The organism is Siminovitchia sediminis, from assembly GCF_042680885.1.
GTDB lineage: Bacteria > Bacillota > Bacilli > Bacillales > Bacillaceae_C > Siminovitchia > Siminovitchia sediminis.
The window spans coordinates 1-57,671 of sequence record NZ_JBHUEO010000026.1 but is presented as its reverse complement, the minus strand read 5'-3'; the positions used below and the strand labels follow the sequence as shown (position 1 = coordinate 57,671).

At 44.0% G+C, this 57,671-nt stretch carries 58 protein-coding genes and 2 pseudogenes (1 of these 60 running past the window's edge); 12 read left to right on the top strand and 48 right to left on the bottom strand.

Translation table 11 applies throughout. From position 1 onward, the window contains the following. Nucleotides 1-1,140: the 5' portion of an endonuclease Q family protein gene (locus tag ACFSCZ_RS10085; protein WP_380773797.1), read on the bottom strand. It extends 30 nt beyond the left edge of the window; only the first 1,140 of its 1,170 coding nucleotides appear in the window; it begins with the start codon at nucleotides 1,138-1,140; its stop codon lies beyond the left edge, outside the window. Further along, nucleotides 1,140-1,685, bottom strand: coding sequence for an NUDIX hydrolase (locus ACFSCZ_RS10080; RefSeq protein ID WP_380773796.1), 546 nt, complete (start codon nucleotides 1,683-1,685; stop codon nucleotides 1,140-1,142). The genes ACFSCZ_RS10085 and ACFSCZ_RS10080 overlap by 1 nt, the downstream gene beginning before the upstream one ends. Before the next feature lie 71 nt (nucleotides 1,686-1,756). On the opposite strand from ACFSCZ_RS10080, the gene mciZ reads away from it, so the two are divergent. Then, nucleotides 1,757-1,888: a Z-ring formation inhibitor MciZ gene (mciZ, locus tag ACFSCZ_RS10075; RefSeq protein ID WP_380773795.1), complete on the top strand. Its 132-nt coding sequence runs from the start codon at nucleotides 1,757-1,759 to the stop codon at nucleotides 1,886-1,888. An 82-nt stretch (nucleotides 1,889-1,970) separates the two neighbouring features. Beyond that, on the top strand, nucleotides 1,971-2,894 hold the full coding sequence (locus ACFSCZ_RS10070) for an aldo/keto reductase (protein ID WP_380773794.1): 924 nt from the start codon (nucleotides 1,971-1,973) through the stop codon (nucleotides 2,892-2,894). On the opposite strand, the gene ACFSCZ_RS10065 is transcribed toward ACFSCZ_RS10070, so the two are convergent. After that, on the bottom strand, nucleotides 2,876-3,070 hold the full coding sequence (locus tag ACFSCZ_RS10065; RefSeq protein WP_380773793.1) for a hypothetical protein: 195 nt from the start codon (nucleotides 3,068-3,070) through the stop codon (nucleotides 2,876-2,878). The genes ACFSCZ_RS10070 and ACFSCZ_RS10065 overlap by 19 nt on opposite strands. 370 nt (nucleotides 3,071-3,440) lie before the next feature. Between ACFSCZ_RS10065 and ACFSCZ_RS10060 the strand changes: the two genes are divergently transcribed. The 4 genes from ACFSCZ_RS10060 to ACFSCZ_RS10045 all read left to right on the top strand — a co-directional run bounded on the left by ACFSCZ_RS10060 (nucleotide 3,441) and on the right by ACFSCZ_RS10045 (nucleotide 6,949). Beyond that, nucleotides 3,441-3,761: a helix-turn-helix domain-containing protein gene (locus tag ACFSCZ_RS10060; RefSeq protein ID WP_380773792.1), complete on the top strand. Its 321-nt coding sequence runs from the start codon at nucleotides 3,441-3,443 to the stop codon at nucleotides 3,759-3,761. A 396-nt stretch (nucleotides 3,762-4,157) separates the two neighbouring features. Continuing rightward, nucleotides 4,158-4,814, top strand: coding sequence for a 5-bromo-4-chloroindolyl phosphate hydrolysis family protein (locus ACFSCZ_RS10055; RefSeq protein WP_380773791.1), 657 nt, complete (start codon nucleotides 4,158-4,160; stop codon nucleotides 4,812-4,814). After that, complete coding sequence (locus ACFSCZ_RS10050) at nucleotides 4,807-5,985, top strand: toxic anion resistance protein (protein WP_380773790.1); 1,179 nt, start codon at nucleotides 4,807-4,809, stop codon at nucleotides 5,983-5,985. Before ACFSCZ_RS10055 ends, ACFSCZ_RS10050 begins: the two co-directional genes overlap by 8 nt. Nucleotides 5,986-6,046: 61 nt before the next feature. Next, nucleotides 6,047-6,949 (top strand): hydroxymethylglutaryl-CoA lyase, encoded by a 903-nt coding sequence (locus ACFSCZ_RS10045; protein WP_380773887.1) that lies wholly within the window; start codon nucleotides 6,047-6,049, stop codon nucleotides 6,947-6,949. Here ACFSCZ_RS10045 and ACFSCZ_RS10040 read toward each other — a convergent pair. The 6 genes from ACFSCZ_RS10040 to ACFSCZ_RS10015 form a co-directional block, all read right to left on the bottom strand. Continuing rightward, complete coding sequence (locus ACFSCZ_RS10040) at nucleotides 6,946-7,266, bottom strand: iron-sulfur cluster biosynthesis family protein (RefSeq protein WP_380773789.1); 321 nt, start codon at nucleotides 7,264-7,266, stop codon at nucleotides 6,946-6,948. The genes ACFSCZ_RS10045 and ACFSCZ_RS10040 overlap by 4 nt on opposite strands. Nucleotides 7,267-7,807: 541 nt before the next feature. Next, nucleotides 7,808-9,202: a purine-cytosine permease family protein gene (locus tag ACFSCZ_RS10035; protein ID WP_380773788.1), complete on the bottom strand. Its 1,395-nt coding sequence runs from the start codon at nucleotides 9,200-9,202 to the stop codon at nucleotides 7,808-7,810. 386 nt (nucleotides 9,203-9,588) lie between these two features. Continuing rightward, a complete protein-coding gene (locus tag ACFSCZ_RS10030) occupies nucleotides 9,589-9,918 on the bottom strand; it encodes a YolD-like family protein (RefSeq protein ID WP_380773787.1) in 330 nt (109 codons plus the stop codon). A 38-nt stretch (nucleotides 9,919-9,956) separates the two neighbouring features. Beyond that, nucleotides 9,957-11,168 (bottom strand): Y-family DNA polymerase, encoded by a 1,212-nt coding sequence (locus ACFSCZ_RS10025; protein ID WP_380773886.1) that lies wholly within the window; start codon nucleotides 11,166-11,168, stop codon nucleotides 9,957-9,959. 209 nt (nucleotides 11,169-11,377) lie between these two features. Continuing rightward, nucleotides 11,378-12,178 (bottom strand): SDR family NAD(P)-dependent oxidoreductase, encoded by an 801-nt coding sequence (locus ACFSCZ_RS10020; RefSeq protein ID WP_380773786.1) that lies wholly within the window; start codon nucleotides 12,176-12,178, stop codon nucleotides 11,378-11,380. Nucleotides 12,179-12,191: 13 nt separating this feature from the next. After that, nucleotides 12,192-13,145, bottom strand: a complete 954-nt coding sequence (locus tag ACFSCZ_RS10015) for an MBL fold metallo-hydrolase (RefSeq protein WP_380773885.1) — start codon at nucleotides 13,143-13,145, stop codon at nucleotides 12,192-12,194. A 500-nt stretch (nucleotides 13,146-13,645) separates the two neighbouring features. On the opposite strand from ACFSCZ_RS10015, the gene proC reads away from it, so the two are divergent. Both proC and namA read left to right on the top strand, forming a co-directional pair. Next, nucleotides 13,646-14,473, top strand: a complete 828-nt coding sequence (gene proC / locus ACFSCZ_RS10010) for a pyrroline-5-carboxylate reductase (protein WP_380773785.1) — start codon at nucleotides 13,646-13,648, stop codon at nucleotides 14,471-14,473. Between the two features lie 60 nt (nucleotides 14,474-14,533). Continuing rightward, a complete protein-coding gene (gene namA / locus ACFSCZ_RS10005; RefSeq protein ID WP_380773784.1) occupies nucleotides 14,534-15,553 on the top strand; it encodes an NADPH dehydrogenase NamA in 1,020 nt (339 codons plus the stop codon). Between the two features lie 229 nt (nucleotides 15,554-15,782). Here namA and rnz read toward each other — a convergent pair whose 3' ends face one another. Beyond that, nucleotides 15,783-16,697 carry a ribonuclease Z gene (rnz, locus tag ACFSCZ_RS10000; protein ID WP_380773783.1) on the bottom strand — a complete coding sequence of 305 codons (915 nt, stop codon included), beginning with the start codon at nucleotides 16,695-16,697 and terminating at the stop codon, nucleotides 15,783-15,785. Between the two features lie 93 nt (nucleotides 16,698-16,790). On the opposite strand from rnz, the gene ACFSCZ_RS09995 reads away from it, so the two are divergent. Continuing rightward, nucleotides 16,791-17,243, top strand: coding sequence for a YueI family protein (locus ACFSCZ_RS09995; RefSeq protein ID WP_380773782.1), 453 nt, complete (start codon nucleotides 16,791-16,793; stop codon nucleotides 17,241-17,243). Here the strand turns inward: ACFSCZ_RS09995 and ACFSCZ_RS09990 are convergent, their stop codons facing one another. The 4 genes from ACFSCZ_RS09990 to mce are packed head-to-tail and all read right to left on the bottom strand — an operon-like array spanning nucleotide 17,244 to nucleotide 21,572. Continuing rightward, entirely contained in the window at nucleotides 17,244-18,458 is a 1,215-nt protein-coding gene (locus ACFSCZ_RS09990) for a DNA polymerase IV (RefSeq protein ID WP_380773781.1), read from the bottom strand. 13 nt (nucleotides 18,459-18,471) lie between these two features. Next, nucleotides 18,472-19,593: a M20/M25/M40 family metallo-hydrolase gene (locus tag ACFSCZ_RS09985; protein WP_380773780.1), complete on the bottom strand. Its 1,122-nt coding sequence runs from the start codon at nucleotides 19,591-19,593 to the stop codon at nucleotides 18,472-18,474. Nucleotides 19,594-19,610: 17 nt separating this feature from the next. Then, a complete protein-coding gene (locus tag ACFSCZ_RS09980; RefSeq protein WP_380773779.1) occupies nucleotides 19,611-21,158 on the bottom strand; it encodes an acyl-CoA carboxylase subunit beta in 1,548 nt (515 codons plus the stop codon). Then, the gene (mce, locus tag ACFSCZ_RS09975; RefSeq protein ID WP_380773778.1) at nucleotides 21,159-21,572 is read right to left on the bottom strand and encodes a methylmalonyl-CoA epimerase; all 414 of its coding nucleotides are present in this window, start codon (nucleotides 21,570-21,572) and stop codon (nucleotides 21,159-21,161) included. Between mce and prli42 the strand changes: the two genes are divergently transcribed. Beyond that, complete coding sequence (gene prli42, locus ACFSCZ_RS09970) at nucleotides 21,521-21,787, top strand: stressosome-associated protein Prli42 (protein ID WP_380773777.1); 267 nt, start codon at nucleotides 21,521-21,523, stop codon at nucleotides 21,785-21,787. The genes mce and prli42 overlap by 52 nt on opposite strands. Before the next feature lie 270 nt (nucleotides 21,788-22,057). On the opposite strand, the gene ACFSCZ_RS09965 is transcribed toward prli42, so the two are convergent. The 10 genes from ACFSCZ_RS09965 to ACFSCZ_RS09920 form a co-directional block, all read right to left on the bottom strand. Continuing rightward, a complete protein-coding gene (locus tag ACFSCZ_RS09965) occupies nucleotides 22,058-22,561 on the bottom strand; it encodes a L,D-transpeptidase (RefSeq protein ID WP_380773776.1) in 504 nt (167 codons plus the stop codon). Between the two features lie 63 nt (nucleotides 22,562-22,624). After that, nucleotides 22,625-23,062 carry a BrxA/BrxB family bacilliredoxin gene (locus tag ACFSCZ_RS09960; RefSeq protein WP_380773775.1) on the bottom strand — a complete coding sequence of 146 codons (438 nt, stop codon included), beginning with the start codon at nucleotides 23,060-23,062 and terminating at the stop codon, nucleotides 22,625-22,627. Between the two features lie 378 nt (nucleotides 23,063-23,440). Beyond that, nucleotides 23,441-24,463: a methylmalonyl Co-A mutase-associated GTPase MeaB gene (gene meaB / locus ACFSCZ_RS09955; RefSeq protein WP_380773774.1), complete on the bottom strand. Its 1,023-nt coding sequence runs from the start codon at nucleotides 24,461-24,463 to the stop codon at nucleotides 23,441-23,443. Then, complete coding sequence (gene scpA, locus ACFSCZ_RS09950; RefSeq protein WP_380773884.1) at nucleotides 24,456-26,588, bottom strand: methylmalonyl-CoA mutase; 2,133 nt, start codon at nucleotides 26,586-26,588, stop codon at nucleotides 24,456-24,458. The genes meaB and scpA overlap by 8 nt, the downstream gene beginning before the upstream one ends. A gap of 13 nt (nucleotides 26,589-26,601) precedes the next feature. Continuing rightward, entirely contained in the window at nucleotides 26,602-28,482 is a 1,881-nt protein-coding gene (locus tag ACFSCZ_RS09945; protein WP_380773773.1) for a methylmalonyl-CoA mutase family protein, read from the bottom strand. Nucleotides 28,483-28,619: 137 nt separating this feature from the next. Next, complete coding sequence (locus ACFSCZ_RS09940) at nucleotides 28,620-29,891, bottom strand: dihydrolipoamide acetyltransferase family protein (protein ID WP_380773883.1); 1,272 nt, start codon at nucleotides 29,889-29,891, stop codon at nucleotides 28,620-28,622. Between the two features lie 57 nt (nucleotides 29,892-29,948). Then, complete coding sequence (locus tag ACFSCZ_RS09935; RefSeq protein WP_380773772.1) at nucleotides 29,949-30,932, bottom strand: alpha-ketoacid dehydrogenase subunit beta; 984 nt, start codon at nucleotides 30,930-30,932, stop codon at nucleotides 29,949-29,951. Between the two features lie 12 nt (nucleotides 30,933-30,944). Then, nucleotides 30,945-31,943: a thiamine pyrophosphate-dependent dehydrogenase E1 component subunit alpha gene (locus ACFSCZ_RS09930; protein ID WP_380773771.1), complete on the bottom strand. Its 999-nt coding sequence runs from the start codon at nucleotides 31,941-31,943 to the stop codon at nucleotides 30,945-30,947. 30 nt (nucleotides 31,944-31,973) lie between these two features. After that, nucleotides 31,974-33,398, bottom strand: a complete 1,425-nt coding sequence (gene lpdA, locus ACFSCZ_RS09925) for a dihydrolipoyl dehydrogenase (RefSeq protein WP_380773770.1) — start codon at nucleotides 33,396-33,398, stop codon at nucleotides 31,974-31,976. A 95-nt stretch (nucleotides 33,399-33,493) separates the two neighbouring features. Further along, nucleotides 33,494-34,591, bottom strand: a complete 1,098-nt coding sequence (locus ACFSCZ_RS09920; RefSeq protein ID WP_380773769.1) for a Leu/Phe/Val dehydrogenase — start codon at nucleotides 34,589-34,591, stop codon at nucleotides 33,494-33,496. Nucleotides 34,592-34,769: 178 nt separating this feature from the next. On the opposite strand from ACFSCZ_RS09920, the gene ACFSCZ_RS09915 reads away from it, so the two are divergent. Further along, on the top strand, nucleotides 34,770-35,021 hold the full coding sequence (locus tag ACFSCZ_RS09915) for a DUF2627 domain-containing protein (RefSeq protein ID WP_380773768.1): 252 nt from the start codon (nucleotides 34,770-34,772) through the stop codon (nucleotides 35,019-35,021). A 244-nt stretch (nucleotides 35,022-35,265) separates the two neighbouring features. On the opposite strand, the gene ACFSCZ_RS09910 is transcribed toward ACFSCZ_RS09915, so the two are convergent. From ACFSCZ_RS09910 to spoIIIAA, 24 genes and pseudogenes are all read right to left on the bottom strand, one after another. Next, a complete protein-coding gene (locus ACFSCZ_RS09910) occupies nucleotides 35,266-36,000 on the bottom strand; it encodes a glycerophosphodiester phosphodiesterase (protein ID WP_380773767.1) in 735 nt (244 codons plus the stop codon). A gap of 81 nt (nucleotides 36,001-36,081) precedes the next feature. Continuing rightward, the gene (spo0A, locus tag ACFSCZ_RS09905) at nucleotides 36,082-36,864 is read right to left on the bottom strand and encodes a sporulation transcription factor Spo0A (protein WP_380773766.1); all 783 of its coding nucleotides are present in this window, start codon (nucleotides 36,862-36,864) and stop codon (nucleotides 36,082-36,084) included. Between the two features lie 230 nt (nucleotides 36,865-37,094). Further along, nucleotides 37,095-38,381, bottom strand: a complete 1,287-nt coding sequence (spoIVB, locus tag ACFSCZ_RS09900) for a SpoIVB peptidase (RefSeq protein WP_380773765.1) — start codon at nucleotides 38,379-38,381, stop codon at nucleotides 37,095-37,097. Between the two features lie 120 nt (nucleotides 38,382-38,501). Next, nucleotides 38,502-40,175 (bottom strand): DNA repair protein RecN, encoded by a 1,674-nt coding sequence (gene recN / locus ACFSCZ_RS09895; protein WP_380773764.1) that lies wholly within the window; start codon nucleotides 40,173-40,175, stop codon nucleotides 38,502-38,504. Nucleotides 40,176-40,199: 24 nt separating this feature from the next. Continuing rightward, complete coding sequence (ahrC, locus tag ACFSCZ_RS09890) at nucleotides 40,200-40,649, bottom strand: transcriptional regulator AhrC/ArgR (RefSeq protein WP_380773763.1); 450 nt, start codon at nucleotides 40,647-40,649, stop codon at nucleotides 40,200-40,202. 128 nt (nucleotides 40,650-40,777) lie between these two features. Further along, the gene (locus ACFSCZ_RS09885) at nucleotides 40,778-41,626 is read right to left on the bottom strand and encodes a TlyA family RNA methyltransferase (protein WP_380773762.1); all 849 of its coding nucleotides are present in this window, start codon (nucleotides 41,624-41,626) and stop codon (nucleotides 40,778-40,780) included. 4 nt (nucleotides 41,627-41,630) lie between these two features. Then, the gene (gene dxs, locus ACFSCZ_RS09880) at nucleotides 41,631-43,523 is read right to left on the bottom strand and encodes a 1-deoxy-D-xylulose-5-phosphate synthase (RefSeq protein ID WP_380773761.1); all 1,893 of its coding nucleotides are present in this window, start codon (nucleotides 43,521-43,523) and stop codon (nucleotides 41,631-41,633) included. 9 nt (nucleotides 43,524-43,532) lie between these two features. After that, nucleotides 43,533-44,111: pseudogene (locus ACFSCZ_RS09875) on the bottom strand (hypothetical protein). Nucleotides 44,112-44,725: 614 nt separating this feature from the next. Then, entirely contained in the window at nucleotides 44,726-45,586 is an 861-nt protein-coding gene (locus ACFSCZ_RS09870; protein WP_380773882.1) for a polyprenyl synthetase family protein, read from the bottom strand. 20 nt (nucleotides 45,587-45,606) lie between these two features. Next, the gene (gene xseB, locus ACFSCZ_RS09865; protein ID WP_380773760.1) at nucleotides 45,607-45,837 is read right to left on the bottom strand and encodes an exodeoxyribonuclease VII small subunit; all 231 of its coding nucleotides are present in this window, start codon (nucleotides 45,835-45,837) and stop codon (nucleotides 45,607-45,609) included. Then, nucleotides 45,830-47,185 carry an exodeoxyribonuclease VII large subunit gene (gene xseA / locus ACFSCZ_RS09860; protein ID WP_380773759.1) on the bottom strand — a complete coding sequence of 452 codons (1,356 nt, stop codon included), beginning with the start codon at nucleotides 47,183-47,185 and terminating at the stop codon, nucleotides 45,830-45,832. The genes xseB and xseA overlap by 8 nt, the downstream gene beginning before the upstream one ends. 144 nt (nucleotides 47,186-47,329) lie before the next feature. Continuing rightward, entirely contained in the window at nucleotides 47,330-48,196 is an 867-nt protein-coding gene (gene folD / locus ACFSCZ_RS09855; protein ID WP_380773758.1) for a bifunctional methylenetetrahydrofolate dehydrogenase/methenyltetrahydrofolate cyclohydrolase FolD, read from the bottom strand. 11 nt (nucleotides 48,197-48,207) lie between these two features. Then, nucleotides 48,208-48,597 carry a transcription antitermination factor NusB gene (nusB, locus tag ACFSCZ_RS09850; protein WP_380773757.1) on the bottom strand — a complete coding sequence of 130 codons (390 nt, stop codon included), beginning with the start codon at nucleotides 48,595-48,597 and terminating at the stop codon, nucleotides 48,208-48,210. 193 nt (nucleotides 48,598-48,790) lie between these two features. After that, nucleotides 48,791-49,189, bottom strand: a complete 399-nt coding sequence (locus ACFSCZ_RS09845; protein WP_380773881.1) for an Asp23/Gls24 family envelope stress response protein — start codon at nucleotides 49,187-49,189, stop codon at nucleotides 48,791-48,793. A 46-nt stretch (nucleotides 49,190-49,235) separates the two neighbouring features. After that, nucleotides 49,236-50,579, bottom strand: a pseudogene (gene accC / locus ACFSCZ_RS09840) (acetyl-CoA carboxylase biotin carboxylase subunit); the annotation flags it as partial. A gap of 12 nt (nucleotides 50,580-50,591) precedes the next feature. Beyond that, complete coding sequence (accB, locus tag ACFSCZ_RS09835; RefSeq protein ID WP_380773756.1) at nucleotides 50,592-51,098, bottom strand: acetyl-CoA carboxylase biotin carboxyl carrier protein; 507 nt, start codon at nucleotides 51,096-51,098, stop codon at nucleotides 50,592-50,594. A 248-nt stretch (nucleotides 51,099-51,346) separates the two neighbouring features. After that, nucleotides 51,347-51,877 (bottom strand): SpoIIIAH-like family protein, encoded by a 531-nt coding sequence (locus tag ACFSCZ_RS09830; RefSeq protein ID WP_380773755.1) that lies wholly within the window; start codon nucleotides 51,875-51,877, stop codon nucleotides 51,347-51,349. Then, a complete protein-coding gene (gene spoIIIAG, locus ACFSCZ_RS09825; protein WP_380773754.1) occupies nucleotides 51,877-52,542 on the bottom strand; it encodes a stage III sporulation protein AG in 666 nt (221 codons plus the stop codon). The genes ACFSCZ_RS09830 and spoIIIAG overlap by 1 nt, the downstream gene beginning before the upstream one ends. Further along, nucleotides 52,539-53,165: a stage III sporulation protein AF gene (spoIIIAF, locus tag ACFSCZ_RS09820; RefSeq protein ID WP_380773753.1), complete on the bottom strand. Its 627-nt coding sequence runs from the start codon at nucleotides 53,163-53,165 to the stop codon at nucleotides 52,539-52,541. Before spoIIIAF ends, spoIIIAG begins: the two co-directional genes overlap by 4 nt. Before the next feature lie 13 nt (nucleotides 53,166-53,178). Then, nucleotides 53,179-54,369, bottom strand: coding sequence for a stage III sporulation protein AE (spoIIIAE, locus tag ACFSCZ_RS09815; protein ID WP_380773752.1), 1,191 nt, complete (start codon nucleotides 54,367-54,369; stop codon nucleotides 53,179-53,181). A gap of 25 nt (nucleotides 54,370-54,394) precedes the next feature. Then, a complete protein-coding gene (spoIIIAD, locus tag ACFSCZ_RS09810) occupies nucleotides 54,395-54,781 on the bottom strand; it encodes a stage III sporulation protein AD (protein WP_380773880.1) in 387 nt (128 codons plus the stop codon). Between the two features lie 21 nt (nucleotides 54,782-54,802). Then, nucleotides 54,803-55,006 carry a stage III sporulation protein AC gene (gene spoIIIAC, locus ACFSCZ_RS09805; protein ID WP_380773751.1) on the bottom strand — a complete coding sequence of 68 codons (204 nt, stop codon included), beginning with the start codon at nucleotides 55,004-55,006 and terminating at the stop codon, nucleotides 54,803-54,805. 425 nt (nucleotides 55,007-55,431) lie between these two features. After that, nucleotides 55,432-55,947: a stage III sporulation protein SpoIIIAB gene (gene spoIIIAB / locus ACFSCZ_RS09800; RefSeq protein ID WP_380773750.1), complete on the bottom strand. Its 516-nt coding sequence runs from the start codon at nucleotides 55,945-55,947 to the stop codon at nucleotides 55,432-55,434. Further along, nucleotides 55,940-56,854, bottom strand: coding sequence for a stage III sporulation protein AA (gene spoIIIAA, locus ACFSCZ_RS09795; RefSeq protein WP_380773749.1), 915 nt, complete (start codon nucleotides 56,852-56,854; stop codon nucleotides 55,940-55,942). The genes spoIIIAB and spoIIIAA overlap by 8 nt, the downstream gene beginning before the upstream one ends. A 175-nt stretch (nucleotides 56,855-57,029) precedes the next feature. Between spoIIIAA and ACFSCZ_RS09790 the strand changes: the two genes are divergently transcribed. Further along, nucleotides 57,030-57,581, top strand: a complete 552-nt coding sequence (locus ACFSCZ_RS09790) for a shikimate kinase (RefSeq protein WP_380773748.1) — start codon at nucleotides 57,030-57,032, stop codon at nucleotides 57,579-57,581. Nucleotides 57,582-57,671: the final 90 nt, after the last annotated feature.

Sequence of the window (57,671 nt, the reverse complement as noted above, 5' to 3'; positions counted from 1 at the left end):
GCCGCCCTTCCGCAGCTCCAATTCTCCTGATCGTGCTTTGATAATTAATTCCGCCAGGTTTTCTTTTACAACATTCTTCAATTCTTTCTCGGAAACCCGGTGGAGGATGTTCATCTCGGTTCCAAAATAATCGTAAAGCTTATTCATTGTTTTGGGACCAAGCCCGGGCAAAAACTCAAGCGGTACTTGATGAATATAGGGGGGCCGTTTCGGAGGACCATTCCCCGCTCTTCCTTGATGGGCCAGCTCTGCAATCCGTTCGGATACTCCTTTAGTAAAGGTTACAGAACCGCATGCATGGCAATTTTCCCCCTGCTTCAACGTAAAACATTTGGAACAGGCTGTCCGGTAATACTTTCCTAAGAATGGATTCAAGCCATAGTTGGCATCAATTTGATGGCCGTCCTGTTTGTGCAGGGCTTTTTTAATAGCTTGAAATGTTGGTTTCTCCAATGTCAACCTCTGATATTCACGGGCAATCTTGGGAAGGGAATGGGCATCTGAATTAGAAACAAAAGTATAAGGGTGAAGTTCTTCAATTTGATCCGCCATTTCTGTATTAGAGCTTAAACCCAATTCCACTCCGTCTATGCCACCGGGTTCCAGTACTTCTGCCAAGGAATGCCTGACCCCTTTTCCATAAAGACTCTTAAAAGGAGTAAAGACGTGCGCGGGGATAAAAAGTCCATTCAATGAATGAACTTTTTCCTGAATAACTCCCGCCGACTCATACACTCTCTGGGTGCTGAGGTGAATATTTTTCACCCGCCTTGAAATCCAGGAGGAAAACTCCTTCAACTGTGAAAATCCTTGAAAATAAGCCAACAAATGGATAGGACCGCAGCAGTTTTCATCAAAGACTTCCATTTCTATACCCGGAATCAGAGTGACTTCATCCTCAAAGCGGAATCCGCCTTCTTCCAATTCGACGAGACGGCCATTGTTGCATAGACGTTCCATTTCAATCATGACTTCAGGGGAATGACAGTCAATGATCCCAACAATATCGATACCTTTGGGGAATTTGGCTGTCTGCAGAACATTGGTCAAAGTTAAATCTTTGGCTGCAGTTATTTTAACCGGTTTTCCCGCAAACGTTCGGCCGATATGAATATGAAGATCTGCAAAATAATTCCTCATTATTTTCTCTCCAGCAATTGCAAGTATTGCAGGGCATATACCGTTTTGGCATCGCAGATACGTTTGTTTTTCATACAGTCAACGGCTTCTTCAAGTGTGAGCTCGGTAAGCTCAACAAATTCATCTTCATCAGTTTTTGCAGGGTTTTTGATCTTGGACAATTGGTTGGCTAAGTATATATGAATGATTTCATTCGCAAATCCCGGAGATGTATAAAAGGAAGTAATATATTCGAGTTTGCCTGCTTGATATCCCGTTTCTTCTTCCAACTCTCTTTCTGCCGTTACGGCCGGCTCCTCTCCTGTCTCCAACTTTCCCGCCGGTATTTCCAGCAGCGACCTTTCTAAGGGCTTTCTATATTGTTCAACCATAACGATTTTATTTTCTTCCGTCAGAGCAATCAAAGCAACAGCCCCAGGGTGATGGACGATTTCACGCTTAGATCTTTTCCCGTCAGGCAGCTCTACTTCATCTACCTGAACAGTAATAATTTTTCCATTAAAAATAGGCTTTGAACGGATTGTTTTTTCTTCAAATTTCTTCATGAAGGCCAGCTCCTGTTCTAATTCATTTCCTGATACTCATACATTTTACCATACATCAGGGAGGGATCCGCATGACAGTAAAAGTGGGAAAAAACTGTATTGTACTGACAGGGAAAAGTTGGGAAGTCCGGGCTCTATTAAAAAAATATGCAAAAGAGCACCGAACGGTCCAAGAGTGGATCAACACTTTTCACAATCGTTGAATCAGCCGTCCGCCTTCAGATAAAATAGAGGCAGCAATCAAAAGCGCAAACACTGCGCTGTAATTGGGAAGGTGAGGGTTGAATGGAAAAAAGAAATCTTGGAAGGTCCGATTTGTCAGTTTCTAAAATGGGCCTCGGGTGCATGTCGCTTGGCACTGAAACTGCCAAGGCTGAGAAAATCATCCAAACTGCGTTTAACGAAGGAATCAATTATTTTGACACTGCTGATTTATATGACTATGGAGTAAATGAAAAAATAGTCGGAAAAGCTCTTGCTTCTGTAAGAGAGAAAGTAGTGATTGCCACCAAGGCAGGAAACCGATGGAATCAAGACAAAAACGGATGGCACTGGGATCCTTCCAAAAAATATATTAAAGAAGCAGTTAAGAGCAGTTTAAAGCGTCTTCAGACAGATTATATAGATCTATATCAGCTTCATGGTGGGACCATTGACGATCCCATTGATGAAACGATCGAAGCTTTCGAGGAATTACAATCTGAAGGCCTTATTAAATATTATGGCATTTCCTCCATTAGACCGAATGTGATCAGGGAGTATGCAGATCGTTCGTCGATGATCAGCGTGATGATGCAATACAGCCTGCTGGACCGCCGTCCCGAAGAAATCATGTCTTTATTGGCGAAAAAGCAAATCAGTATCGTGACAAGAGGTTCCGTTGCCAAAGGATTACTGAGTGACAAGATGCTGGGGAAAAAAACAGAACAATGGGAAGGAAAACAATTTCTTGATTATTCCTCTGCTGAATTAAAGGAACTGATTGAAAGCATTCAGGCGAAAATGCTGGATGACAGACGATCCTTAAACGAGATTGCCCTGCAATTTAACTTAGCCCATGAAGCTGTTGCCGCTGTTGTCATAGGTGCAAGCACGGTTGAGCAAGTTAAAGACAATGTCCGGGCAGTCTACTCTCCTCCTCTTTCTAAAGAAGAAATAGCCTTTCTGACAATGGTGACCAAAGAATCGCGCTATTTGAACCACCGCTGATAGAAATGAGCTGTAAACCGGGACAATAATGGAGAAGGCACTTTGGCAGACACAAGAAAGCAGATGAAGCCGTGCGGTACCAGGCAGGCGCCGGCTGCTGCCCAATCACTGCATTCTGTTTTTTCGTATGTGACAGGATATCCTGCACGAAGCAGGAACTCATATGAAAACAGCAAATGATATTTTTCCTGCTTCGTTACTGATTCATTAAGCGTGTACAAGGTTCATCATGTTTCAGCATGCATTTTACCTGTTACTCCTTTATAATAGAATTCATGAAATATGCATCATTTCCCCCTATCCGATGACCTGCAAGCATGCCGGATAATTACAAAGCTATAAAAAAATAAAAAAAACAGAACGATAAACAAGAGGATGTTAAAACGGATGGGGTGCCTCTAATCTTTATGGCCTAAGGGATCTGATTGATAAATGCAAGAGAATTCTTCCGGTAGAAGGTATAGTACATAATGATTATCGTGAAATTTGCTCTATTCATACATTTCAATACCATGCTATAATGAGCAAAGAGTAGGTGACTTTATCATGATTGGTCAACGTATTAAAGAATATCGGCTGCAAAAAAAATTATCTTTATCAGAATTGGCTGAGAAAGCAGGAGTTGCCAAATCCTATTTAAGTTCGATCGAGCGCAACATTCAATCCAATCCGTCCATTCAAATCCTGGAAAAATTGTCGGCTGTATTGGATGTGCCTGCCCATGTGTTATTGCATGGAGAGTCCGCTGATATAGAGCTGGACCCTGGCTGGGAAGAGCTTGTTCGGGAAGCAATGTCTTCCGGAATCTCCAAAGAGGAATTCCGGGAATTTTTGGAGTTTAATAAATGGAGAATGAAAAACAAATAAGCGCCTGGACTGAAATACCGCGTCCGGCGTTTTTTAGTTCAAGTTTTTAAAAAGCATGAGGTCTTCTTCGAATCACCGCCCCGTTCAGAAAAAAGTCTATGATTACAGGCTTTTCCTTGAAGATAGGCAGTTTGGCTTTTCTGTTGGCCCTCAGGCAGAAACATGGTTGGCTTGCCGCCACCTATACTGCGAAGGGGCTTAGCTTTCCCTCAAAACGTCCACAATGGAAATCCCCAAATTTTCTGGATTCCTCCTTTTTGCCTGTTCATTCCAAGCGGTGGGCATACTCCTGCTTTCAATCACGTCTTTAATTCCTTATAATGAAAATAGCGAAACTTATACGTTTGACATTCGTATAAAAAGTATAAAGCAAGTATAAAGAGGAGTGGATGCTGCTTGAAGTCGTTCTATTCTTTCGTTATGGGGATGTTTACAACTGCTGAAGCAGTTCTTATATGGCTCATTTTGTTTTTAGGCTTTGATATGGGGTTCCTTTCCTCTGCGGGTATAGCCGCCTTGGCCGGTGCCTTGACGTTTTTTGGGTTGAAAGCCGTGACAGATTACCGATTTTTAAAGAAATACAAACTGACAAGGAAAGAGTATGCCTATATTCAAAGAAACCTGCAGGATGCGAAAAAGAAAATGGCCCGGCTTCAAAAGTCTTTTCTTTCAGTCCGCTCGATGGGTGCCTTTAAACAGCTGTATGAATTGAATAAACTTGTAAAAAGGATGTATTCGATTGTAAATAAAGATCCTCGGAAGTTCTACCAATCAGAGCGCTTCTTCTTCTATCATCTTGATTCAGTCGTAGAGATTTCCGAAAGATATGCCAGGCTTGCATCCCAGCCTGTGAAAAACGACCAGATTTATCTATCATTGAAAGAAACACAGCATACGCTGGAAGATTTGAATCAATCTATCAAAAAAGACATCTACCAGGTTTTGTCATCCGATGTGGATGATCTTCAATTTGAATTAGATGTCGCCAGGCATTCCTTGAAAAAATTGGAATACCACCCCTTAGATGAAGAAAGGAGCACAAAAAATGAGTGAGTCGACGAATGAAAGGGTATTAAAAGACGAATTTTCTGATGGACTGGATGATTTGCTCAATAATCCTTTTGGGGAGCAAGAGCTCGCCCTGCAACCGCAATCACAGGAGGCACCTGCTCCCAAACCTGTGAAGCTTGTGGATGCCCTTCCAGCCGAAAGTAAGCAAAGAGCTTTGGATATTGCCAAGCAGATTGACCCTGCAAACCATCAGGCTATTCTTTCATATGGGACACAGGCCCAATCACAGCTTATGAACTTCTCAAGCTCCATGCTGGAACATGTTCAAAATAAAGATATTGGGCCGATTGGCGATATCCTTAATGACTTGATGGGCAAAATGAAGTCTATTAATCCTGAAGAATTGGCTCCCGAAAAAAAGAACTTTTTCTCAAGGATGTTCGGAAAAATTACAAGCTCTATTCAGGAAACGATGTCCAAATATCAGAAGACAGGGGCACAAATTGACCGGATCAGTGTTAAACTCAATCAGTCGAAAGACGTTCTGATGTCGGATATACAGATGCTGGAGCAGCTGTATGAAAAAAACAAAGATTATTTCCATGCGCTGAACATTTTTATCGCTGCGGGTGAGCTGAAGCTGGAAGAAATTCGAAACGAAACGATACCGGCTTTACAGAAAAAGGCGCAAAATTCAGGAGATCAAATGGCATATCAGGATGTCAATGATATGATCCAATTTGCCGACCGGCTAGAAAAGAGACTTTATGACCTAAAGCTCAGCCGTCAAATTACCATTCAGAGTGCTCCGCAAATCCGAATGATTCAAAATACAAACCAGGCATTGGCGGAAAAAATTCAAACGTCCATTTTAACCGCCATCCCGCTTTGGAAAAACCAAATTGCTATTGCCCTCTCCCTCTTCCGTCAGCGGCAGGCAGTAGAAGCCCAAAAACAAGTTTCTAAAACAACCAACGATCTGCTTCTAAAAAATGCCGAAATGCTGAAATCCAACACATTGGAATCTGCACGTGAAAGTGAACGGGGGCTCGTTGATATTGAAACGTTGAAAAAAACACAGTCCAACTTAATTTCAACGCTCGAGGAGACCATAAAGATCCAGCAGGAAGGCAGGAATAAGCGAGCTCAGGCAGAGCAGGAACTGATCACAATGGAAAACGAATTAAAGCAAAAATTGCTTAGTTTAAAATAAACTATATAGAACACTTTTAGAAGCCGGACAGCAGGGTCCGGCTTCTTTTGCTAAGGAGAGGATATCATTGAACCTGCCAGAAAAAGCAGTCATTATCGAAGTAGGACCTCGGGACGGACTCCAAAACGAACAAAATTTTGTGGACACTGAAGTGAAAAAATTATTTATTCAGAAGTTGGCAGCTGCCGGAATTCAAGAAATGGAAATCACTTCGTTCGTTTCGCCCAAATGGGTACCGCAAATGCGCGATGCCGAAGAAGTGGCCCTTGCCGTTCCTGAAGGGATCCGCAGTTACGTCCTGGCACCCAACCGCCGCGGGATCGATAGAGCCTTGGAAACTCCCTCTAAGGCGATCGCTGTCTTTGTAGGTGTGACCAACACATTTAACGAGAAAAATATTAATAAAACTACAGAAGAAGGTATGAATGAATTGCGGCCTCTTCTTTCAGACCTAAAGGAGAAAAATTATTTCATCAGAGCCTGTATTTCCACAGCCTTTTACTGTCCCTATGAAGGGAAAGTGGCGGAAACTGATACATTGTCGCTATGCCACGAATTTGCGAAAGCAGGTGTGGATGAACTGAGCGTTGCAGATACGATTGGCATGGCTGTGCCGACGGAGGCTTTTTCCCTTTTTTCAAAAATAAAAAACGAGCTTCCGGATCTCTTGATTACGGCTCACTTCCACGATACCAGAAAGACAGCCTTGGCCAATATTGTGGCTGCCATGCAAGCGGGCGTTGACCGGTTTGATGCCTCTGCAGGCGGTCTTGGCGGCTGTCCTTTTGCACCGGGCGCAACCGGCAATGTAGCGACTGAGGATGTTGTCTATTTGCTGGAACGTATGGGAGTCAAAACTGGTATTCATTTGGACCGGCTTACCCGTGCGATTGATGTGATCGCTCCCAAAATCTCCCGCCCCATTGAAACGGGCTATTACAGACTGTCCCGGCAATCAGATTAATCCAGCAAGCTCATCCTCCCATTCAGAATTTCATTGGGGCTGGACAATTGAAAGGCGTAGCTTTGTTCGGAAAAGTCTATTTCAAGATTGTCATCCAAATATAGCAGCTTTGACTCTTCCACCCTTACAGGAATTTCGTTTGTTTCTACAGAAACTTCATCACTCCTTCTTTCCTGCTTGTCTGCAAGCCGGAGTACGGGAGTGCCGCTGAGGGAACAGCCATCCATATCATACAGCAGTTTTACATCGAGGTCCCTGCCCGCAAGCTTTTTTTTTATCTGTTCAGCCGCTTGTGCAGTTAATTTGATTTGTACCATGTGATCTCTTCCTTTCTAACTGATTGGGATACATGCTTTCCGGTTTGCCACCGCTTGCTATGGAGAAGATCTTACAGCTAAGGAGGTCAGCAACGGGAAAGCAAATTGCGGATGGATATCTGGACAATGGTCTGTCCACATCGCAGGTCATTGTGAGCAGATTCATGACGGAAAACCAACTCAAGCCACAAAATCCATTTCTTTGTGAAGATGAGGATGGTCCGGAATCAAGCTTATTTTGCGATGCCTCCCATAAAGGCAGGTTTGACTCTGTCAAAGCGGATCAAGCATAAGCCGGTTGAATGGATTGTAGAGACTTTATTGGGCTTCTCGTTTCAGATATCAAAATATACCGTTGCATCACCATCATTGAACATCCATCTTCTTTTAATCTTCCCCCGAAGTTTCTGCCGTAATCTTTGTTTTTTGATCTCCATTCTTGGGTCAGCTGCCCATGAGAAGTTCAGTGGTTTTCCCATACATCGCCAACTAACAGCAACACGCGGGGAACCTGCTCCCCCGCGTGTATATCCATCCTTATTTAATTTGCTCGTGGCATAGCGTCTTGTCCTTCTTTTTTAAGATAATATTTTCCCTGGGTGGCCATTGCCAGCACGATCGTCAAAATAAAAGCGATGATTCCTGCAAAGAATGCTGCAAATCCTTCCAGAAAGCTGCCCATCCATCCAAAAGCGGCAATGGTTCCGACTACACTGGATATGATCAGGGAAATAACCCCCACCGGATTCCAGGCGTATAAATATGCCTGACGGTATTCGAAATAATCCGGTCCGATCTTCAAGACCTTTTTTACAATAAATGCATCACAGATCACTATGGCAGCCCAGGCAAATAAAAATACTCCTTGGAATGTAAGCAACGGACCAAGATGATCCATTACGCCCAATAACATAGAGATCACGGCCGCAGTGGCTGTAAAGAATACCCAGAAGTTTCTGCCTGGCTTGAAATGGAACACATTCTCAAAAAAGTTGGCTAATGAAAGCGAGCCGCTGTACAGGTTCGTAATATTAATCCGCAATTGAGTCAGGATGGTGAATAGAGCACCAAAAACTCCTATTAGTTGCACAAAATAAATTCCGGGGTTTTCCTGCATAAAACGGGCACCAAACCAAATTCCAATTAATCCCATGATAAAGAAACAGACGAGTGCAGGGATGAAGCCCACCATAATTACTCCCATCTTAAATTGGCCGGGTTTGATAAAACGGGCATAATCCGAAATAAGCAATGCAATAATTCCTACTAATCCATTCATAATGCCGATGCAAGTAATCAGTGATGCCCCGCCTACAGCCATTCCTTCCGGCAGCACTCCCCAGAGGCTGCCTGTATAAGCCGGCTCGATTCTGGCAGCTGCAACCATTCCGGCACCCAGCAAAATAACAAACAGCGGAAGCGTCCACTTTTGCAGTTTATCGAGCTGCTTTACCCCAAACCAGTTAAACGGGACTACGGCAAAACCAAAAAAAATCATTAAAGCCCAAACGGGTAAGCTGGGGATAAATTCGTGAACCGCATAAGCCATAATCGCTCCTTCGATCGCACAGTACATAATGAAATTTAAAGCGTAAATCAGTGAAGTAATGGACGCTCCGATATAACCAAATCCTCCGCCTCTGGCCATCAAGTTCACATTTAACCCTGATTTTCCTGCGATATAAGCAATCCCTATCCCTAAAATCCCTGCAACGATAGTGGCATAAATTTCAGCGAGCAGGGCATTTACTGCTCCAAAACTTACTGTCATCAAGCTTCCCATTTGCATGAACAGCATAGCTGTAGCAACCCCAAGGGTTACATTGGTGATGCTCCACCAGTTCATTCGGTAATGTTCCGGCACCCGCTCTAACGCGTAATCTTCCTTCTTCTCCTTTTTTCCTATCTTTTCATTCTTACTTATCACTTCCGTCACATTGACTTCCCCTCTCTTTTTTTACTGTTATCCACCCTTTGAACTGCATCTTTTGTTTTTCTCGCCCCCTTCACTTATCAGCAAACGCTTACATCAAGGGCTTTCAAGCTCCTGATGCAATACCATATCGCAAAAAGCATACCAACATCAGTCGCAAGACCTATTTTTCTTTATGGAGTGGCGGCAACCTTTATTTATCCTACAAAAGAGAGTCAGCCTTTCTTCATACGACGTCAGTTTTTACATAAGCAGACAGTCACTGCTGCAATACACTTTGCAATTTTGAAAAATAATATTTTGGAAATGCAGAATAGGAGGAAGAGGTATATAAACAAAAAAGCGGAACCTCAATTCAGGTTCCCTTTTACATACCCGTGTCCTTCCTTCTAATCAATCATTCGGATCTGTTGAATTTTCTTTAGTGGAACCAGCCGGACGTGTCCCGATTGATCAATCATCCGAAATTCCTTTTGCAAATAGTCGAAGTAGTGGATTGTACCCGTCAATTCCCTATAACTGTTCGTATCAAAATATGTAATCTGGACGTGTTTTCCGAATTCCATCGCCTCCGCTGCCGTCTCATCAAGTATTTCAAGTTTCTGCTCATCCAGCTGCTTTTGTTCTGTCCAAGTTTCTTCTTCCGCCCATTCCCGGAGCATTTTGACGTGCTCCGGAAGCATCAATGAATTCCACTTGATTCTGCCACGGTCTTTCATCTCGCCCCTCCCTTTCAAACCGGCTTACAGGGAAACCATTATGCTTTATGTCCGCCTACGAGTGCAGCTCTTTTCCGGGCCGTCCCGGCTTCCGTATAAGAAACCGCCCGGAGTAAAGAGGCCGGGCCATGCCGATGACGAATATGGTCCATGACATACCCAAGTTCCCTTTCCCGTACCTTATTCGGCTCAAATAAGCTAAGCTGCACTGTATCATCCTCTACAATATTAGAAAGTGAAATAGAAATTTGCCGGACACTTTTCCCTGTATAATGGGTTTCAAACAGCTCCAGGCATGTTTGATACAAGTCCATCGTTACATTTGTCGGTTCTTCCATGGTTTTTGAACGGAGGAACCCGCCTCCAAGCTCTTTTTCACTGTAGCCGATCCCGAGACTGATCGTTCTCCCCGCTTTTCGATGCTCCCGCGCTCGCCGCGCCACTTCTTCACATATTTCCAGCATCACAATGATGATCTCATCTTTATTTTCGTAATCACGCAATAAAATTTGGCTTTTTCCAAAGCTGATCTGCCCGTCCATGATAGGGGCCCCCAGCTCCGACAAATCTACTCCCCACGCGTGGTAATATAACTGCGTCCCCATGATGCCAAACTGTTTTTCAAGCCGTTCACGGTCGTAGGCAGCCAACTGGCCAACAGTAAAGATACCCAGATTGTTCAGTCTCCTCTCCATCCGCCTTCCGATCCCCCACATTTTGCGAAGAGGAGAAACCGGCCACAGCTTTTTCGGGACATCTTCATAAGACCATTCGGCAATCCCGGTTTTTTTCGCTTCCAGATCAAGACATACTTTTGATAAAAGCATATTGGGGCCTATGCCAACAGAGCAAGTGAGCTGAAATTCGCGCAGCAGATCATCCCTGATTTTTTCCGCAACTGTATGAGCATCTCCCCATAAGCCATCCGTGCCGTCCAATTTGAGGAAACTTTCATCCACGCTGTATATATGAATGGCCTCTATCGGAACATAGCGGTGCAACAACCGGGTGATTTCCGTCGAGATCCGCAGAAATGTGCTCATCTTCGCTTCCACAAGATAAATACGATCATCCTTGGGAATTTCAAACAGCCGCGATCCCGTTTTGATCCCAAAATCTTTTTTCATACGGGGAGAAGCAGCCAGCACCACACTGCCGGGCTGCTGCAGATTACCCACAACGGCCAGGTGGCATTCCAGCGGGTCCAGCCCTTCCATCACCGCTGCACAGCTGGCATAAAAACTTTTCATATCAATACACAAGATATTGGCATTTGGCAGCCGGCTGTAATCAACTTTCAACTTCCTTCCTCCCTCCCTTTTTAACTCCAGGGAACTTATGTTCCCATTATACTCATTTTCCTCCCGTTTATTCAATGGAATTTTCTAGGAGCTTTTTCAAACACCAGCCAAAAAAATACCCTTCTCTTCCAGTAAATCTGAAAAGAAGGGTACAATTTTTATTTCTTAAAAAAGGCTTTTTTACCGAACCGCTCAACGAGCTTCGGAAACCATGCATACAATAGGCTGCCCGCATTCATCCAGCCGGGAAGATTAATTTCCCTCCGGTTGGTCAGCATGGCAGCCACCATCTGATCCGCGACTTTTTCCGTTGATAAAATATAGCGGCCTAAATTTTTCACGTAGTTTCCGCTTGGATCCGCCAATTCAAAAAAATTTGTGGCCATGGGGCCCGGGTTAATAGCCGTAACGAATACCCCATCTCGGGCAAGTTCCATCCGGAGACTGTTAGTATATCCCAAAACTGCATGCTTTGTGGCAGAATAGACACTGGACTTCGGAGTGGCCAGCTTTCCCGCCTGCGAGGAAACATTGATAATATGGCCTGATTTTCTCCGCTTCATTGAAGGGATCACTTCTTTTGTACAGATGATCAGGCCAATGACATTGACTGCAAACATTCCTTTCACATCAGCAGGAGATACATCTTTTGCTTCGGCAAATATACCATATCCCGCATTATTTACCAATACATCAATTCCTCCGGTTTGATCAATGATTGAATGAAAAACATCAGGTATTTCTTCGGGGCAGGCAAGATCGAGCTGCATCGGAAGACAGCCCACCCCGAACTGTCGGCGAATGTGGCTGGCCACGTGCTCCAGCTTCTCCAAATTACGGGCGAGCAGCACAAGGTTTGCTCCGCTGGCAGCACATCGATAAGCCGTCTGCTCTCCAAGGCCGCCGGAAGCCCCTGTAATTACAACAGTCTTGTCTTTTAGGCGTGGATTTCTCTTCATATCCCCATCACCATCATGCTGAAAAATAAGCCGTTCCGGATTCATCGAATTGTTTCAGGGCGGCTTTGTTGAATAACAAATAGTCCAATTGTGCGGTCGTCTCGGACAATGTCAGGCCAAGCTGTTTTTCATATACTTCGGGGAAAAGGTTTTTTGCCAGTTCAAACGTCGTTACAGGTCCTTCCTTCAGCAATTCCTGGACTTCCATCGCACGGGCGTGCTGTCTTGCAAGCCTCCGTTCGATGAGTTGACGAACTTTCATAACCTCAGTGCCATGGCCGGTATAAACCTTGCTGATCTCCAAATCAAGCATTTTTCTTAGAGATTGGTTGTATTGGAGCTGGGGTTTCGGGCGTTCTTTCCATGGATCAGGAGAAGGTTCAAGCAGCGGGTTGGATGAGATGGTTGCCAAAATGTGGTCACCCGCAATCAGCGTCCCATCTTCTTCTCGGTAAAAAACCAAATGGCTTTGGGCATGCCCCGGTGTCTCCAATATGATCCAATTTTCAAGTCCCGGTATTACATCGTCTTCTTCTATCTCATAAGTCAGTTTCCGCCGGGCTGCATAGCGCAAAGGCGCTTTCAAGGCTGCCAGCATGTGATCAGGGTTTCCTTCCATCCCAAACTCTGTAAACAGCCTGATGTAAAACTGATCATACCCTTTAGAAAAATTCTTATCCTGTTCCAGCCATGGACGGGCATAGGGATGACCGTAAACAGGAATATCTTCCGGCAGCCAATCCAGCAGCCCGACATGATCGGGATGATGATGGGTCAACACAATCTGCTCAATATCCCCGGGTTTATATCCCAAATCTTTTAACTGATTTTGAAACGCATCCCAAGCTTCCTTTGTTTTTACCCCTCCGTCTATAAGTGTAAGAGAGTCTCCTTTTACCAGATAAGCATTAACATCCCCCACCGCAAAAGGTGTAGGCATAACAATCTTAAATATTTCTTCTTTCATCACTGCAATCCCTCGTATTCATCGTTTTTTCACGAAATCATGTAAACAATTATAAGTGTAGCGGCTTTTATCCGGGATGTCATGGTATTTGAATATATGAGGAAAGCAGGCGTAAATCCCTTGACAATTTTTCGCTCAAAAAGGATAATCATATATAATTGAAAAAACAGCAATGAACGGGATCAGTAGATAAGCCAACGATGAAAGAGAATGGGGTCCAGAGGCTGAAAGGCCCCTCATCCGCTAACTTATCGAACCTGCCCAGTGAGCTGTCAGCAAAACTGACCGTGCTCCCTGCGTTACAGGGTTTAAGATAGCTGTACGACGGGTCAGGCAGCTAATAAAAAGGTGGTACCGCGGAAGCAATCCTTTCGTCCTTTGATGGATGAAAGGTTTTTTGTTTTGAGAAACTACATCTGACAGCTGCTGTCGAGTCTGGGAATCCCGTCAGCAAAACACAATTCTTGCATGTATACGAACAATGATGGAGGGAAAACCACATGAAGATTTCATTCATCGGAGCCGGATCTATGGCAGAAGCGATCATCGCCGGGTTATTAAGGAAAAACATCTGCCGGGGACAAGACATCTTTGTCACCAACCGGGAAGACCGGGAAAAGTTAACCGAGCTTGAAGACCGCTTCGGCGTCCGGCACACATACGATATGGCCGCTCTCATGCAGCATTCTGATATAGTTGTGCTTGCAGTAAAGCCGAAAGATGCCCATTCATCCTTTCAAAAAATAAAGCCATACGTTACATCAGATATCCTTTTTATTTCCGTCATGGCCGGCATATCCATTTCTTATATCGAAGAAAATCTTGGAGAGTCCTGCGCTGTTGCGCGAGCTATGCCGAATACATCTGCAAGCGTCGGGAAGTCGGCAACAGGCATTTCCTTTAACCCTCATGTATCGGAATATCAACAGAAGCTGGCAGCCGAGGTGTTTTCATCGATCGGAATGACCGCAGTGGTCAAAGAAAATCAACTGGATGGCATTACTGCCCTTTCAGGCAGCGGTCCTGCATATATTTACTATATAGTTGAGGCCATGGAGAGGTCTGCAGAAGAGATCGGCCTTGAAGCAGATACAGCAAAAGAGCTGATTCTTCAAACACTGGCAGGTGCCGCGGAAATGCTGAAAACTACAGGTTCTGAAGCCTCCGCACTGCGGAAAGCTGTAACCAGTCCGGGAGGGACAACGGAGGTCGGCATTCAAGTCCTTCAAAAATATAAAGTACATGATGCGATTGTTGAGTGCATCAAAGCAGCTGCGGAGAAGTCTAAGCGGCTGGGACGGAGTCAAGAATCTAAGCATACGGTCTGAAGTTCGAAGCCCCTCTTGTTATAATGGCAATTGAACTGCAAATGAAAGGAGCTTTTAACGATGTCTGCCAAACTATTTGAACCGTACCAGATCAACAATTTAATATTAAAAAATCGCATTGTCATGTCACCGATGTGCATGTATTCCTGCCATAATGAGGACGGAATGGCGGGAGACTGGCACTACACCCATTATACAAGCCGGGCTGTGGGGCAAGCCGGGCTAATTATCCTTGAAGCAACAGCTGTTACTCCACAGGGAAGAATCAGCCCGCGGGACTTGGGAATTTGGAGTGATGCTCATGTGGAAGGACTGAGGAAGCTGGTCAGCATGATCCAGGCACATGGTGCAAAAGCCGGAATTCAAATTGCGCATGCCGGCAGGAAAGCAGAATTGGAGGAAGAAATTATTGCCCCTTCTGCCATTCCTTTTAATGACCAAATGAAAACGCCAAAAGAAATGAGCCTGTCAGACATAAATGATACGGTCCTTGCTTTTGGGAAAGCAGCTGAACGGGCAAAGCAGGCCGGATTTGACATCATCGAAATTCATGGAGCCCACGGCTACCTGATCAATGAATTCCTTTCACCGCTCTCGAATCATCGAACAGATGAATACGGAGGATCTGTAGAAAATCGCTACCGTTTTCTAAAAGAAGTGATTGCTGAAGTGAAGAAGGTATGGGATGGCACCTTGTTTGTCAGAGTTTCAGCAAATGATTATCTGGAAGAAGGACTGACACCGGACGATTATGTAACATTTGCCAAATGGATGAAGGAAGATGGCGTTCATTTAATTGATGTCAGCTCAGGAGCCGTATCTCCTGCGAAGATTCATGCCTATCCCGGGTACCAGGTTCCTTTTTCCGAAAAAATCAAACATGAAGCTCATATTGCTACGGGCGCCGTTGGCCTGATTACTACGGGCATTCAGGCTGAAGAAATTTTGCAAAACAACAGAGCGGACCTGATTTTCCTCGGACGCGCCCTTTTAAAAGATCCCTATTGGCCAAGAACAGCAGCCAATGAACTGGGCCATCCCATTGAACCCCCGGTCCAATATGAGCGCGGGTGGAAATAAGTAAAGCGCCGGATAGATGCGCAGGCTATTTTTAATGACAGTTTCTTAGCCACTCAAGCGGCGGGCTGAATATTCCCTATACAAGAGGCCAGGACAGAAGATTAGGCCATATTCCCCTTCTATCCTCCTGCATTCAACTGCAGCTAACATGAAAGGCTGCAAGGAAATTCAGCTGATGACTTCCGGCAGCCGCTTTTCTATTTTTATCTATGAGCAACCAAGAGCAGTTCTAGATATCAATACTCGTAAAGTCAGATACAATTTGTGTGTTGGGGAAGATGGACTGTGCTTCCTTCTCCAGGACTTTCCAATCCTCTTTTCCGTACCTGGAGCTGATATGGGTCAGGCACAACTGATGTACATTCGCTCTGCGGGCAGTCTCGGCTGCCTGAAGAGTGGTGGAGTGGAAGTACTCCCGGGCCATTTGTTCATGATCCCCGGAGAAGGTAGATTCATGAACGAGGAGATCAGCATCCCGTGCCAATGTGACTGCATTTTCACAGGGCCTCGTATCTCCTACAATAGCAACCACCCGCCCCTTCTTCGGCGGGCCGACAAAGTCTGATCCTCTAATGGTTCTTCCGTTCTCAAGTGTGACCGTCTCTCCGTTTTTCAGCCGCTGATAGATGGGACCTGGTGGAATTCCTGCTTTCCGAAGCTTCTCCGCATCCAGCGCCCCCTGCTTGTCATGTTCTGTAATCCGGAAACCAAAACTTGGGACAGCATGATCCAGCAGCAGGGCTTCCACGGTAAACTGTGAATCTTCAAAAACCAAACCTTCCTGGCATTCAATAATAGAAAGAGGATATTTTAAGTGGGTCTCACTCACATGCAGCGAGGTATCGAGAAATTCACGGATCCCTTTGGGGCCATATACCGTTAACTTCGTTGTCCCGCCCTGGAAAGAGCGGCTGCCCAACAGGCCCGGCAAACCAAAAATATGATCACCATGCAGATGGGTGATAAAAATCTTTTCGATTTTCCGCGGCTTTAACGTTGTGTGGAGAATTTGATGCTGTGTCGCCTCGCCACAATCAAACAGCCAGACGGCATTCCTCTCTTCCAATAATTTTAAAGCGATGGAGGTTACATTCCGCAGCTTTGCCGGAACTCCTGCCCCCGTACCGAGAAACAAAAGATTCATCTGATCACCTGCTTTTCATCATTTCTATATCCTAAAACAACGTCTTTCACCCGGTTTACAAAAGGTGAATATGTTATCTTGGAGGTGCTGCTCGTGAAACGTGCCAATGTTGAAGATTATTTGGAAAAAGGGATGTATGGCCCCAAGCAGACAAAAATAGCAGAACGGAGGAGATTTCTGGGGACCATCCGGGAAAGAATCCTTATAGCCTTGACTAAAAGCCAGGTAATGAAGCCGGGCATCTATCCTGAAATAGAATGCCTGATGAAAGAGCATCCAAAAGCGACTCTATTATTAAATGGTGAATTGCCCTATCAATATTTGTCTGATTATATCAAAAAAGCGCGTGAAAAAAAGGTTGCTTTTTCCATCGTGAAAGATCAGGATCATCAAACAGATATTGGCCTTGTGCTGACCTATCAGCACGCGATTGATAAGGAGCATATTTTCATCGATCCACCACTGAAAAAAAACACCCATTTCTTAAAGAAAAAGAAAAAAAAGGCATCCCTATCATTTTTTAAGCGCCTATTTAAGAAAACATAATTACGGATCTTTTTTCTTATCGGACTTGAAGGCCTCTGCGCCTGTCTGCAGCATGGATGGGCCGTATTTCTTCTGAATATGATTAATCGCCTGCTTCAAAGGCTCTTTCTTTACCTCTTCTTCATAAGTGAATAAGCTTAATTGCTCAATGGCATGATCAGATTTTATGAGATCCTGGCCGGTGATTCCCAGCAGCCTCACCGGCTGCCCGTTCCAATTTTTTAAAAACAGTGACTTGGCTGCTTCAAAAATATCCTCCGCTTCAACGATCGTCCGATCAAGCATCCTACTTCTCGTAATCGTTTCCCTGTTCTTATACCTAATCATCACTGCTACATTTTTTGTAACATATTCTTTTCTTTTCAGCCTTGCTGCCACCTTCTCTGACAACTTTTCGAGAACCGCAAAAAGTTCAGCCTGATAGGTCGTGTCTTTTGGCAACGTAACAGAACTGCCAATACTTTTATTGACAGCGGCCGCTTCCGGATCTACTTTTCGGCGGTCTACCCCATTTGCACGCTCTTTCAACCGGGACCCTCGAATACCCAGTACTGACCGCAGCTGTAATTCATTCGCATGTGCCAGATCCTTGATGGTCTTAATTTGAATCTTTTCCAATTTGGCAGCTGTTTTCTCACCGATGCCATGCATTTCAATAACTGGCAGCGGCCACAAAACGGCTGGTATATCCCGCTTTCTCAAGATGGTAATCCCCATCGGTTTTTTCATGTCAGATGCCATTTTCGCCAAAAACTTGTTGGGAGCAATACCAATGCTGCAAGGTAAGTTTAGAGACTGAATTAATTCCTTTTGGATCATCCGGGCTATTTGAATGGGACTTCCGAGCTCTTGGCACTCCGTGATGTCTACATATCCTTCATCAATGGAGGCAGGTTCCACCAGATCACTATATTTTCTCAACACATGAAATATCTCCCTGGAAACAAGCCGATACCTTTCGTGATTAGGCTGTCTCACTACCAAATCGGGGCAAATCCTTTTGGCTTCCCAAAGCTGCATCGTTGTTTTGACCCCTAATTTTCTAGCCTCATAGCTGCAAGTAACGATAATGCCTTTTCTTTGTTTCGCATCTCCCGCAATGGCCAGGGGTTTTCCTCTTAAAGAGGGGTCATCCGCAATCTCTACTGAAGCAAAAAAGCTGTTCATATCCACGTGAAGGATGACCCGGCCTTCTTTGGGGTTATATTTCTTCACAATCCATCAATCCTTAATCGGCAGCTGCTTCTTCAATAATGGCTACAACCATTTCTGTTAATTTATTTAATTCGGAGATAGGCATTCGCTCTTTCGTTGTATGAATCTCTTCATAGCCCACCGCCAAATTGACGGTTGGAATGCCAAAACCTGCGATAATATTAGCATCACTTCCTCCACCGCTTGCCAATAATCGAGGTTCCCTCCCGACTTTCCGTGCAGCCATTTTAGCTATTTCAACCACATGGTCCCCGTCAGAAAATTTAAAACCGGGGTACATGACTTCGATATCCACTTCCGCATGTCCGCCCATCTTTTCAGCTGTTAATTCAAATGCCGATTTCATTTTCTCAGTCTGGGCATTCATTTTTTCAGCAACTAGTGACCGTGCTTCGGCTAAAATGTCAACACGATCGGCCACAATATTTGTTGCTTTTCCGCCTTCAAACTTTCCGATATTGGCTGTGGTCTCTTCATCTATCCGACCAAGAGGCATTTTCGCAATGGCCTTTGCTGCGATAGTGATGGCTGATACCCCTTTTTCCGGAGCTACTCCGGCGTGTGCTGTTTTTCCATAAATTACCGCATGAATCTTTGCTTGTGTTGGCGCTGCTACAATAATATTGCCAACTGGACCATCGCTGTCAAGGGCAAAACCAAATTCTGCTTTGACAAGCTTTGAATCAAGGGCTTTAGCTCCAACCAGTCCGGATTCTTCACCTGCTGTAATAATAAATTGGATATCGCCATGAGGAATCTTATTTTCTTTTAAAATCCTTACAGCTTCAAGCATAGCAGCCAGCCCGGCCTTATCATCTGCTCCCAAAATAGTCGTACCGTCTGTCACAATATATCCGTCTTGAATCGACGGTTTCACATCATTTCCGGGAACCACTGTATCCATATGGGAGGTAAAATAAAGGGGAGGCGCACCGCTTTTTGTCCCATTTAAACTACAAATTAAATTTCCCGCTCCATGTCCTGTCTGTTCTTTTGTATCATCCTCAAATACATCAACACCCAGCTCTTCAAATTTCCTCTTTAATAACCTTGCTATTGCTGCTTCGTTCTTTGTTTCCGAATTTGTCTGTACCAGCTCCAAAAATTCATCAAGCAGCCGCTTCTCATTGACCATGTTATTTCTCCTCCTTCTTACAGTGGAATATTTCCATGCTTTTTTCGTGGTCTCTCTTCTTGTTTTTGCCTCAGCATTTCCAAAGACTGGATCAACTTCATTCTTGTTTCCCTGGGATCAATAATATCATCAACCATCCCCCGGGCAGCAGCAATATAGGGATTGGCAAATTTCTCCCGATATTCTTGTATCTTTTCATGTCGTGTCTTTTGAGGATTTCCACTTCGAGCAATTTCACGTGAAAAGATAATATTGGCTGCACCCTGCGGTCCCATAACCGCTATCTCTGCATTTGGCCAGGCAAAAACCAAATCTGCGCCAATGGCTTTGCTGTTCATTGCGACATATGCGCCTCCATATGCTTTCCTTAATATCACAGTAATCTTTGGGACCGTCGCTTCTGAATAAGCATAAAGTATTTTCGCTCCATGTCTGATAATCCCGCCATGTTCTTGTTTTATCCCCGGAAAAAAACCGGTCACATCTTCAAATGTAATAATTGGAATATGAAAGGCATCACAAAAGCGGATAAATCGTGCTGCTTTGTCTGAGGAGTTGATATCTAGACTCCCTGCAAGAAACTTTGGCTGATTACAAACAAGCCCGACGGTTTCTCCTTGTATCCGTCCGAAACCAACAACCATATTTTTCGCAAACTCACGGTGAACCTCCATAAAAGAGGCATGATCCACCACTTGTTCAATGACGGCACGGACGTCATAAGGTCTTACGCCATCAAAGGGAACAATATCTGCCAAGTCAGGACGCCAGTCATCCCCGGTTTCCCCTTCAAGCTTAGAGGATCCCAAGTTGTTCGGCGGAAAATAATTCAGCAGCCTCCTGACCATTGACAACACTTCTTCTTCGGATTCCCCGCGGAAATGTGCATTCCCGCTGATTGTATTATGTACTTTGGCACCTCCCAGGTCTTCCGTAGAAATCTTTTCACCGGTAACCGTTTCAATGACTTTCGGACCGGTTATAAACATTTGGCTTGTTTTGTCAACCATAAAAACAAAATCAGTAATGGCCGGAGAATATACGGCTCCTCCTGCACACGGACCCATGATCACGGATATTTGAGGAATGACACCGGAATAAATCGCATTTCGGTAAAAGACGTGGCCATATCCGTCCAGGGAAACAACCCCTTCTTGGATCCTGGCACCACCCGAATCATTCAAACCGATAAAAGGCGCGCCATTTTTAGCAGCCAAATCCATCGCTTGGGCAATTTTTTTTGCATGCATTTCACCAAGGGCTCCGCCAAAAACAGTAAAGTCCTGTGAAAAAAGATAAACCGGCCTGCCGTTAATTTTTCCATATCCCGTAACGACGCCGTCACCTGGATATACTTTCTCATTCAAACCAAAATCGGTTGAACGGTGTTCTGTAAATGGATTCAGTTCTACAAATGTATCTTTATCCAATAAGAGATCAATTCTTTCTCTGGCTGTCAATTTGCCTTTTTCATGCTGTCTCTGAATCCTCTCATCCCCGCCTCCGAGTTCAGCCTTCCTGCGTTGGTCATACAACTCATTAATTTTATCGTATAGGTCCGCCACTCATTTCTCCTCCACATGTCTTTTCTCACTCAATTCGAATAAGACACCATGCGCGGATCTCGGATGCATAAAGGCTATTCGGGTCTGTGCCGCGCCTGTTCTTGGGGTATCATCAATCATTTGGATGCCTTTTTCTTTCAGCTCAGCAATGCGTTTTTCAATGGAATCTACTCCTAATGCCACATGGTGAATGCCTTCTCCTCGCCGTTCAATAAATTTTGCAATCGGCCCATTGTGATCAAGTGATTCCAATAATTCAAGCTTAATATTGCAGGCATCCAAAAAAGCGACTTTTACTTGCTGGGAAACTACTTCCTCGACCCCTATACACTGAAAGCCAAGAACATTTGTATAAAACGCTAATGACTCATCTATGGACTGGACAGCAATGCCGATATGATCCACTTTTTTCATACAGCAACCTCCATTTTTTGACTCTCCTCCGCCATGAGAAAGATCGTTGTCCGGACTTGTCTCCTCAATACATTGGATATAAAATAGAAGGTAAAGTGATGAGACAAGGAGTGAAGACATTGTCCAACAAAAAACTTCGGAGATTCATTATATATTTAATGGTGTTTTCCATGATTGCCACCACCTTAATGGCGGGTTTGTCATTCATGCTGTAGATATAAGTGTTAAGTAAAGCGCATAAGGACCTTTTCATCTATGTTCTGACAGAGTGCTTCTGGTATTTATCGGCTTAAGCGAAGGCGTAGTTTTTGCTTTTGGGCCAATGGAACACAGCAGGCTGTCAGCGGTGCCTGCCGTTTCGCTTGCACTCCTATATCCTGTCTGTCGGAAATAAATGAAGCACCCTATATATAAATATTCACATCTCCGGCAATATAGATATACCTTAGCCTGAAGCAAAAAAGGCCTGCTCCTGCAAGGCCTTTTTATAATGCCCCGGCTTCGCTGGCCAGTTGCTCAAATGTTAAATCGGTATGTGTAATCAATATTTTGGTTCCTTCCGGCACCGCCTCATACAAACTTTCAAGCGGGATTTGAGAAAGCCTTATACATCCTTCGGATACATATTTCCCTATTGAATCAGGCTGATTGGTCCCGTGCAATCCATAGATTCGCCCATCTGTTCCTTTTGCATCAAATCCAATCCAGCGGGATCCGAGGGGATTGCGGGGATCACCCCCTGGGATATCTTTTTTACGGTAATACGGCTGGACGGCTTTTACTTTGACAGTAAACAGCCCTTCGGGCGTCAGGTCTTTCGTCTTCCCTGTTGCCACCTTGGTACGCATCTGAATCTTTCCTCCGTCAATCCATGCCAATTCATTGGTCTTCTTATTGATAATGATCAACGGATCCCCTGGAAGAAGATCAGCATCAAACGGCCAAAAAGGGGTACCGGCAAGTAAAAAGAATACTAAAAGAAAACGCACACGTTTCACCCTTTTTACTTAGTTTGGTCAAAGGGTGAAATCTCATGCATCATTAAGGTTAAGTTAGATTTCCTCACAGTATTCATCGAAGTATTGTTGAAGTTTATTTACAACAGACATGGGATCATGCCCTTCAATTTCATGGCGTTCTACCATTTTGCAGATTTTCCCGTCTTTCAGCAAAGCAAAAGAAGGAGAAGATGGGGGATAATCCGTGAAATAGCTTCTCGCTTTGGCTGTCGCCTCTCTGTCCTGGCCGGCAAATACCGTTACCAAATGATCCGGACGCTTGTCATAGTGAATAGCATGAGTCGCCGCAGGACGTGCAACACCTCCTGCACAGCCACAAACAGAGTTAATCATAACAAGGGTTGTCCCTTTTCGGGCCAGCGCATCTTCTACTTCTTCAGGAGTTTTCAGCTGCTCATATCCAGCCTGTTCCATTTCTTCACGGGCTTGCCGCACGATATCATTCACATATAAATTAAAGTCCATGCTCATAGTTCAAACTTCCCCTTTCAAAACTTATATAGATAAAGTTCTATTGCTATCATAACAATTTAGAAGTCCTTTAATCAAATTTGGGAATTTCATTATTTTTTGGTTTAACAATAAAAAGATCGGGTAGAATATAAATACATCTAGATCCATACCCCTAAACTCCCTAGATGTTTTTTGGACGGCTATCAGGCTGTCCTTTTTTTTATAAAAAAACAGGGAATATTTCATATAATGAATGTGTTTGCTGACTCCGTCACTCAGAAAGTATCCGTGCAGTGAAACTCAGCGCCGGGGTGTTTCGAGCCTTCAGCCCCGAGGCCTGGCTGCCTGAGTCCCCCAGCACTTTACCTCAAGCTTCACTCACGCCTTCATGTAAAATTATTTTCCATAAAAAGCATTAAATAAGATCTTGCTTGCTTTCGTAACTGTCATCTTTTCTTCTAACACCTTTTTTTCTATATCGGGTATCAGGTTCTTTATTTTCTCATGACTAAAAAAATCGGTTTCCAGCTTTTCTCTGATGTTTGTATACAGCCATGCCTTTGCCTGTATGTTCCGATTGTTATAAAACAAGCCGGACTCTTTTGTTGTTTTCTCAAATTCCAACACGGTTTTCCAAATCTGCTCGATCCCCTCTCCATAAAGTGCCGAACATGTAAGGGCAGGACGGACCCAGTCATTTGCGGCCGGCTGCAGAAACTGCAATATCTGCTGGTATTCCCGCTGTGTTTTTTTGGCAGCCTCTGCGTTGGGACCATCTGCTTTATTAATGATCACTGCATCCGCAAACTCCATAATTCCTTTTTTCATTCCCTGTAATTCATCGCCCGCACCTGTTAAAACAAGAAGCATAAAGAAATCGACCATATCCCTGACCATCACTTCACTCTGCCCTACGCCCACCGTTTCTACTAAAATCACATTGTATCCTGCTGCTTCGCAGATGAAGATCGTTTCTCTTGTTCTCAGATGAACACCCCCGAGTCTCCCTCCTGACGGAGATGGCCTGATAAATGCGTTTGGATGCTTCGACAATTGTTCCATTCTTGTTTTGTCTCCGAGAATACTTCCTCCATGTACGGCAGAACTAGGATCTACTGCCAGTACTGCAACCTGATACCCTTGTTTGCATAAGTGCAAGCCCAAGGATTCAATCAATGTGCTTTTCCCTGCTCCAGGGACCCCTGAAATGCCAATTCTGATGGAATTCCCGGAGCGAGTCATTATTCGTTGGAGAATTTCTTCCGCCTGTTTTTTATGACGGCCTGCCTGGCTTTCAATGAGCGTAATAGCTCTTGACAGCATCATTCGGTCACCTTTCAGAAGTCCCTCGATGATCTGATCCACATTTTCCTCTCTTTGGGTTTCCATCATAAATTTATTACGGCTGAATTTACTCATTGGAACGTTCCACTTCCCTGTATCCCAGCCTCAGGTAAATTTCCGCAATGATTTCTCTGGCTGCAGCAGGGATAACTGTACCAGGACCGAAAATAGCAGAAGCACCGTTTGCTTTCAGATATTCATAATCCTGAGGAGGGATGACGCCGCCAACGACTGCAATAATATCCTCTCTTCCCAATTTCTTTAATTCTTTGACAAGCTTTGGAAGCAGTGTCCTGTGGCCTGCTGCAAGAGAACTGACCCCAATGACGTGCACATCATTTTCTGCTGCCTGTCTGGCCGTTTCCTCGGGTGTTTGAAACAATGGTCCGATATCCACATCAAAACCTATATCAGCAAATGCAGCGGCAATCACCTTCGCCCCGCGATCATGCCCGTCCTGGCCCATTTTTGCAATTAAAATTCTCGGCCTCCTGCCTTCATTTTCAATAAACTCTTTGATCATGTCTTTCACAAGAAGGATTTCTGCCTTATCGGAATAGTGTGAGCTGTATACTCCGCTGACGGGTCTGCTTACGGCCTTATGCCTCCCACATACTTGCTCTATAGCCGAAGAAATTTCCCCGAGGGTAGCTCTTGCCCTGGCTGCCTCCACAGCAAGCTCCAATAAATTGGCATCTTCGTCTGCAGCTCCTTCAGCCAATTTTTGCAAAGCAGCCTGAACTGCTTTCGCGGAGCGTCGTTCCTTCAGTTGTCTGATCCGGTCCAACTGTTTCTTTTTTACCTCTGTGTTGTCTATGTGTAAAATATCAATGTCCTGCTCCACTTCAGGTCGATACCGATTCATGCCAATAATGATTTCCTTGCCTGAATCAATCATGGCCTGCCGCCGGGCAGCAGCTTCCTCGATTCTCATTTTAGGAAGTCCTGTTTCAATCGCCTTTGACATCCCTCCAAGCTCTTCTATTTCCTCTATATGCTCCCAAGCCTTTGTCATTAACAGGTCCGTCAATGTTTCTACGTAATACGAACCGCCCCACGGATCAATTACAGAGGTCATTCCGGTTTCTTCTTGCAGAAAAAGTTGTGTGTTCCTCGCAATTCTTGCAGAAAATTCCGTTGGAAGGGCTATTGCTTCGTCCAAAGCATTTGTATGGAGAGATTGCGTGTGGCCCATAATGGCAGCGTGTGCTTCAATTAGCGTCCTGACCACATTATTGAACGGATCCTGCTCCGTAAGGCTCCATCCGGATGTCTGACTATGTGTACGAAGAGCAAGTGACTTCGGGTTTCTTGGATGAAATGAGCTCATCAGCTTTGCCCACATCGTTCGGGCCGCCCGCAGTTTTGCGACTTCCATAAAGTAATTCATTCCTATTCCCCAGAAAAATGACAATCTGGGAGCAAAGGAATCAATTTCAAGCCCTCTTTTAATGCCTGTACGGACATACTCAAGACCGTCTGCAAGTGTATAGGCCAACTCAATATCAGGTGGAGCCCCGGCCTCCTGCATATGGTATCCTGAAATTGAAATAGCGTTGAATTTGGGCATGTATCGGGAGGTATATTCGAAAATATCACCAATAATTCTCATTGACATTGCAGGCGGATAAATATAGGTGTTTCTTACCATATACTCTTTTAAAATATCATTTTGAATCGTACCTGAAAGCTGCTCTTTTTTTACACCCTGCTCTTCAGCTGCCACAATATAAAAAGCCAACACAGGTATTACAGCCCCGTTCATCGTCATGGAAACAGACATCTGATCCAGGGGAATGCCGTCAAACAATATTTTCATATCCAGGACGGAATCAATGGCCACCCCCGCTTTCCCCACATCCCCCTCGACTCTTGGATGATCCGAATCGTAACCGCGATGCGTCGGCAAATCAAATGCCACGGACAATCCTTTTTGGCCCATGGACAAATTCCGGCGGAAAAACTGATTACTTTCTTCGGCAGTAGAAAATCCGGCATATTGTCTGATTGTCCATGGACGAGTGGTATACATCGTTGGATATGGACCGCGCGTATAAGGTGGAATTCCCGGCAGTGTGTCAGTATACTCCAGCTGTTCGACATCCTCCTGTGTATAGAAAGGTTTTAACGGGATCTGCTCGCTGGTTATAAGGGGTACCCATTCCGGTTTTTTTTCCGGGATTGGACCGTCACCAGGCATGATGGATTGAAAGTCAGGCTTTTGTCTCATGTTCATCCTCCTCCCATCGATCCAGCAGAGCATGAAGCTTTTGATAGATGTTTTGGCCCGAAATATACACCCCATCCAGATCAAGTGATTCAAATTCACCCTCCGGTAGTTTTCCCGCCATTTCCAGGTGTATATCCGGAATATGTTCTTTTGCCCACCGGACAATCTGTGGACCCAGCTCTTTTACTGATGATTCAGACCCGCAAACACAAAAATATTTACTATCAGCCTGTTTTATATATTCCTTTGCTTCTTCCGGGCTTTTTAATTCTTTACTCCAAACAGACTCGATTCCTCCTGCTGCCAAAACACCTGTAACAAAGTCTGCTAGAGGCTTATAGCCGTTCAGATCACCAACACAGACCAACCGGACGGATGGCCGCGATCCTTTCTTCGCCAGCAGGTCAGAACGCTTTCGCAAGCCTTCAAATTTTTCTGCCAGCCTGTGTGGTGAGAGAGCTTCAATTTGTACCGTTCCTTTTGCCGCAATATCGGGAACGGGAAGCTTCTGCTGCCGCGGAAGACTGATTGTTTCATCGGCTATCGCGTACTTATTTACTCCAACAGCCGAACGTTGGAGGGTTTCAAAATCTTCCATCGCAGCCGCAGCCGTCTCTTTGATTATTTTTTGGATCCACCCTTTTTTCAGCGTTTCCAGAATCCCCCCATTCCTGTCAATCTTTTGAAACAGATCCCAGCTTTCCTTTACGATACGGGAAGTCAGATGTTCGATATAATAAGATCCGCCGGCGGGGTCAATTACCTGCTCCAAACGAGATTCCTCTTTCAATAACAGTTGAGTATTTCTGGCAATTCTGGCGGAGACATCTGTTGGTCCTCCGGTATATTCATCAAAAGGTGTTACATGCAAATAGTCAACGCCTCCTAAAACTGCTGCAAAAGCCTCGTTTCCTGCACGAAGGATATTTACATGAGGATCCAGAAATGATTTTGTCCATTCGGAGGTTTCGCCCAAAACGGGGACAGCCTGTTGATCTGCCGGTATTTCATATGCGTCTGCCACCGTTTTCCACAGGACCCGGAATGCCCTGAATTTTGAGAGTTCCATAAAAAAATTGTTCCCAATGGCAAATCGAAAAATCATTTTTCCGGCCGCTGCCTCAGGGGGCCATCCTGCATTTTTCAAGTGTTCAATATAAAAGACAGCAGATGCCAATGAAATCCCAAGCTCCTGGACAACGTGAGCCCCTGCTTCCTTGAATGGCTTAGAATCTATAAGAATAGTACGAAGTTTCGGGAAACAATGGTGAAGCTCCACCCATCTCGCAACCCGTGAATCCATGAATTCACTTTCCGGATTCACCGTAAGTCCTCTGGCTATCCATGCAGTCAAAAGATCTTGGGCAACTGCCCCCTTCAATTGGACCGTTTTGACTGCATGGAGCTTGCTCACTATCATTTCAAAATGCTGATTTGTCAAAATAAACAGCGGAACCTGTTGAAGCTGTCCTTGATTATTTAATTCTCGAAAGTTTATGTTCTCCGCCTTTTCAAGGTAATCGGGATCAAAAGAAATAACTTCCTGCCCTCTTTCAAGAGATAACCTGACCTGCTCTTTTAATTCATTCCAACCCCTGTGCCTGATCCTTTGAGCGATAAGCCAGCTGTTTCCCTTTTCCGGACTGTGAAATCCCCTTACAGAGGAACCTCCTCCCGGATATTGGCCAATCCTATCCTTATTCGTTGGCTCCTTTGTATAGAGGGGGGATAATGTGATTTCCTCATACGTTTCCTTGTAAAGATGATTCAGAGAATTTTGCTTTGATGCTTTTTTGGCAGCCTCTTTCCATTGAGAAAGTGTTGGCTTTGGGAAAGTGATACTTTTCATCTGCTCTAAGAGCATGAGGCCATCCTCTCCTCTTCCATATTTGAAAGCGGTTGCAAATCAGGTAAACTTTATTCTATTTTAGTATAGTTGAAGAAACGTTACAACATACGAAATATCCCGTACTTGCCAATTACAAGTACGGGAAGGCTGTTTTAATAAATAGACGTATGATCTTTTGAGACACTTTCCAAAATTTCTTTCACACGGTTTAAGAAATGCCCGCAAACCAGCCCATCTAAAATCCGATGATCCAATGACAGGCAAAGATTGACCATATCGCGTGCTGCGATACCGCCGTTACTTAAAACGACCGGTCTTTTTACAATGGATTCTACCTGTAATATGGCCGCTTGAGGGTGGTTGATGATGCCCATGGACTGTACCGATCCAAATGAACCGGTATTATTTACTGTAAATGTTCCGCCTCGGACATCTTCGGCTGTAAGTTTTCCGCTTCTTGCTTTATGAGCAAGCTCGGAAACCTTCTTTGCGATTCCTTTTATAGAGAGTTCATCGGCATGTCTGATGACAGGAACATACAAAACATCTTTACTGGCAACTGCAATAGAAAGATTGATTTCTTTCTTCTGGACAATTTTGTCTCCGGCCCACATTGAATTCATCATTGGATATTCCTTGAGAGCCATGGCCACCGCTTTGACAAAGAAAGCAAAATATGTCAGATTAAAGCCTTCTTTTTGTTTAAACTCCTGCTTAATGGAATCCCGGAACTGCACAAGATTTGTAACATCCACTTCCATCATCATCCATGCATGCGGGATTTCATGTTTGCTGTGGACCATATTCGCAGCAATCGTTTTTCGGATATTGGTAATTGGGATATCAATATCACCCGGGCTGGAAGGCAGTGGAATGGACGGAATAGGAGGTTTGAATACAGCATCTGACGGATCCAATTTTATCTCCCTGCCGGCATCGGTCTTTTTCGGCAGATGGCCTGAATCAATCAGCCTCAGTAAATCTTTTCTTGTAATCCGGCCCTCTCTGCCGCTTCCTTCCACCTGTTCCAAATCAATTTGATGTTCTTGAGCCAGTCTGACCACTGCAGGTGAATAGCGGGCTTTTTTGATGCCCGTTTCTGTCTGTTGAGACTGCTGCTCTGTGATTTGATTTTGGTTTTCGGAGGGATCCTTTCTTTTCCCGTTGGATGCCGGGGAGTCAGTCTGCGGTCCGTCTCCGCTGTCTGCTGTTTCTATTGTACAAATCGCTTCCCCTACTTCAATTGTTTCGTCTTCCATTACTATAATTTCCTGGATCGTTCCGGTAAAAGATGAAGGTACTTCAGCGTTGACTTTATCCGTTATGACTTCGGCAAGAGGGTCATATTTTTGAACGGTGTCCCCAGGCTTTACAAGCCATTTGCTGATCGTCCCCTCGGTTACACTTTCCCCGAGCTGGGGCATCGTAATTGTTCTTAAAGCCAAATAAAATACGCCTCCTTTACGACATGATGGGACTATTTAAAATTCAGCAAGCTCCCTCATTGCTTTTTCTATTTTATCCGGATTTACCATAAAATGCTTTTCCATGGTTGGTGCATAGGGCATTGCAGGAATATCAGGACCCGCCAGGCGCTTGATGGGTGCATCAAGCTCAAACAGGCACTCTTCCGCTATAATTGCTGCAACTTCGCCAATAATGCTTCCTTCTTTGTTATCCTCTGTAATCAACAAAACCTTGCCCGTTTTGGAAGCCGCTTCGATAATTGCTTCCTGATCGAGAGGATACACCGTGCGTAAGTCCAATAGATGTGTTTCTATGCCGTCTTTTGCAAGCCGCTCAGCCGCCTGCAGCGCCATATGGACACACAAACCGTAAGTGATAACAGTGATATCATCACCTTCGCGCTTAACATCTGCTTTTCCGATTGGCAAGACATAATCGTCGTCAGGAACTTCCCCTTTGATCAGTCGATAAGCTCTTTTATGTTCGAAAAATAACACAGGGTCCTCGTCTCTGATTGCTGCTTTTAACAAGCCTTTCACATCATAAGGAGTGGAAGGCATCACGATTTTCAAGCCCGGCTGATTTGCAAATATTGCTTCAACTGACTGGGAATGATACAGCGCCCCATGAACACCGCCGCCATATGGAGCCCTGATAACCATCGGGCATGACCAATCGTTATTGGAACGGTAACGAATCCGGGCAGCCTCTGATATGATCTGATTTACAGCAGGCATGATAAAATCAGCAAACTGCATTTCGGCGACAGGTCTGTAACCATACATCGCAGCTCCAATACCGACTCCCGCGATGGCCGATTCAGCTAAAGGTGTATCAATGACCCTGCTTTCACCGAACAAATCATAAAGTCCTTGGGTTGCTTTGAAGACTCCTCCTTTTTTTCCGACATCTTCACCAAGGACGAACACTTTATCATCCCGCTCCATTTCCTCTTTGAGCGCCATGGTGACTGCATCTATATATGATATGACAGCCATAAAGCTACCCCCTTACTGTTCCTCGTGGTACACGTGTTTTAAGGCATCTTCCGGCAATGCATATGGCGCTTCCTCCGCATAATCCGTGGCCTCATTCACCTGGTTCATAATCCGGTCATTCATTTCTTTCTCCAGCTCGTCGTCCAACAGTCCGTTTTCCTTCAGATAAGAAGCGAACAATAGGACGGGATCTTCACTCTTGGCTTTTTCCAGTTCTTCCGAAGACCTGTATGTGCGGTCATCATCATCAGAAGAATGAGCTGTCAATCGATTGCACATCGTTTCAATCAGTACAGGACCTTCACCTCTGCGGCAGCGATTGGCTGCCTCTTTTACCGCTTGGTAAACTTCAAGCGGATCGTTGCCATTAATGGTAATGCCAGGCATTCCGTAGCCTGCGGCACGGTCTGATACTTTTTCACACGCAAGCTGTTTTTCAATTGGTACTGAAATGGCGAGTTTATTATTTTCACACAGAAAAATAACCGGAAGCTTATGGACGCCGGCAAAATTGGCGCCTTCATGAAAGTCTCCCTGATTGGATGATCCCTCCCCAAATGTGACCAGAGCGACAAGATCACTGCCTTCCATCTTTGCCGCCAAAGCGATTCCCACTGCATGAGGGACTTGAGTCGTTACAGGAGAGGATCCCGTAACAATCCGGTTTTTCTTTTGTCCAAAATGTCCCGGCATCTGCCTGCCGCCGGAATTCGGATCTTCCGCTTTGGCAAAACCGGACAGCATAATGTCCTTGGGTGTCATGCCAAAGCTCAGGACTGCCCCAAGATCCCTATAATATGGCAGAAGATAATCCTTTTGACGGTCTAGTGCATAGGCGGCTCCCACTTGAGCAGCCTCCTGTCCCTGGCAGGAAATAACAAAAGGGATTTTTCCGGATCTATTCAACAGCCACATGCGCTCATCAATTCTTCGGGCGAGCAGCATGGTTTCATACATGTCTAATACTTCCTGATCGCTCAATCCAAGATCTTTATGACGGTTATTTGCCATCCTTTCAACCTCCCGAATTTTTACTTTTTGTTAACTATGTATGGCGTCTCCGTCCACTGCCAACGCTGCTTCTCCTATTACCTCACTCAAGGAGGGATGAGGATGTACCGTTTGGGCAATTTCCCACGGTGTTGCATCAAGTACGCGGGCAAGCCCGGCCTCTGATATCAGTTCAGTTACATGGGGCCCGATCATATGGACTCCGAGAACATCATTGGACTTCTGATCTGATATAATTTTAACAAAGCCATCGGTTTCTCCGGACACCAGTGCTTTTCCAATGGACTGAAAAGAAAATTTACCGGTCTTGATATTATACCCTTTTTCTGTTGCAGCTGCTTCTGTCAAGCCTATACTTGCAATTTCCGGGCTGCTGTAAACACATCTCGGTATATTTATATTCATTACAGGCTGTGGATTCATTCCTGCAATATGTTCCACGGCTTTTATTCCTTCAAGTGATGCAACATGGGCCAGCTGCAGGCCACCAATGACATCTCCTATAGCATATATATGCGATTCCTTCGTCTGATAATATTCATTTACACGGATCAGCCCATTTTCTGTTTCAATTTCTGTATTTTGGAGTCCGATTTGATCTGAATTCGGTTCTCTGCCGACAGATACAAGAATTTGTTCTGCAGAAAATGTTTTGGATTCCCCATTGATTTCCGCGTCAATTGAAGCGAGTCCACTTCTCTTTGAGAATGTTTCAGGCAATACCCTTGCCTTTGTTGCAATTTGGATATGTTTTTTCTTAAAGAGCCGCTCCAATTCTTTGGAAATCTCCTGGTCTTCTGCCGGCAATAGATGTTCGGCATATTCCAGTATAGTTACTTCCACACCAAAGTCGGCCAGCATGGAAGCCCACTCCACCCCGATGACACCACCGCCAATAATAAGCATAGACTTCGGAAGCTGTTCCATTTGAAGCGCTTCGTCTGATGTGAGTATGTATGTTCCGTCAATGTCCAGCCCAGGCAAAGACTTGCTTCGGGAACCGGTTGCGATGATGACATTTTTTGGAATAAGAATTTCATTATCACTTCCGTCTGCCATCTCTACCGATACAGTTCCCGGCAAGGGAGAAAAGATGGATGGCCCCAATATACGCCCAAAACCATTATAAACATCAATCTTTCCTTTTTTCATCAAAAACTGGACACCTTTATGTAACCGATCCACAATGTCTGCTTTTCTCTGCTGTACTTTTGTAAAATTTAAACCGGGCTTTTCTATTTCAACCCCGAATGTTTCACTCTGTTGGACAGTTCTATATACTTCTGCACTCCGAAGCAGCGCCTTGCTTGGAATACAGCCTTTATGCAAACATGTACCTCCCAGAGCTTCATGTTCTACAATAGCTGTTTTTAATCCCAGCCGGGAAGCTGTAATAGCAGCAACGTAGCCGCCCGTTCCTCCCCCGATAATAACCAAATCATATTCTTGAGCCATTCGGATGCCCCCTTTTAATCCAAAAAACAGTCAATCCGCACGGTTTTTCATCTTAGTAACAATCACACATAACACCGGGCGGATGATATTGTTCATTATATTCTATTGTACAGAATATGCTTGTCATTCAGTATGAATTGGCTTCTGGATTTGCGTATTTTTTCAATTCTTTCCTCTGCCATCCGGTCGGCAGCAGCATGGGTGGGAATTCCATCACGTTTTGATATTTGAATGACTTTCTCCACATTTTGATAAATTGTCTCTACTTTCTTAAGCGCCCTCTCTTGATTATAACCGTAAAGTTCATCTGCCACATTGATAACGCCTCCGGCATTAATCACATAATCGGGTGCGTAAACAATACCTTTTTCATGAATCATGTCCCCATGCTTGGATTCTTTAAGTTGATTGTTGGCCGAACCGGCAATGACCTTCATTTTCAGCCTGGGAATGGTTTGATCATTAATAATAGCACCAAGTGCACATGGGGCAAAAACATCTGCCTCTACATCGTAAATATCCTCGGGGCTTGCTTGCGCTGCATCGAAAGTTTCCACTGCCCTTTTTACAGCTGCTTCATTGATATCTGTAACAATAAGACTTGCGCCTTCTTCATGCAAATGACGGCAAAGTTCAAAGGCAACATTTCCAACACCCTGAACTGCAACTGTTCTTCCTTTAAGTGAATCAGAGCCAAAGGCCTCCTTTACTGCAGCTTTCATACCGACGTAGCACCCGTATGCTGTAACAGGTGAGGGGTTGCCGGAAGAGCCGAAAGCAGAGGAAATACCCGTGACAAAATTGGTTTCCTCATAAATGATATCCATGTCTTCTTCTGTGGTACCCACATCTTCTGCTGTAATATAGCGTCCGTTCAATCCCTGGATGAACCTGCCGTATGCGCGAAACATCTCTTCTGTTTTATCTTTTTTGGGATCTCCTATAATTACGGCTTTTCCTCCGCCAAGGTTCAATCCGGCAGCCGCATTTTTGTATGTCATTCCTCTGGCAAGACGAAGTGCATCACGAATGGCAGCCTCTTCACTGTCATAGGTCCACATCCGGGTGCCTCCCAGTGCAGGACCAAGAGTTGTATCATGGATGGCAATGATGGCTTTTAAACCAGACTGTTCATCATGGCAAAATACCAGCTGTTCATAATCGTATTTGGCCATGTTTTCAAAGATTTCCACTAGCTCACCCCATCTTTATCGGTTAATGGCCCATAAAAATACAGGCTCATGATGTACCTGTCGGCAAAAGGGACAGCCTTTTAACACCACAATTGATTGTAACGAAAAGCGCGAAGCTTGACAAATGATACCGATAGGATATGATTTTTTTTGAAGTATACTTCTTAAGGAGATTTACATGGCCAGAATAATAGCACTTGTATTGTTGGTTCTGCCCGGCCTGCTGGCAGGCTATGGAATTAAACTGATGAGGGACATGCTTTTTGGAATATTGCAACCGCCTTTACCCTATCTATGGCTGCAATTTCTTTTGGGATTGATTTTTTTTATTTTAGGTTTGGGTTTTATAGGCGGGTTTATTTTACACCGGGACAGAAAAAGAAATAAAGTCCAGGATCGTTTTAAAAAAAGAGCTGGTAAGAAACAGTAAGTACCGGACAAACAGAATTAGGGAAGTTCAGCCATCACAGCAAAACACATTTGCCGTTAGAACGTTAGAATCACTCCCGGCTCCTTCATCCTCGGATCAGCTTTGGGGGAGGAGCACATATACGCTTTGTCGGTCTGCTGTACACCGGTCCTGTAAGCCGGCATGCTGGAGTCATTCTTTCACAACACCCCCTCATTTTTGTTATTTTAGCTAAAATAAAAGATCTGCGGCAGCGGCAGATCTTTTAATATTGAATTTGCTCCCTTAACCGATACGCCCTCCCCGGGTAATCTGTTATGATAGCCGAGCAATTGATGGAAAAAAGCCTTTTCATATCTTTTTCTTTATTAACAGTATATGGCCTCACAGCCACTCCATATTCCATGGAAGCGAGTATATCCTTGTCTGTAATACATTTCAGCTTTGGATGCAGACCGCTTGCCCCCAGTGTCCCTGCATATTCCCATGGCCGACAGAACGCCTCATTGTAAAGTAAAGCTGTTTGTATATCGGGGTTAATTTCCAGGCAATGAACCAGCGACTGACGGTTAAACGATGAAAGGATGACACGCTTCTCAAGCCCATAGTCCCTTATAAGATCAATGACCATTTTTTCCATGCCTCGATAACGGGTTACAGCGTTTTTCAGTTCAATATTACATAAGAGACTATTACTGCAAAGCCATGTAAAAACTTCGCGCAATGCAGGTATCCTGCATTTTTTTTTAAAAAAGTGCGTGGAATGATAATTCGCTTTTAGTTTGGACAACTCCTTAAAGGTAAATTCATGAACATATCCACTTCCGTTTGTTGTCCTATCAACCGTCAGGTCATGTATTACCACAATTTCATGATCAGCTGTCAGTTGTACATCCAACTCAATGCCGTCTGCACCTGCCTTTTCGGCCGCTATAAAAGATTCCATTGTGTTTTCGGGATGCGTGCCGGCTGATCCCCGGTGTGCCAGTATAAACGTCATCTGTTCACCACCTAAAAAAGGATAGTACCATCATACCCTTTTTTGGAATGATATGTGCAAGCATTCTGATTTGGCGAACATTTACGACGCTTTATGCTCTAGCCTCAGCTTATCGGCAACCATTGCGATAAATTCTGAATTGGTGGGTTTTGCCTTGGACATGCTGACGGTATATCCAAATAATGATGAGATGGCATCGATATTCCCTCTGCTCCATGCGACTTCAATTGCATGGCGTATCGCTCTTTCCACACGGCTTGCAGTTGTGTTAAATTTTTTGGCGATATCCGGATATAACACTTTCGTAATCGCACCTAAAAGCTCAATATCATGGTATACCATCGAGATGGCTTCTCTTAAATACAAATACCCTTTAATATGCGCCGGAACACCGATCTCGTGAATCACTGACGTAATACTCGCTTCCAGGTTTTGTGGCTTTTTCTCTTCAGGAGATTTGGCCGCAGCCGATGGAGTAAAGTTGCGGGCCCCTTTTTGGCCGGCATTCCGGATATGGCCGGCTAAATAATCCATATCAAATGGTTTGAGAATAAAATAAGATGCCCCCAGTTCGACGGCTTTCGTCGTTACGTCTTCTTGGCCGAAAGCAGTCAGCATAATGACGTGCGGGAAACGCTGACCTGTGCTTCTTAATCTTTCCAATACACCTAACCCATCAAGGTGCGGCATAATAATATCCAGTACAAGAACGTCCGGTTCAACGCTTTCCAGCAGGTTCAGGCATTCTTGTCCGTTGTGAGCGGTTCCAATGACTTCAATATCTGACTGATTTGCCATATAATCTTCCAAAAGGGCCACCAATTCCCGATTATCATCTGCAAGAACCACTTTTATTTTATTCAATTTGCATCCTCCCCAACTTTAAAAAAGAATAATGACTTCATTTACTATATTCTAACAAACAAATACGCCAATGGAAGTTAAATTCCTTTAAATTCTTTCAAAATAAGGAAAAAATACAATAATAGCTTTTATTTGCTAATTGTTTCGACGCGTTGTGCCACCATTAGATATCATACGATAGGGATTGTCGAATTTTTTGATCTGCAAAAAAAAGAGGGCCTGCGCCCTCTTCAGCTCACCTTATCCAGCTCTTGCTGTTCATAAATATCAATTCCGGCTTCGTGAAGCATCCATTCAATATGGACCCCGTATCCTGATGCGGGATCATTAACAAATACGTGGGTAACAGCTCCTACAAGCTTACCGTCCTGAATGATTGGACTTCCGCTCATTCCCTGGACAATGCCGCCCGTCTTTCTGATGAGCCGTTCATCGGTCACTTTAATCACCATGCCTTTGGTGGCAGGAAATTTTTGTGGAACCGTACTGATGATTTCAATATCGTAAGGCTCGACTTCATTGCCTTCCACGACTGTTAATATTTTGGCAGGTCCTTCTTTGACCTGATGGGATAAGCCAATAGGCATTGCTTGATCCATCGTGCCATTTTTTATATCTTTAGTTAAAGTCCCAAATATGCCAAAAGGGCTATTTAAAGTGATATTCCCAATAACCTCCCGGTTTCCTGAAAAGCGTGCTAATTTTTCACCGGGTGTTCCATTTTTACCTTTTTCAATCGAAGTGACAGTTGAATGAACAATTTTTCCATTTTCTACAACAATCGGTTTTTTTGTATCTACATCAGAAATGACGTGTCCCAAAGCGCCATATTTCTTTGTTTTCGGTTCGTAAAAAGTCATAGTCCCAATCCCGGCAGCTGAATCCCTAATATACAAACCCAGTTTATATTCCTGTTCCTTTTCGTCTTTGACTGGAAGCAGCTTTGTTTGAAATTGACTTTTTTCTCTTTGTACTGTTAAATCAAGCGCTTTCCCGTTTCTTCCTGCTTCTTCCACATAAGGAGCTACCTGTTCCATTTTTTCGATCTTTTTTCCATTGATTTTGGTAATAATATCACCAACTTGAATACCTGCGTCTTCTCCCGGAGACGCTTTACTGTCCTTTGTCATCACAAGATGATGACCTACTACAAGGACACCGAGAGTATTCAATTGAACACCAATGGACTGGCCTCCAGGCACCACCTTAAAGTTTTTTAGGACGTTCACATCCACCTTTTTTACAGGCAGGCCGGCAATTTGCATAAATAATTCATCTTTGCCCGGTGAATCTGCGGATAGAGAAACGGAATCCGCCTGCTCTTTATACGAAAATGCTTCAGAGGAATCAGCCATGGCCGAGATAGCCTTGGCTTTCGGTATCTGGTGCTCCTGCCCTTCCAGCAAGGTAATGGAGGTCGGTATGGCGATATATTCCTGAAACGGCTTAGAAAAGCCAAGAAGAAGAAGAAAAACAAGGAGAATTACACCCGTAAGTTGTCTGAGTCGATCTTTCATGCGTTTATTTTCACTCTCCTCGCCTTCTAGTCCACAATTATAATTTGACCTCAGGAGCGGGCATTTATTAGCTGGTACCGAAAAAAAAGATGTCCATTGAAGGATAGGATTACAAGCAGATTATTTTGTTTTCAGTGTATAAGCAATTTCTACCAATTCCTTGGCATGCTTTTTGGTAATAGGAGTAATTTCCGTACCCGAAATCATTCTGCCAATTTCGTTGATTTTTTCTGTTTTATTCAGGCTCCTGATCACTGTGCGAGTTCTGCCTTCTGTTATATTCTTGGAAATCAGCAGATGGGTGTCTGCCATTGCCGCCACTTGAGGCAAATGAGAAATACAAAGAACTTGCGAGTGAACAGAAATTTGATGGATTTTTTCTGCCATTGCCTGAGCCACTCGTCCGCTGACACCCGTATCCACTTCATCAAAAATGACTGATGTGACTCTTTTTGAAAAAATGGTTTTGAGTGCAAGCATAATCCTTGAAAGCTCTCCTCCTGATGCCACTTTTGATAAAGGCTTTAATGGTTCTCCTGGATTTGTGGAAAGATAAAATTGGACAAGATCCAGACCGTCTGGAGTCATCTCTTGTTCTTTAATGCTTACATCAAATACAGTTTTATCCATGTAAAGCACCTTCAATTCCTGATGTATAGCGTTTATTAATTTTTTAGCCCATTTCTTCCGAAGCCGGCTAAGGCGTTTTCCAGCTTCTTTTGCTTCTTTCATTTGTATGGACTGTTCTTTCTGCAGTTGTTCCACTGTACTATCTCGGTGAATCATGGACTCCAGCTCTTCTTTTATTTTTGCCAAATAAGCCAGAATTTCTTCAACTGTAGGCCCGTACTTTCTTTTTAGCTGATTAATCTCATTCAGGCGCAGTTCTATTTCGTTCAGGCGCTGCGGGTCAAATTCCAGTATCTCAAGCTCATTTCTTATCGACCTTGCCGTATCTTCCAGCATGTAATAACTGTTGGAAACAGACTCATACAACTCCTTATATCTTGGGTCCACATCCGCAGCTGTCTCAAGAACACTCATGGCCTGGCTGACGTAATCCAGACCCTTTCGCTCGTTTTGGAGGTTTTCATAACCTTCTTTAAGAGATTCAAACAATTTTTCATAATTGACAAGCCGCGTTTTCTCTTCTTCAAGCATTTGATCTTCATTCAAAGACAGCTGGGCATTTTCAATTTCCTGAACCTGAAACTGAAGTAAATCGAGCCTTTGAGCGATCTGCTGCTCATTCTTGCTCAACTCCCGAATTTTCTTTTCGGTTTCGGATAACACGTTATATTTTTGATGATAATCAGCAAGTTGTTCGTCAATTTCCTCACTTCCAAAGTCATCCAGTAAAAATAAATGCATGGTTTCATTCATTAGTTCCTGGTGCTCGTGCTGGCCATGAATATCAATAAGTGTGCTCCCCAGTTTTCTTAAAATGGCCAGCGTTACCAGTTTGCCGTTTATTCGGCAAATGCTCTTGCCGCTGTTGGAAATGTCCCTTCGAAGGATGAGCATGCCATCTTCTATCTCAATCCCCAGTTCATGTGCTTTTTCAAAACAGGGGTGCTGTTCCGATATAAAAAAGAGCCCCTCAATTTCAGCCTTGGATGCTCCATGTCTGACATATTCAGAAGATCCGCGGCCTCCGACCAACAAATGGACAGCATCAATGATAATGGATTTACCTGCGCCTGTTTCTCCCGTCAGTACGGTAAGCCCTTCAGAAAAAGTTATAGAAATTTCATCAATAATAGCAAAGTTTCTGATCGTTAGTTCTTGTAACAACGGATTCACTCCCTTGTCGTGAGCTTACAGCATATGAATAAAACGGTCATTAATATCCATTGCATTTTCAGGTGTTCTACATATGATGAGACAAGTATCATCTCCGCAAATCGTGCCCATGATCTCTTCCCAATCCAAATGGTCAATAAGTGCCCCGATTGCCTGGGCGTTACCCGGGAGTGTTTTAAGCACAATTAAATGATCTGTATAATCTATGCTGACAAAAGAATCAGTCAGCGATCGCTTTAGCTTTTGCAAAGGATTAAAACGCTGGTCGGCAGGCAGACTGTATTTATAGCGTCCGTCCGGCAATGGGACTTTAACCAGATGCAGTTCTTTGATATCCCGCGATACAGTCGCCTGCGTAACGTTAAAACCTTGTTCCTTCAAGTAATCGACAAGTTCATCTTGAGTTTCAATTTCCTTTGTTCCAATTACCTCGCGTATTTTTAAATGCCGTCGGCCTTTACTCACGAATCCCACCTCACCAAATTTACATAAATATGTATTTTTATACATACATTAGTTTGTATTATAATGAACTCAATAAAAAGGTGCAAGCAACCCATATTGAAAAACATGCATAAAAAAAAGGGATCTTTTCAAGATGATCCCTTATGTTTACTCGTTTTATTGAATTGTTCGTGTGCCTCGCGGACAATCTCTTCCGGAGATTTCAAGCTTTGATCCGTCCCCTCGGACTTGCCGCCTTCCCACTTGAGATGAATGAGAAACTCTATATTGCCTTCACCGCCGGTAATCGGTGAAAAGGAAAGATCTATCACATCATACCCTTCGGACAGGGCCATTGTTTGAACACGATGAATGACCTCAATATGAACATGAGGATCGCGGACAATTCCTTTTTTTCCTACCTGCTCCTTGCCGGCTTCAAACTGCGGTTTAATGAGGGCAACAATGTCACTACCAGATACAAGCAATGTTTTGAGTACGGGCAAAATAAGTCTGAGGGAAATGAATGAAACGTCGATGGAGGCGAAATCCGGTTTGGGTCCCCGAAAGTCATCAGGAGTGACATATCGGAAATTCGTTCGCTCCATGACTACAACACGATCGTCTTGACGCAGCTTCCACGCAAGCTGATTGTATCCGACGTCAAGGGCATAAGACATCTTTGCTCCATGCTGCAGGGCACAGTCTGTAAAGCCTCCCGTTGATGCACCAATATCCAACAGAACTCTGTCCTGTACGGATAGATGAAACGTGCTCAAAGCTTTTTCCAGCTTTAAGCCGCCCCTGCTCACATATCGCGTGATATTCCCTTTCATTCTCAGGGGAATATCCACATCCACCTTTTCACCAGCTTTATCGAGACGGGTTTCATTTGTAAAAACAAGCCCTGCCATAATGGCTCTCTTTGCTTTTTCGCGTGTTTCCGCCAAACCCCTCTCAACAAGTAACACATCCAGTCTTTGTTTCTTGGCTTTCATGACTTTAGGCCCTTTTTTGTTTTTTTGGTATAAGAGATTTAATTTTGACCATGATATTTTCTGGAGTTAATCCAATTTCCTTTAATAGTTCCTTCACGCTGCCGTGTTCAATAAACCGATCAGGGATACCGATACGGTCAATCGAAGCATGGTGATAACCATGATCATGGGCAAATTCCATAACGGCACTTCCAAATCCGCCTTGCAGCACCGCTTCCTCAATAGACAGGACGGGAAGGTGATTCTGAAAGATATCGTGAAGCATGGCTTCATCCATCGGCTTGATAAAACGGGCGTTGACCACCTGGACCGAGATCCCTTGTTTTTCCAGTCGGTTGGCAGCATCCAGCGCCATGGGAATTGTTGTCCCAAACGTGAGAATGACAGCATCCTTCCCTTTTTTCAGCACTTCCCATGATCCGATTGGAATTTGTTTCAATTCTTCGTCCATTGGAACCCCATAACCGTTTCCTCGCGGAAATCGCATCGCTATCGGGCCGTCATCATAAGCGATGGCTGTTTGAACCATGTGCTGTCCTTCATTTTCATCTTTCGGCATCATGAGGACCATATTAGGCAAATGTCTTAAAAACGCCACGTCAAATACCCCTTGATGAGTTTCGCCATCTGCACCCACAAGACCCGCACGGTCCACACCGATAAAAACATTCAGATTCTGTCTGCTAATATCGTGGAGTACTTGATCGTAGGCCCTTTGCAAAAAGGTTGAGTAGATGGCCAAAAAAGGCTTCATTTGCTGTGAAGCGAGACCGGCGGCCATTGTTGCAGCATGCTGCTCTGCAATCCCCACATCGAACATACGGTCCGGAAACTCAGAAGCAAAGCCTTCGAGCTTGGATCCAACCGGCATTGCCGGAGTTACTGCAACGATACGTTCATCCTTCCGGGCCAGTTTCCTCACTGTTTCACTGACAAGCGCACTCCAGGAAGGGGCTGTATTGACAGGCTTGATAAAATCTCCGGTTTCAATTTTATATTGTCCCGTCCCATGCCAAGTTCCGACTTTATCATGCTCTGCCGGACGATAGCCTTTTCCTTTTTTGGTAATGACATGCAGAAGGACAGGCCCCTTTGTTTTTTTCGCATAGGCAATGTTTTCGAACAATGCATCATAATCATGCCCATCAACAGGACCCAAGTAAGTAAAACCAAGCTCTTCAAAAAAAACACCGGAAACGAGCAGGTATTTCAGGCTGTCTTTCACTTTCTCCGCTGTGGCAGCAAGCTTTCCTCCCACAGCAGGTATTTTTTTCATCAAATATTCCAGCTCTTCTTTTGCCCATTGGTACTTTCCGGCTGTACGCAGTTTCCCCAGGACATTATGCAATGCTCCTACGTTGGGCGCTATGGACATTTCATTATCATTTAACACAACAATCATGTCTTTTTGTTCATGGCCGATATGGTTAAGAGCTTCCAGCGCCATTCCCCCGGTAAGCGCCCCGTCGCCGATAATCGGGATAACAAAATTTTTTTCCTTCTTGACATCCCGGGCAATGGCCATTCCCATGGCTGCGGATAGAGAAGTGGAGCTATGGCCTGTTTCCCAAACGTCGTGCTCGCTCTCGGACATTTTCGGAAATCCGCATAACCCTTTGTACTGGCGAAGTGTTTCAAACTGTCCGGCCCTGCCGGTTAAAATTTTATGAACATAGGATTGATGCCCGACATCCCAGATAAGCTTATCTTTTGGGCTGTCAAAACAGGTATGAAGAGCGATTGTCAGTTCAACCACTCCCAAGTTGGGGCCGATATGCCCGCCAGTCTTTGACAGTGTTTCAATAAGGAACCGCCGAATATCGGCGCTTAATTTCTCAAGTTGTTTTCTGTTGAGCCCCTTAAGAAAGGAAGGATCTTTAATTGACAGGAGATCCAAAAGGACCACTCACTTTCGTTTCTTGTTTTGATGCTTCTGCTTTTTCTTCTTATTGTCATTCAAGAGGGAAATGCGGCATTTATCTTCAAGGAATTGCATCAGTTTCCCCACACGAAATATAATATCAATATCCTTTGAATAAGTAATTGCAAATGTTTTGCCGGGAGCTTTTCCGCCTACCGTCAATGCAGCAATCAAGCTTGTAAACTCCACATTAATGGCTATTCTGATATCGGTGTATCGGAAGAACTGAGAGTGTTCGCAAACTGAATAACAACGAGTGCTTCAGCAGTCCCACTGATGATACCGGAGATATCTCCAATGACACGACACGATCGGCGTTACGGACAATCCGATTGGAATATTGCGCACTGCAGATTTTTCTTGATGCCATGGAATGGAACGGTGTTTCATTGCTGCAGCTGCAGCAATTCCAATCATATCAAAAAAAATCCCGATTAACACTATGATTAACACAACAAGAAGTCCGTATGTCCATGGTACGTCTATGAGGATACCATTGGATGCTATTGAAAAAATAGCCGCTAACACGAAAGTGATAACGGCAATACTGATACTCCATTTTATCGAATTTTATATATTAAATCACATATAGGAAACGTTCAATCACCGTTCTTTTTGATTAAATCGGACGGCCGTAAGAAGAGTAAAGATTACGGCTTAGGTCCAGTAAGGTTTCCCCTTTAAACCCGCCTTGTCATTGTTACCAGATGCCAGACTGGATTACCAATTAGTCCGCACTTTAATTCTCTTCATATGTCTGACAGAAACGTCCGGGAGATTTCCTCGACAACCCTTGAACCTGGTTCCTAGCCTCTTTTGCAAGGCTGATTTCATATGGACTCAAGAGAGCATTCCGATGGCCATTCGGAAAGCCCTCCCCCTAACCATAATCCCCTCGAACCTCACTCAAGGCAGGCTGCGCTGCCAGTGAAGGCCCTCATCACGTTGCAGGTCTATACTTCGCCAATTACGCAAGGTTCTTTCAAGTGAAACAAGCGAAGCCTCGGCGGTAAAGGGTCTACGCCCACATGCAGTTATGGATCGCCCTTACACCGATGTGCCCTTTATTAAATTTTTAGGCTCACCTTCAGAACCGGTAGGTTGACTAGAATGCTGCACCATCCGAATATTCCTCGTGATATTATATCACAATCCGGCCTTTAGCACAAACATTCGTACTAGTACGTCCGGTCGGCAATAAGATCAGTAATCTGGACAAGTAAAGACGTATCCCTATTGATTGGTTCCAGTGCTTTTTTGGCTTCATTAATATGATATCTGAGATGATCCTTTGCTCCCTGAAGCGTCAATAGGGATGGGTATGTGCTTTTATGCATACCGCTGTCACTTCCGACCGGTTTCCCCATGAGTTCTTCGTCACCCGTCACATCAAGTATGTCATCGCTGATTTGGAAACCAAGCCCTAAATGATGGGCAAACCGTTCAAGTTGGTTCATTTGAGCGGCGTCTGCATGACTGATGACGGCTCCCGCAAGAATGCTGAAGGTCAATAGTTTTCCAGTTTTGTGAATATGAATATATTCAAGCTCTTCCATGGAAAGTGTTCTATTTTCGCCTTCAATGTCTGCCACTTGCCCCCCGACCATACCTTCCGGGCCTGCACACTCGGACAGTAACCTGACCAATTGTATCTTCTGGTCAGCATTCAAATGTGGATCGTCCATAATTAATTGAAAGCTATATGTCAGCAGTCCGTCTCCAGCCAGGATAGCAAGTGCCTCTCCGAAAACCTTATGGTTCGTTGGTTTCCCCCTTCTGAGATCGTCATTATCCATGCTTGGCAAATCATCATGAATGAGTGAGTACGTATGAATCATTTCGACTGCTGCGGCGGCCGTAAGCCCTGCAGCAGGATTTTTTCCAAACCCATGAATGACTGCCAACAAAAGAATGGGCCGGATTCGTTTCCCGCCGGCTTCCAGTGAATAGGACATGGCCTCTTTCAAGGAATCAGGGGCATCCAGCTTGTCAATACGGTCCAATAAATCTTGGTTAATGACTTCCTTGTACTGTTTCATAAACTCTTCCAAAGTATCTGTCAAGCCTTTTCCTCCTCACTGACATCGAAATCCTCTTCTCCGTCATCAGTCAGTATTTTCGTTAACTTTTCCTCAGCAAACTTGAGTTTATCATGACAGACTTTGGAGAGCTCCATTCCTTTTTGATAGATTTCCAATGCCTCCTCAAGAGGAATATCTCCCTCTTCCAACCGCTTAATAATCCCTTCCAACTGTTCCATGGCTTGTTCAAAAGTTATTGGTTCACTCATTTTTTGCACCTTCTTCTTTATCCTCAATTCTACATTCCAGACTTCCATCCATGAGAGTAAGCGTCAATTTTTCACCGACGGATCCCTGCTGTACACTTTTGAGCAGCTCTCCGTCTTCAGTGTAGGCAATATTGAAGCCTCTGCGAAGAATACTTAAAGGATTCAACGCATCGAGCGTGCCGGTTATTCTTGAAAAATCACTTGCTTTCTCCTTCACAACCGCATGTGCCTGTTCTTGAAGCCGCTGTTTCGCTGCTGCTGCTTTTTCTTTGCTTATTTTAAGCAATCCCGCCGGATGAGTTCTCTCAAGTCTGCTTCGGAAATCACCATACTGATGGGTTTTTTGGAGTATGATCTGCTGTTGGGCCATATGGAGAGTTTCCCGCATCCGGTCAAGGTACTGCCATTTCTGTTCATATAACTTGTGCGGGTTTCTAAAAATATAGGACTGCTCCATGTAATTTAAGTGATTTCTCCTCGTTTTAATGACCGCGGCCATACTATGATAGAGACGGGACTTCTTCTGCATCAGCAGTTCCATCAATTCTTTCGCATGAGGTACAGCCAATTCTGCTGCAGCTGTTGGCGTTGCAGCACGAAGGTCTGCTGCAAAATCCGCAATCGTTATATCCGTCTCATGCCCGACTGCAGAAATGATGGGAGTTTTAGATGAATGGATAGCCCTTGCTACAATTTCTTCGTTAAAAGGCCATAATTCTTCCATGGAACCTCCGCCTCGCCCGACAATCAAAACATCTGCCACATTTGCCTCATCAGCTCTCCGAATCGCATCCGCTATAGAGTTGGAAGCATTTTTCCCCTGAACAAGCGCAGGGATTACAACGATCTTGCCCAAAGGATAGCGTCTTTTGATTGTAGTGATGATGTCCCTGATGGCAGCACCTGTAGGCGAGGTAATGATGCCAATCACCTGAGGATACGCAGGAATGGGTTTTTTTGCATCCTTAGCAAACAATCCTTCTTTTTCAAGTTTTTCTTTTAATTGCTCAAATGCAAGAAACAGTTCGCCAATGCCATCCGGGAGCATCTCATTTACATACATTTGATATTGGCCGCTCATTTCGTAAACACTGATACTGCCTCTGACCAATACATGCATGCCGTTTTCCGGTTTAAACTTCATGGTAGCTGTATTCCTGGCAAACATGACAGCCAAAATTCTGGCATACTCATCTTTTAAGGTAAAATACCAATGCCCGCTTGAATGTTTTTTAAAGTTGGATATTTCCCCTTTAACATATACTTGCTCCAAATGAGGATCAGCATCGAATTTTCTTTTTATGTATTTTGTAAGTGCCTTTACAGATAAATATTGGGGGCTCTGCATTCGTTTTGTCTGCCCCTCCCTTCAAGTGGTATTGAGCGCGGCATGGGCATTGAATTCCAGCCAGCCGGCCTGACAGACAGACAAAAAAGCTGCCCTTTACAGAAGTCGACAGCTTTCTTCAATTTCTTTTATTCTACTATATTTTTATTGCCCTTGGCGATGATTTAAATGATTTTTTGCAGATTGAACTGTATTATGCAGCAGCATAGTGATTGTCATAGGGCCAACCCCTCCAGGAACAGGCGTAATATACGAAGCTTTTTCTTTCACTTCATCAAAATCCACATCCCCGAACAATTTGCCTTCGTCATTTCTGTGAATACCGACATCTATGACTATAGCACCATCTTTTACATGGTCAGCTTTAATCATTTTAGCCTTTCCTACAGCTGCAACCAATATATCCGCCTGGGTTGTGACGGATTTCAAATCGCTTGTTCGAGAATGACAATAAGTTACAGTTGCATTGGCATTTAACAGCAGCTGCCCCATAGGTTTACCGACAATATTGCTTCTGCCTATGACCACTGCATGCTTCCCTTCGACTTTAAGATCCATGAAATCCAGCATCTTCATCACACCAAACGGTGTGCACGGTAAAAAAGTGTCCTGCCCGGTCATCATTTTTCCGATATTAACTGGATGAAAACCGTCTACATCCTTCTCCGGCGAGATGGTTTCGATCACTTTCTTATCTGAAATATGAGGAGGGAGTGGAAGCTGAACCAGTATTCCATGAATCCGGTCATCTTCATTTAATTCTCTGATTTTATCCAGTAATTCAATTTCCATTACATCTTCTGGATATTCAACGAGCATGGATTCTATCCCGATGGCCCGGCAACTTTTTTGCTTAGAAGCCACATATGTCCTCGATGCGGGGTCGTTACCCACCAAAATGACTGCCAGACCCGGTTTTACCCCTTTTTCCGTTAATGCTGCAACTTCTTTTTCAAGCCCCTTTCTAATTTCCTGTGAAATGGTCTTTCCATTAATGATTTCTGCTGTCAATTGAATCCCTCCTAATCGGATTTCTCACCATTAATTTTCGATAAGATTCCATTTACGAATGATCCGGATTTTTCATCCCCATATATTTTTGCCACTTCCACTGCCTCATTAATGACCACATTCGGAGGAGTCTCGGTAAATTTCAATTCATACGTTGCTATCCGAAGGACGTTTACATCCACTTTGCCCAGACGGTCAATAGACCATCTTTCTAAGTGTGTGCTGATCGTATCGTCAATTTCACTCAAATGAGCGCAAGTACCTTCAATGAGCTGCTGTAAAAAGTCATCAGACTGCCCGTCACTCAAGACATTCTCCAATGCTTCACTTGGCTCGATTTTACTCATGTCAATTTGAAAAAGAGCTTGCAAAGCTTTTTCTCGTGCCTCTCTTCTCTTCATGATCAAAAAGCTCCTTTATTGTAGGGCTTCCAGCCTCTTAAATTTTTCTTAGTTTACCACACTGGAAGGAAAAACAAGCATGACCCAAACAGCCAAATTTGGCCGCAAAGAGCATGAATGCTCATTGGGCGGAATACTGCAGATGATCTTAATGTAAAAAATGCCAAAGGGGTCTCACCTTTGGCCTTCACCGTTACTCAGTCTCAAACTCTTCTTCGGTCTCTTGTTTGCCTTGATCAAAAGAAACACCGACAATGTGAATATTGACCTCTTCCACTTCCAGAGCTGTCATATTAAACAATGCCTGGCGGATATTATCCTGCACCTTTTGTGCAACCGTCGGTATGGACACTCCAAATTTCATGAGACAGTATACGTCCACAATAATTCCTTCTTCAGAAAGTTCCACCCTGATCCCTTTTCCATGATTTTTCTTTCCCAACCTTTCCACAACACCCGTGGCAAAGTTCCCGCGCATTTGGGCAACGCCCTCTACTTCAGACGCTGCTATACCGGCGATGACTTCAATAACTTCAGGGGCAATTTCAATTTTTCCATGATCTTGACCGTTTTCTTGCGTCATTTCCAACATCGTCAATTTTTCTTCCACTTATACGCACCTCCGTTTGGTTTTGGTTCATAACCGGATGTAATTCAAGGAACTTTGTGTTGAAATCTCCGCTTACAAAAGTTTCGTTTTCCAATAATTTCAGATGGAATGGGATGGTTGTATGGACACCTTCGATAATAAATTCTTCAAGAGCACGCTTCATTCTGGCGATGGCTTCTTCTCTTGTTGACCCGTACGTGATCAGTTTGGCTATCATGGAGTCATAATATGGGGGGATCGTGTAACCCGGATATACACCTGAATCCACCCGTACGCCCATTCCGCCAGGAGGCAGGTACATCTCGATTTTCCCTGCTGAAGGCATGAAGCTTTTTTCCGGATTTTCAGCATTAATCCTGCACTCGATAGACCATCCCTCAAATACAACTTCGTCCTGTGAAACAGACAGCTCTTTTCCGGATGCAATGCGGATTTGTTCTTTAATCAGATCAATTCCGGTCACCATTTCAGTAACAGGGTGTTCAACCTGAATACGTGTGTTCATTTCCATAAAATAAAATTTATCATTCCGATGGTCAAAAATGAACTCTACAGTACCGGCTCCTGTATAATCAACAGCTTCTGCCGCCTTGACTGCAGCCTGTCCCATCTTTTCACGGATTTTCGGAGTCAATGCAGGGGATGGTGTTTCTTCCAGCAGCTTTTGAAGCCGCCGCTGAATAGAACAATCCCTTTCTCCAAGATGAATGGTATTTCCATGGGTATCTGCAAGCACCTGAATCTCTACGTGGCGGAAATCATCAATATATTTTTCAATATAGACACCCGGGTTTCCAAATGCGATGGAAGCCTCCTGCCGGGTAATTTCAATGCCTTTCACCAGTTCTTCTTCTGTTCTGGCCACTCGGATACCTCTGCCGCCTCCTCCAGCAGTTGCTTTAATAATGACGGGATACCCGATGTCCTGAGCTATCGCCCTGGCTTCATCCATTGTTTCCACAATGCCGTCAGATCCGGGAACAATCGGAACACCCGCTTGTTTCATCGTAGCTCGCGCTACATCTTTGGTTCCCATTTTTCTGATTGCCTCTGGACCGGGTCCGACAAACAAGATGTTGCATTCACGGCACAACTCGGCAAAATCTGCATTTTCCGCCAAAAAACCGTAACCGGGATGAATGGCATCGCATTCCGTAAGCTTGGCTACACTAATCACATTAGCCGAGTTTAAATAACTCTCAGCTGACGACTTAGGGCCGATACAATAGGCTTCGTCAGCCAGCTGAACATGGAGGGCTTCCCTGTCAGCCTCGGAATAGACTGCCACTGTTTCAATATCAAGCTCCATGCACGCCCGAATAATCCGGACAGCGATTTCTCCCCTATTAGCAATTAAAAGTTTTTTTATCATGGTCTTCGCTCCTTACTTAGGCTCCACTAAAAAAAGCGGCTGGCCATACTCTACAAGTTCTCCGTCCTGTACCAGTATTTCCGCAATTTTCCCTTCCACTTCAGCTTCAATTTCATTAAATAGCTTCATCGCTTCAACGATGCAAACAATGGAGTCAGAAGTCACTTCTGAGCCTACCTGTACGTACGGATCACTGTCTGGAGATGGAGCCTGATAAAATGTTCCGACCATGGGTGAGACAATGGTATGTAAGTTACTGTGATCTGTTGCGGTTTGTGCTGGAGCCGTTTCAGGTTCCGGAGTCTTCTCAGCAACAGATGCTTGTGGTGCGATTTCCTGAGAAACCGGTGGCTGCGGAACATGAACCTGCTCTGTTATGTATTTGACAGGCTCTTGGATAACAGTATTCACTTTCTTCTTTAATTTAATTTTGGAACCGTCATGTTCATAAACAAATTCATCAATATCAGATTCATCGATTAATTTTATAATTTCACGGATCTCTTGAACCTTCAACATTTACGACACTCCTTCATGATTATGAGTAGCTCTTAATATCATAATATAATGGGTTACAGAAATTCAACGCACATCGAAAAAATATAGAAATTAATTGGAACGCTGTTTACACTGCCGGAACAAGCAAGGATGTATTCATACTGTTGAAGAAAAGCGGGTCGGACTATTCCCCCTGCATTCGCAACGTTCATAACTTTAAAAGAATAACACAAAAAAAGACAGACGGATAGGATCTTCCCTCCGTCCGCCTATTTACTGGATTGGAATTCTACAGTAGCTACCATATTCGTGCCAATCTCTTCCCTGACAATCTGGAGAATACGGGCAGCGTCTGCACGAGAATGTTCACTTGCCTTAACAGTGATCATTACTTCGTTATCGCTGGCTCGGACGAGTGCATCGTCGTAACCCAATGTTTTAATTAAACTTTCCAATGTCTTTTCTTTTGTCTCCATTGCGGACAAGTCCTGCATCTTTGAATATAACTCATTTTTCTCTTCGGCTGTCAAATCCGGCGAAGCGACCTTTGCTGTTATTTCTTCAATTTCCTTACTACGCTTATCCTGCATTTCGAGCCGTATCGTTTCAAAAGCTTCATCTCCTGAAGCTTCCGTGATCACTTTCATGTCATCTTTATTCCCTGCCATTTCCTCTTCGGCTTCTTCACTTCCTGCAGCAAGGTCATTTGTTGCAGGATCAGAGGTAACATAATAAACAGATAAAACCACAACTAGACTAAGCATGGTTAATAACCAAACAGTCTGTTTTTTTAACAGCATTAAGAATCCCCCTTTGACTTTTTAGGCATGACTGCCACCTTATGACTAGGAACATCCAGACCTCTAGTAACCGCCTCTATAATCCATTTCTTCACTTGAATATTTTCGGCTCCTCCGGCTACGACAAGAACTCCCTTTACTTCCGGCTTCCTTTTTTCCAACACGATCGGAACTTCTTGATCTCCTTCTTTGATAAAAACAAGCTGATCTTCGGTGGATTGATCTTCTATCTTTCTTGTTCCCCCTTCTTTATCTTCTTCCACTGTTGTTTGATTCCTGAGAGTCGTATTCTTTTCCAGCACTGTTTTCTCAGTTGCTTCTACATTAACGACCACTGTGACATCGTGAACCCCTACGATTTGTTCCAACGCTTCTTTTAGTTCATTTTCGTATCGTTCCTCCAGGGCCTTCATGCCATCATCTTTTGACTGGCTGTTCTCACCGAACGCTTCAGCGTCTTCTGAGGTTGTTTCCATTTGACTCATCACTGCAGATGAATTATTTTGATTCCCTGTACCCCATAGATCAGAGATGATCATGAAAGCTGCACCTACCAGGACCAGAATAAGCACATAATACATCTTGTGATTTTTTGTGGAGGGATCTTTTTTGCTTTCTGTCAATAATCGTTTGAACCAATCAAGAGGACCGTTTTGTTTACTCATCGACTATCGGTTCCTCCCTTCACCTGCAGTTCAATTTTTGATGCTGGCACGTCCCACTTTTCTGCAAGCATTTCTTTTATCTTCTCATTACTGTGAGCCATCACTTGAACGGTTTCATCCCTGATCTGAATCGATACCTGTTCTACTTCTGCAACCATTTTGGAATCAGTTTGGGGCTTTACATGCACAGTGATCTTCTGAATATTTTCCAAAATATGGTCAGGTGCATCAGCAGATTGGAGCTGGGCCTTTATTTGAATATGGGTAATGGTCATACCATGGTGGTCAATCATCTCCTTTTCCGCATGATCTTTCAGTTGGACAGCCATTTGCTCTAATATATATGCATGGCTGGATGTTTCTATATCACTTTTTTTTGCGTTCAATGTTTTTTGGACCTGTGCCTTGGGCGGGAGCTCCGAAGATACGAAGGAATTAAGCACCTCATCAAAATCAGAAGAAAACACTTTAAATATAGGTGTTACCGCAATTGTAATCAGCAGCAGCCCGACCACCAATTTGACATACTTCTTTATCGGAGAATCTGGAAGGAGCATGTCCACAATCATGGCCAGTAATATAAAAGTGACGATGTTTAAAATCCATTCTGATATGAATTGCATTCATGCGCCTCCTTTACCGAATCATCATCGTTATGTTCCCTGATGTAATCACAATTGTAATCGTCAAAAAAAACATGAAAGATATGATTGCCAAAGAAGCGAATACGTACATCATGCAATTGCTGATCGTTTGAAGACAGCTGATAATCGGCCCGTCTCCAATGGGCTGCAGCAAAGCTCCGGCCAGCTTATATACCAATACAATCACCAAAATTTTGACTGCCGGAAAAGCAGCAATCAACAGGATGATTCCCACACCTGCCAAACCCACCGTATTTTTTATCAGTATGGATGCCGTCAATACCGTATCGGCTGCATCTGTAAACATCCTTCCAACAATTGGAACAAAATTCCCGGTTACATATTTGGCAGTCCGTATCGCTACTCCGTCGGCAACGGCGGATGCAGTTCCCTGAAGTGAAATAACGCCCAGCAATACAGCCATAAAAACTCCCAAAACTCCAATTCCTGCTTTTTTCAGCAATCCGGCCAGATGGGTAACTTTATAATTTTCATTCAGCGAACTCACAATACTTAATAGCAAAGACATGAACAGAAGCGGAAGGACAACGGCCTGAATAAGAAGTCCGCTTGTCTGGATTAAAAAGAGCAGTACCGGATGAAAAAATGCCGCCGAAGTAATGCCTCCGGAAGAAGCGATTAACGCCAGAATGAGAGGAATCAAAGCATAGATAAACTGGGACATGGTATCAATGGCTGTGACTGCATAGTCGACTGTCACACGGAAGCTGTTGAGTGCAATAATTATTAACACCATAAATACGACAGCATAGGCGACCTTAGAAACGGTCCCTTTTTCAAATGCAGTATGCAAAGACTGCAAAAAAGCACTAAAAACAGTCAGCAGCAGAAGCATACCAAGAAGCTTCCCATTCACTGTTATTTCCTGAATTGCATAGGCCCCGATTCCGCGTAACCATTCACGAACGGAAAAGTCCTTTTCCCCTTTTAAAAATTCCATTAAGGTCCCTCGTTGGCTTTCCGGCAAATACCCTCCATATTCGCCCATAACCTCTTCCCAAAATTGAGAAAGCTCGTCCAATCCCAGCTGTTCCATCTGTTCGTTCATCATCTTCGTCATTACATCATTTGATGACGGATCTCCTTGCTGTTCTGCGTACACAGTGGACGGGATTAATACCATGACAAAACAAAAATAGAAAACCTGAATGAATTTCCGCATCATTTCACCCCGTTTTTTCCACAGCTCACCTGGCAGGCATCATTTGGATGATCGTATCAATCAGAACAGTTAAAATGGGAACGGCCAAAGCCAAAATCAGAATTTTACCAGCCAATTCAACTTTTGCCGCTATCGCTCCCATACCTGCATCTTTGCTGATATGGGATGCAAATTCCGCAATGTAGGCAATCCCGATAATTTTTAAAATGGTTTTTACATACATCGTGTTGATCCCTGCCGATGCGGCTAAAGTCTCGATCATGAGAATAATGCCATGGATTTGATCAACCAAAAACAGAAAAATGGAACACCCTGTAAACAGAATGATTAAGAAAGCAAAGGTCGGTTTCTGTTCTTTAATAATCAGAGCAAGAAAAGTGGCAATGAGGGCGATCCCTGCTATTTGGAATATGGCAATGGCCGCTCACCCCTGTCATTGAAATAAAAATACAGATTTAATTTTTTGAAACAGTCCATCAACAATTGTTACCACCATAAACAAAATATAAATAAAGCCAAATAGCGTAACCCATTGCGCATATTCCTTTTTTCCAACCTGATCGAGAATGGTATGCAAAAAGGCTACAACAATCCCGACACCGGCAATTTTAAAAATAACGTCAACATCAATGCCCATCCTATTTCCTCCCGTCCCTTAAGAAAAGCGTTAAATGTGCAGTCTCAGGCTTAACCAATTTTTCGGCTTTGATGCCGCTGAAAATACTCTGCAACCACATGATTTTGATGGTCTTTCATATACACTTCCTCACCCTGAACAGATTCTGCCTTTATGATGATTGACTCATTCTCTATGCGCGCGGCATCTCCTGACCGCAGCGTTTGTACATGGGCATCTTAAGAAAATGTTACGCTTTCTGCAGAAGCTTTACTTAATCTGTGAATGTGATGGCTCGTGATTGCCTTGTCTGTCAGAGCCTTTCAAAGCGGACTCTTTTTTTGAGCTCGATCACATGGCAAAGGGTATATTTTTCCTGACCGATGGCTAATAACTTCCAAAGCCGGACTTCCTCCGGAATCTAAAATTTTTCTGTAGTCTGGTGTTTATAGAAGCAATATGACAAAAAGCAATCCGCTCAATATTCCGAGACTTCTGATCATTTTCTCGTATTTTTCCTGTTTCTCTCTTGCACTGGTTTCTTCCCTGTCAAGATGGGCAACAGCAAGTAAAATTTGCTTTTGCTGTGTATACCGGTCATGGCGTCCAAGGCTTTCGCCAAATTGAATCAGCACTTCATATTCTTCCTCTTTCAAGTCCGTACCGGACCAAATATCATCCAGGCTTTCTTGCCAGGCTGTTTTGACTGTAGCTTCTTTGCGGGAAATCTTTTCTGAAAAAATTTTAAACAGATTCGCAGCTGGTTCGGGCATTTGGGATGAAATCTTTTGAGCCGCTTCCTGAAGTGGAGTATGACTGTACATAATTTCGGCATCCAATGCCTGTAAAGAATCTTTGATAATCCGGATCTGCCTTGGCCTCCGCGACAAGCGTCCTGCCGCTTCAAACCCCCCCCATGTAGTCGTTCCGATGATAAGAAAAGCGCCAATCCATTTAAACATGAACTTCCACAACTTGTCCGTATTGGTTCTTAATGGAAACTACCGAACCGGGGCCTTTATTGCGGGAAAGCTCTATGAAGCGTTCAAAAACTTCTTGTTCTATAATTTTTTTTAACAGCGGGCGTTTCTTTATTTCTTCAAGATCATTTCCATGAGTAGTCATTATGAGAGTGATCCCTGCATGAACCCCCTCCATGATTGCAGCCCTGTCTTCCTCACGGCCTATTTCATCCACGATTAAAACATCAGGACTCATTGACCGGATCATCATCATCATTCCTTCCGCTTTTGGACAGGCATCCAGGACATCGACTCTGGGTCCAAACTGCAGTTGGGGAATCCCGTGCATACAGCCGGCTATTTCCGATCGTTCATCAACAATTCCTGCCTTCATAGAGGGGATGTGGTGTTCTTGTGAACCAGATGAAACAAGTCTGGCAAGATCCCTGAGCAAGGTTGTTTTTCCAGATTGCGGTGGACCAATAATCATGGTGTGTTTCCAGCCTCCGTCGTATAAAAGCGGAATGAAGGGGTCTGCAGTTCCAATCTTCTCTCTGGCGATTCTTATATTGAATGAAGAAAAATAGCGAAGGGCTTTCACCTTTCCTTCTTCCAGGATCACCTTGCCGGCCAAACCGATTCGGTGTCCGCCCTCAATGGTTACGTAGCCTCTTTTCAATTCTTCATCCAGAGTATAAAAAGAGTGTCCTGCCAAACTGCTGATTAATTGCTCTGCATCTTGTTTGGAAAACAAATAAGGAAGAAAATGAGGGGTCCCATCAGATGTTACTTCCACAGGTCTGTTCACCCTAAGCCGTATCTCTTCAACATCTTCCATGCTTCCGCCCGAAAAGCCATATAGAAGCTCAGAAATTCCACTTGGAAGAATTCGAATTATCTGCTCCAAAATAACCCTCTCCCTACATGTTTTCTACCTAATATGTATTCTTTTCAGCGCTATTTATGACAAGCATGCATCCGTCAATTAAAATGATCCGAGAGGAAACTTAAGAAAATGACGTACATATCGATATGGACATGGTATAGTAGTAATAAAAATGGTATAAAAGCAGGTGCACAAGGTGAAACAAGATGAAGGGAAAAGCATTGTATTAATCGGCTTTATGGGTGTGGGCAAAACAACAGCAGGAGAACGCGCCGCGCGGAAATCAAACAGAGTTTTCGTGGATATTGACTTGGAAATTGAAAAGAAATTTACCTTGCCCGTTAACGAAATCTTTAAGAAGCATGGAGAGCAGGCCTTTCGTTCTATTGAAAAACAGTTGATTGAAGAACATTGCCATCAGTCAGGACATGTCCTCTCGCTGGGGGGCGGAGCTTTCATGAACAGCGATACACGCAATACATGTCTGCAGCATACGGTTGTCATTTTTCTTGATATTACATGGGGAGCCTGGTTGAATAGATATAAACAACTGATCGATACCCGGCCGCTTTTACAACAAAAAAGCCTCCAGGAAGTGGAACAGCTTTTTTTAGAACGAAGACAAGTCTACGCACATCACCATGGTAAAATAATGATGGATGATCTTTCCCCTGATGAGGCTGCCAATAAAATTATCGAACTTGCCTCTTCAAAAAAAGGGGCTGTCCAGAAAGTCAGTAAAAACTGATTTTCTGTGACAGCCCTATTTTGTTTAGTTCTAAAAAAGGCATACAAAAAAATCGCCCTTTCTAGTAAAATGTAAGTTACCACACCAACA

Coding starts and splice junctions, on each gene's coding strand:
- nusB (WP_380773757.1), bottom strand. CDS start 48,597: ATGAAGAGAAGAGAGGCACGAGAAAAAGCTTTGCAAGCTCTTTTTCAA.
- ACFSCZ_RS09885 (WP_380773762.1), bottom strand. CDS start 41,626: ATGAAAGCCAAGAAACAAAGACTGGATGTGTTACTTGTTGAGAGGGGT.
- xseA (WP_380773759.1), bottom strand. CDS start 47,185: ATGCAGAGCCCCCAATATTTATCTGTAAAGGCACTTACAAAATACATA.
- spoIIIAE (WP_380773752.1), bottom strand. CDS start 54,369: ATGCGGAAATTCATTCAGGTTTTCTATTTTTGTTTTGTCATGGTATTA.
- ACFSCZ_RS10015 (WP_380773885.1), bottom strand. CDS start 13,145: ATGAAAGAAGAAATATTTAAGATTGTTATGCCTACACCTTTTGCGGTG.
- ACFSCZ_RS10025 (WP_380773886.1), bottom strand. CDS start 11,168: ATGAAAAGTTTTTATGCCAGCTGTGCAGCGGTGATGGAAGGGCTGGAC.
- ACFSCZ_RS10020 (WP_380773786.1), bottom strand. CDS start 12,178: ATGAAGAGAAATCCACGCCTAAAAGACAAGACTGTTGTAATTACAGGG.
- ACFSCZ_RS10030 (WP_380773787.1), bottom strand. CDS start 9,918: ATGAAAGACCGTGGCAGAATCAAGTGGAATTCATTGATGCTTCCGGAG.
- ACFSCZ_RS09945 (WP_380773773.1), bottom strand. CDS start 28,482: ATGCTCTTAGAGCAGATGAAAAGTATCACTTTCCCAAAGCCAACACTT.
- spoIIIAF (WP_380773753.1), bottom strand. CDS start 53,165: ATGCAATTCATATCAGAATGGATTTTAAACATCGTCACTTTTATATTA.
- proC (WP_380773785.1), top strand. CDS start 13,646: ATGAAGATTTCATTCATCGGAGCCGGATCTATGGCAGAAGCGATCATC.
- ACFSCZ_RS10060 (WP_380773792.1), top strand. CDS start 3,441: ATGATTGGTCAACGTATTAAAGAATATCGGCTGCAAAAAAAATTATCT.
- ACFSCZ_RS10080 (WP_380773796.1), bottom strand. CDS start 1,685: ATGAAGAAATTTGAAGAAAAAACAATCCGTTCAAAGCCTATTTTTAAT.
- ACFSCZ_RS09985 (WP_380773780.1), bottom strand. CDS start 19,593: ATGGTCAATGAGAAGCGGCTGCTTGATGAATTTTTGGAGCTGGTACAG.
- meaB (WP_380773774.1), bottom strand. CDS start 24,463: ATGAGTAAATTCAGCCGTAATAAATTTATGATGGAAACCCAAAGAGAG.
- ACFSCZ_RS09935 (WP_380773772.1), bottom strand. CDS start 30,932: ATGGCTGTCATATCATATATAGATGCAGTCACCATGGCGCTCAAAGAG.
- ACFSCZ_RS09940 (WP_380773883.1), bottom strand. CDS start 29,891: ATGCCCCAGCTCGGGGAAAGTGTAACCGAGGGGACGATCAGCAAATGG.
- ACFSCZ_RS09845 (WP_380773881.1), bottom strand. CDS start 49,189: ATGTTGGAAATGACGCAAGAAAACGGTCAAGATCATGGAAAAATTGAA.
- spoIIIAC (WP_380773751.1), bottom strand. CDS start 55,006: ATGGGCATTGATGTTGACGTTATTTTTAAAATTGCCGGTGTCGGGATT.
- xseB (WP_380773760.1), bottom strand. CDS start 45,837: ATGAGTGAACCAATAACTTTTGAACAAGCCATGGAACAGTTGGAAGGG.
- ACFSCZ_RS10040 (WP_380773789.1), bottom strand. CDS start 7,266: ATGGTACAAATCAAATTAACTGCACAAGCGGCTGAACAGATAAAAAAA.
- mciZ (WP_380773795.1), top strand. CDS start 1,757: ATGACAGTAAAAGTGGGAAAAAACTGTATTGTACTGACAGGGAAAAGT.
- ACFSCZ_RS09915 (WP_380773768.1), top strand. CDS start 34,770: ATGGCCAGAATAATAGCACTTGTATTGTTGGTTCTGCCCGGCCTGCTG.
- lpdA (WP_380773770.1), bottom strand. CDS start 33,398: ATGGCTCAAGAATATGATTTGGTTATTATCGGGGGAGGAACGGGCGGC.
- ACFSCZ_RS09910 (WP_380773767.1), bottom strand. CDS start 36,000: ATGACGTTTATACTGGCACACCGGGGATCAGCCGGCACGCATCCCGAA.
- ACFSCZ_RS09930 (WP_380773771.1), bottom strand. CDS start 31,943: ATGGCAAATAACCGTCATAAAGATCTTGGATTGAGCGATCAGGAAGTA.
- ACFSCZ_RS09960 (WP_380773775.1), bottom strand. CDS start 23,062: ATGAGCATGGACTTTAATTTATATGTGAATGATATCGTGCGGCAAGCC.
- prli42 (WP_380773777.1), top strand. CDS start 21,521: ATGACTCATCTATGGACTGGACAGCAATGCCGATATGATCCACTTTTT.
- accB (WP_380773756.1), bottom strand. CDS start 51,098: ATGTTGAAGGTTCAAGAGATCCGTGAAATTATAAAATTAATCGATGAA.
- namA (WP_380773784.1), top strand. CDS start 14,534: ATGTCTGCCAAACTATTTGAACCGTACCAGATCAACAATTTAATATTA.
- ACFSCZ_RS10070 (WP_380773794.1), top strand. CDS start 1,971: ATGGAAAAAAGAAATCTTGGAAGGTCCGATTTGTCAGTTTCTAAAATG.
- spoIVB (WP_380773765.1), bottom strand. CDS start 38,381: ATGAAAGATCGACTCAGACAACTTACGGGTGTAATTCTCCTTGTTTTT.
- ACFSCZ_RS09830 (WP_380773755.1), bottom strand. CDS start 51,877: ATGCTGTTAAAAAAACAGACTGTTTGGTTATTAACCATGCTTAGTCTA.
- mce (WP_380773778.1), bottom strand. CDS start 21,572: ATGAAAAAAGTGGATCATATCGGCATTGCTGTCCAGTCCATAGATGAG.
- spoIIIAB (WP_380773750.1), bottom strand. CDS start 55,947: ATGTTTAAATGGATTGGCGCTTTTCTTATCATCGGAACGACTACATGG.
- scpA (WP_380773884.1), bottom strand. CDS start 26,588: ATGCCTGGTGACGGTCCAATCCCGGAAAAAAAACCGGAATGGGTACCC.
- rnz (WP_380773783.1), bottom strand. CDS start 16,697: ATGAATCTTTTGTTTCTCGGTACGGGGGCAGGAGTTCCGGCAAAGCTG.
- ACFSCZ_RS10050 (WP_380773790.1), top strand. CDS start 4,807: ATGAGTGAGTCGACGAATGAAAGGGTATTAAAAGACGAATTTTCTGAT.
- ACFSCZ_RS09870 (WP_380773882.1), bottom strand. CDS start 45,586: ATGAAACAGTACAAGGAAGTCATTAACCAAGATTTATTGGACCGTATT.
- spoIIIAG (WP_380773754.1), bottom strand. CDS start 52,542: ATGAGTAAACAAAACGGTCCTCTTGATTGGTTCAAACGATTATTGACA.